Origin of the sequence: Janthinobacterium sp. LPB2021202312-11-4, assembly GCF_037049705.1 — a bacterium.
Taxonomy (GTDB): domain Bacteria; phylum Pseudomonadota; class Gammaproteobacteria; order Pseudomonadales; family Pseudomonadaceae; genus Aquipseudomonas.
On the sequence record NZ_JBAGKV010000044.1, the window covers coordinates 1 to 45,617 of the forward strand.

At 58.7% G+C, this 45,617-nt stretch carries 32 protein-coding genes; 9 read left to right on the forward strand and 23 right to left on the reverse strand.

Annotation, left to right across the window (positions count from 1 at the left end; all coding sequences use genetic code 11):
- The 3 genes from V5E99_RS28645 to V5E99_RS28655 form a co-directional block, all read right to left on the reverse strand.
- Nucleotides 1–521, reverse strand: a 521-nt coding sequence (locus tag V5E99_RS28645; RefSeq protein WP_499805762.1) for a hypothetical protein, incomplete at its 3' end; no start/stop codon positions are given.
- A gap of 246 nt (nucleotides 522–767) precedes the next feature.
- Nucleotides 768–1,631, reverse strand: coding sequence for a DUF4123 domain-containing protein (locus V5E99_RS28650; protein ID WP_499805763.1), 864 nt, complete (start codon nucleotides 1,629–1,631; stop codon nucleotides 768–770).
- On the reverse strand, nucleotides 1,622–3,676 hold the full coding sequence (locus V5E99_RS28655) for a type VI secretion system Vgr family protein (protein ID WP_499805764.1): 2,055 nt from the start codon (nucleotides 3,674–3,676) through the stop codon (nucleotides 1,622–1,624). Before V5E99_RS28655 ends, V5E99_RS28650 begins: the two co-directional genes overlap by 10 nt.
- A gap of 376 nt (nucleotides 3,677–4,052) precedes the next feature.
- Between V5E99_RS28655 and V5E99_RS28660 the strand changes: the two genes are divergently transcribed.
- On the forward strand, nucleotides 4,053–5,354 hold the full coding sequence (locus tag V5E99_RS28660; protein WP_499805766.1) for an OprD family porin: 1,302 nt from the start codon (nucleotides 4,053–4,055) through the stop codon (nucleotides 5,352–5,354).
- Nucleotides 5,355–5,462: 108 nt separating this feature from the next.
- On the opposite strand, the gene V5E99_RS28665 is transcribed toward V5E99_RS28660, so the two are convergent.
- From V5E99_RS28665 to V5E99_RS28725, 13 genes are all read right to left on the reverse strand, one after another.
- Nucleotides 5,463–6,083, reverse strand: coding sequence for a transglycosylase SLT domain-containing protein (locus V5E99_RS28665; protein ID WP_499805768.1), 621 nt, complete (start codon nucleotides 6,081–6,083; stop codon nucleotides 5,463–5,465).
- Nucleotides 6,084–6,318: 235 nt separating this feature from the next.
- The gene (locus V5E99_RS28670; protein ID WP_499805769.1) at nucleotides 6,319–7,263 is read right to left on the reverse strand and encodes a carbohydrate kinase family protein; all 945 of its coding nucleotides are present in this window, start codon (nucleotides 7,261–7,263) and stop codon (nucleotides 6,319–6,321) included.
- 13 nt (nucleotides 7,264–7,276) lie between these two features.
- Entirely contained in the window at nucleotides 7,277–8,773 is a 1,497-nt protein-coding gene (gene xylB / locus V5E99_RS28675) for a xylulokinase (RefSeq protein WP_499805771.1), read from the reverse strand.
- A gap of 149 nt (nucleotides 8,774–8,922) precedes the next feature.
- Nucleotides 8,923–10,395 (reverse strand): mannitol dehydrogenase family protein, encoded by a 1,473-nt coding sequence (locus V5E99_RS28680; protein ID WP_499805772.1) that lies wholly within the window; start codon nucleotides 10,393–10,395, stop codon nucleotides 8,923–8,925.
- A 15-nt stretch (nucleotides 10,396–10,410) separates the two neighbouring features.
- Nucleotides 10,411–11,514 carry an ABC transporter ATP-binding protein gene (locus tag V5E99_RS28685; protein WP_499805774.1) on the reverse strand — a complete coding sequence of 368 codons (1,104 nt, stop codon included), beginning with the start codon at nucleotides 11,512–11,514 and terminating at the stop codon, nucleotides 10,411–10,413.
- Nucleotides 11,515–11,660: 146 nt separating this feature from the next.
- A complete protein-coding gene (locus V5E99_RS28690; RefSeq protein ID WP_054046221.1) occupies nucleotides 11,661–12,491 on the reverse strand; it encodes a carbohydrate ABC transporter permease in 831 nt (276 codons plus the stop codon).
- Between the two features lie 10 nt (nucleotides 12,492–12,501).
- Nucleotides 12,502–13,428, reverse strand: coding sequence for a carbohydrate ABC transporter permease (locus tag V5E99_RS28695; RefSeq protein WP_499805776.1), 927 nt, complete (start codon nucleotides 13,426–13,428; stop codon nucleotides 12,502–12,504).
- Nucleotides 13,429–13,552: 124 nt separating this feature from the next.
- The gene (locus V5E99_RS28700) at nucleotides 13,553–14,863 is read right to left on the reverse strand and encodes an ABC transporter substrate-binding protein (protein WP_499805778.1); all 1,311 of its coding nucleotides are present in this window, start codon (nucleotides 14,861–14,863) and stop codon (nucleotides 13,553–13,555) included.
- Nucleotides 14,864–15,176: 313 nt separating this feature from the next.
- Nucleotides 15,177–16,082: an AraC family transcriptional regulator gene (locus tag V5E99_RS28705; protein ID WP_499805779.1), complete on the reverse strand. Its 906-nt coding sequence runs from the start codon at nucleotides 16,080–16,082 to the stop codon at nucleotides 15,177–15,179.
- A gap of 73 nt (nucleotides 16,083–16,155) precedes the next feature.
- Nucleotides 16,156–17,022, reverse strand: coding sequence for a phosphatidylinositol-specific phospholipase C domain-containing protein (locus V5E99_RS28710; RefSeq protein WP_499805780.1), 867 nt, complete (start codon nucleotides 17,020–17,022; stop codon nucleotides 16,156–16,158).
- Between the two features lie 161 nt (nucleotides 17,023–17,183).
- On the reverse strand, nucleotides 17,184–18,500 hold the full coding sequence (locus tag V5E99_RS28715; protein WP_499805782.1) for a glycosyltransferase: 1,317 nt from the start codon (nucleotides 18,498–18,500) through the stop codon (nucleotides 17,184–17,186).
- 133 nt (nucleotides 18,501–18,633) lie between these two features.
- Entirely contained in the window at nucleotides 18,634–22,662 is a 4,029-nt protein-coding gene (locus tag V5E99_RS28720; RefSeq protein WP_499805784.1) for a hypothetical protein, read from the reverse strand.
- Nucleotides 22,663–23,033: 371 nt separating this feature from the next.
- Nucleotides 23,034–23,399 (reverse strand): response regulator, encoded by a 366-nt coding sequence (locus V5E99_RS28725; RefSeq protein WP_499805785.1) that lies wholly within the window; start codon nucleotides 23,397–23,399, stop codon nucleotides 23,034–23,036.
- A 265-nt stretch (nucleotides 23,400–23,664) separates the two neighbouring features.
- On the opposite strand from V5E99_RS28725, the gene V5E99_RS28730 reads away from it, so the two are divergent.
- From V5E99_RS28730 to V5E99_RS28750, 5 genes are all read left to right on the forward strand, one after another.
- Nucleotides 23,665–27,156, forward strand: a complete 3,492-nt coding sequence (locus tag V5E99_RS28730; RefSeq protein ID WP_499805788.1) for a response regulator — start codon at nucleotides 23,665–23,667, stop codon at nucleotides 27,154–27,156.
- A gap of 13 nt (nucleotides 27,157–27,169) precedes the next feature.
- The gene (locus tag V5E99_RS28735; RefSeq protein ID WP_499805789.1) at nucleotides 27,170–27,985 is read left to right on the forward strand and encodes a CheR family methyltransferase; all 816 of its coding nucleotides are present in this window, start codon (nucleotides 27,170–27,172) and stop codon (nucleotides 27,983–27,985) included.
- Nucleotides 27,982–28,575, forward strand: coding sequence for a chemotaxis protein CheB (locus V5E99_RS28740; protein WP_499805790.1), 594 nt, complete (start codon nucleotides 27,982–27,984; stop codon nucleotides 28,573–28,575). The genes V5E99_RS28735 and V5E99_RS28740 overlap by 4 nt, the downstream gene beginning before the upstream one ends.
- Nucleotides 28,569–29,750, forward strand: coding sequence for a hybrid sensor histidine kinase/response regulator (locus tag V5E99_RS28745; RefSeq protein ID WP_499805791.1), 1,182 nt, complete (start codon nucleotides 28,569–28,571; stop codon nucleotides 29,748–29,750). The genes V5E99_RS28740 and V5E99_RS28745 overlap by 7 nt, the downstream gene beginning before the upstream one ends.
- 77 nt (nucleotides 29,751–29,827) lie before the next feature.
- Entirely contained in the window at nucleotides 29,828–30,205 is a 378-nt protein-coding gene (locus V5E99_RS28750) for a response regulator (RefSeq protein ID WP_499805792.1), read from the forward strand.
- A 118-nt stretch (nucleotides 30,206–30,323) separates the two neighbouring features.
- Here the strand turns inward: V5E99_RS28750 and V5E99_RS28755 are convergent, their stop codons facing one another.
- From V5E99_RS28755 to V5E99_RS28770, 4 genes are all read right to left on the reverse strand, one after another.
- Nucleotides 30,324–31,994 (reverse strand): response regulator, encoded by a 1,671-nt coding sequence (locus V5E99_RS28755; protein WP_499805794.1) that lies wholly within the window; start codon nucleotides 31,992–31,994, stop codon nucleotides 30,324–30,326.
- Entirely contained in the window at nucleotides 31,991–33,493 is a 1,503-nt protein-coding gene (locus tag V5E99_RS28760; RefSeq protein WP_499805795.1) for an ATPase domain-containing protein, read from the reverse strand. The genes V5E99_RS28755 and V5E99_RS28760 overlap by 4 nt, the downstream gene beginning before the upstream one ends.
- 208 nt (nucleotides 33,494–33,701) lie before the next feature.
- On the reverse strand, nucleotides 33,702–34,757 hold the full coding sequence (locus V5E99_RS28765; protein ID WP_499805797.1) for a tetratricopeptide repeat protein: 1,056 nt from the start codon (nucleotides 34,755–34,757) through the stop codon (nucleotides 33,702–33,704).
- A 76-nt stretch (nucleotides 34,758–34,833) separates the two neighbouring features.
- Nucleotides 34,834–35,733, reverse strand: a complete 900-nt coding sequence (locus V5E99_RS28770; RefSeq protein ID WP_499805799.1) for a bestrophin family protein — start codon at nucleotides 35,731–35,733, stop codon at nucleotides 34,834–34,836.
- 216 nt (nucleotides 35,734–35,949) lie between these two features.
- Between V5E99_RS28770 and V5E99_RS28775 the strand changes: the two genes are divergently transcribed.
- Genes V5E99_RS28775 through V5E99_RS28785 form a run of 3 tightly spaced genes read left to right on the forward strand, consistent with a single transcriptional unit; the run spans nucleotide 35,950 to nucleotide 39,245 of the window.
- Entirely contained in the window at nucleotides 35,950–38,085 is a 2,136-nt protein-coding gene (locus V5E99_RS28775; protein ID WP_499805801.1) for an FUSC family protein, read from the forward strand.
- Complete coding sequence (locus tag V5E99_RS28780) at nucleotides 38,075–38,275, forward strand: DUF1656 domain-containing protein (protein WP_499805803.1); 201 nt, start codon at nucleotides 38,075–38,077, stop codon at nucleotides 38,273–38,275. Before V5E99_RS28775 ends, V5E99_RS28780 begins: the two co-directional genes overlap by 11 nt.
- Nucleotides 38,276–38,279: 4 nt before the next feature.
- Complete coding sequence (locus V5E99_RS28785; RefSeq protein WP_499805804.1) at nucleotides 38,280–39,245, forward strand: HlyD family secretion protein; 966 nt, start codon at nucleotides 38,280–38,282, stop codon at nucleotides 39,243–39,245.
- 200 nt (nucleotides 39,246–39,445) lie between these two features.
- Here V5E99_RS28785 and V5E99_RS28790 read toward each other — a convergent pair whose 3' ends face one another.
- From V5E99_RS28790 to mexE, 3 genes are read right to left on the reverse strand one after another with little or no spacing between them, the layout of a single operon-like run.
- Nucleotides 39,446–40,867: an efflux transporter outer membrane subunit gene (locus V5E99_RS28790; RefSeq protein WP_499805806.1), complete on the reverse strand. Its 1,422-nt coding sequence runs from the start codon at nucleotides 40,865–40,867 to the stop codon at nucleotides 39,446–39,448.
- Nucleotides 40,864–44,055, reverse strand: coding sequence for an efflux RND transporter permease subunit (locus V5E99_RS28795; RefSeq protein WP_499805807.1), 3,192 nt, complete (start codon nucleotides 44,053–44,055; stop codon nucleotides 40,864–40,866). Before V5E99_RS28795 ends, V5E99_RS28790 begins: the two co-directional genes overlap by 4 nt.
- Before the next feature lie 15 nt (nucleotides 44,056–44,070).
- Nucleotides 44,071–45,324, reverse strand: a complete 1,254-nt coding sequence (mexE, locus tag V5E99_RS28800) for a multidrug efflux RND transporter periplasmic adaptor subunit MexE (protein WP_499805809.1) — start codon at nucleotides 45,322–45,324, stop codon at nucleotides 44,071–44,073.
- Between the last annotated feature and the right edge of the window lie 293 nt (nucleotides 45,325–45,617).

Consider the following 45,617-nt stretch of genomic DNA (forward strand, 5'->3'; position numbering starts at 1 on the left):
AGGTAAGTCTGTATGCGTGTACGTGCCTCTAAAGCTCCGGGCGAGAACAGGTTGCCACTTTCATAGATGTAACCTTCTACTTTGGCTTGAGCGATGGCGATATTTTTCAGCTTCGTCCATTCGTGATAAAGCTTCTGCAGGCTTTGTCCCTGCTTGTTCGCTTCAAGCAAGCTGTCCTGCTGCTGGCTGGCCAGTTCACGATTTCGGGAATAGTCCGATTGATCAGGCAGTTTGTCGAGCTTGGCCGAATTGCCTGCTTCTCTGCTGACGGCCTTTAAGCGCATCGCCATCGTTGGCTGAGCGATATCTGGCTCTTGCGCCTCGATCTCAAACATCCGGCTTTGTTCTTCGCCTTTCAGGAAGTTAGTCAGCTTGGGCTCCAGGAAGTACTCCAGCAACCCCGTTGCATTCATCCCTTTCAGTCGTTCCTCGGGCGATTTGCTAGCACTGACATGCTGCTCAAGCTCGTTCATCGCTTCTTTAATGGAGCTCGCCGCTTTTTCAGGCAACAGGTAAAACATTTTTTCTTTTGTGGCGTAAATCACTTCGCCATAAGTAGTCGAGCAGGGCGTTTTAACTTGATCAAACGCGTTCTAGCAGCTTTGAGGCGCTTCAGGTTGTGGATCGAGTTCCATGGCGGGCGGTTTTGCGACGGGGGCAGTGCCGGCGGATGGCTGTGCCGCAGGTGTGGTCACGTCAACCTTAGGTGCTGCGCTATTACTGGATTCCATAAATGCTTCCATTCATTCGTGACACGGACGGGTTCATCAGGCGGCGCTGGTGGCGAGTTGCTTCAGCTGTTCAACCTTGATGAACGACTCTTCCCTGGATTGCAGGATGGCCATGGCCTGGGGCTGTGTTTCGAGCAGCGGGCCGTTGGCGATGTGGGCCAGTTTGAGCAGGTGGCGGCCTTCGTAGATGTTGTGGTTGACCAATACATCGAGGTTTTCTGCGATGTTGGGCAGTTCTTCTTCTACGGGTTCGCCGAACGCGGCGTACTGCTCGTCTACCCAGTAGACCCAACCCAGTCGCGCTTGAACCTTGGGTGCATCGTCGGGGATGTTGAACGCTGAGACGTCGCCTAGCCATTCGAGTTCCGAGACGGGGCGCCAGCTCAGCCAATTTCCGTTGCCTGCACCGAAGTGGGCCGGGGCAGGGGTGTAGACGTGTTGCCATGGACCAAAGAGCTGGTACGCGTTTTCGCCAGCGGTGTAGGCCAATGCGGCCCACAGGCTGGGCTTGTGATAGCTCAGCAGACTTTGGCCGCCAGAGCCATCATTGGCGCGCAACAGCCAGCGCGCATGGGCCAGGGCCTTGAGTGGATCGTCGGTGGTCAGGGCAATGCCGGAATAGTTTTCTTCACACAGCTTCGCAGCTTCGGCGGCCAGGCGACTGCCCCACGGCGCGGTGAGCCACAAGGGCCCGTCAGCGGCCATCTCGGCGAAGTCGGTGCCAATGAACAAGCCTTGGGAGGCCATCGGTTCGCCGACGCGATAGAGGCGGCTCATGGCCTCAGGCTGGCGGGCGCGGTCGATGATGAAGCACAGCGCTTGGCTCGACGGCTCTCTTGGCAGTTGCTCGAACGCATAACGGGGTTCGACGAGGAGGGTGTTCAACGCTTTTACATGCATGTGCAATCCTTACGGGTGCAAGCACCATTGCTCTGTTTGCCGCACAGCGGAGTAATGCCCGACTCGTTCAGGCGTTTTGGCAGGGGTATCGGGACCAGACCGGCCTTGTCCGCATCCGCCACCTTCATCGGCCCCGGCAACAACGGCGCAGCCGGCGTCCCCGCGCCCGGCCCACCCCCGGAGTTAACCTTCACATTAGCGCCACTGATCGTCACGCCCCCCGCATCAATCTTCACAAAGCTCCCGCCGGCCTTGGCGGTCAGCTCCATGCCGCCCTCAACCACAACCTTTTCCCCAGCGTTGTAGTGAATCTCCTGGCCCGCTTCGACAAACTGCCCGGTCCCGACCTTCACATGCTGGGTCACCGCGACCGTCAGATGATCATCCGCCCGGGCTTCAGATTTACGATCCAGATGGGTGATGCGATGTTCTTCAACCTTGAACTCACTAAAAACATTCGCCTCAACGGTGTCGTGCCGTTCATTGCCAACGCGAATCTTCTGGTCATGCTCAATGTTTTCATCCCAATCCCGTTGGGCGTGCAGATAAATCTGTTCCGCGCCTTTCTTGTCTTCAATCCGAAATTCGTTGTAGCCCTTGCCACCCGGTGAGCTCAGCGTCTTGAACGTGCTGCGGGTTTTGTTCGCCGGCAGGTCGTAGGGGACGACGTTTTCCTTGTGGTACAGGCAACCGGTGACCAGCGGTTGATCCGGGTCGCCTTCCATGAAGGACACCAGCACTTCCATGCCGATGCGCGGGATGGCGATGCCGCCGTAGGCGTTGCCGGCCCAGCCGGTGGCGACGCGCAGCCAGCAGGTGGTGTTGTCGTCGGCCTGGCCTTCGCGGTCCCAGTGGAACTGGACCTTGACGCGGCCGTATGGGTCGGTGTGGATTTCTTCGCCCTTGGGGCCGGTGACGATGGCGGTCTGGCTGCCGAGGATTTTCGCTTTCGGGTGTTCGAGGGCAGGGCGGAAGTGTGCGTCCCACGGGGTGGCGAGGAAGCGGTTGCGGTATCCCTGGTGGAAATCGTCTTTATTGTCAGTGACGTCACTGGTGGTGTTTTCGCCGAGTACTTGCGGCTGTTTGCCTTCGTGGACGACTTCCAGCAGCAGCCAGAGGTCGTTCCACTCGGCGCGCGGGTGTTCGCTCAGGGCCAGGAAGTGGCCGCTGACCAGGATCGGCTCGTCACTTTTGCCTTCGGCGAGTTTGTAGTCGCTGCGATGGCGTTCCAGGGCGCGGGTCGCCAGTTGCTTGCCGCGCTCGCGGTCGGTGAAGCGGCCGGGGTAGTCGTAGTCTTCGAGGTCCGGGGCGAAGGTGCTTTTGGCGTTGCCTTCGGGGAGGATGCGCGGTTTCTCGAAATCGTAGTCCCGGCGGCTGACGCGGGTGGTGCGGGTTTCCAGGCGCAGGTTGAAGCGTTTGATCACGGTTTTTTCGGCGGCCATGCCGGAGTCTTGCTGGTAGCTCACGGGCGCGAGTTTGCGGAACACCGTTTGATCGTCGCCGAACACCAGTTTGTGACCGCTGGCCGAGTGCTGGAAGTGGAAGTGGATGCCTTCTTCTTCGCACAAACGCTGGATGAAATGCAGGTCGGATTCGTCGTACTGCACGCAGTAATCGCGTTCGGGGTAGATCGCGCCGAGTTGGAAGCTGTAGGCGTCGGCCAGGATGCCCCGGGCTTCGAGAACCTGGCCGATGATCTTCGGTACGGTCAGGTGCTGGAAGATCTGTTGGTCATGGTTGTGCCGCAGGTAGGCGAGTTGCGGCACCAGGCTGAGGCTGTAGCGGGTCAGTTTCTTGCCGGAATCACCTTGCTCGATGCGATAGACCAGGCCATGGATGATGCCTTTGCCGGTGGCGCCGAAGGTCAGGCAGCCGGGTTTGTGCAGCAGCTCTTCGAGTTTCAGGTCGGGGCGGGCGCTGACCAGTTCGATGTCGAAGCAGAACGGTTGGTTGAGGGCTTCGCGACCGACGAAACTGAGCACTTGCAGGTCGGCGGAAACGCCGTCCAGCGTGAGGGAAATATGGATTGCGTTCGCGTCCAGCATGCCTTGAGTTCCGTCCTTTGAATAAGCTGGGGCGGATGGTGCAGGATTAAGCGGGCTCGTTCAAGGCGCAAATGCCGTAGTTAGGACGGACTCAGGGTATAGGGAAAACCCCTATGTACGGGTTTTTGGTCAATGAATACGGGCGGTTTGTTCGCGATGCATTACGCGTCGGATCGCATGGGACGATGCCTGTGCGCAAGAACAGACAGTCATTTTCAGACTAAAGTCGCCTTCAGAGCGTAACAGCCTTCTGCCATCATTGTGGCTCACCCCTGTGTGTCTCACTTCACTCTGGCCTCCGTTTCGGGTCCAGGGCGGAAGCTATTTTTTGGCTTATTGCGCCTTGCGCAAACGCTGCATTGTTGGAGCTTTTTTCATGCGTCCCCCCTTTACCCTGATCACTCCGCGCCAGTCATTCGGTTTCGGCGTTTTAATCCTGTGCGCCGGATTTGCCGGGCCGGTGTCCGCCAGCGGTTTTATCGACGACACCACTGCGAAAATCGAATCGCGCACGCTGTATTTCAACCGCGACTTTCGTGACGGGCACACCAGCAACGACCAAGGCGCGTCCAAGCGTGACGAGTCGGCGCAGGGTTTCATTCTCAATCTTCAATCGGGGTACACCGAGGGCACCGTCGGTTTCGGGATCGATGCGCTGGGCATGCTCGGGCTCAAGCTCGATTCCAGCGCCGACAGCAGCAACAGCGGCTTGCTGCCGTCCAGCGGCGAGAACCCGCGCGGCTCGAAAGACCAGTACGCCAAGCTCGGCCTGACCGCCAAAGTGCGCGTGTCCCAGAGTGTGTTGAAGTACGGCGCGTTGCTGCCGGATGTGCCGCTGCTCAAGTACAACGATGGCCGATTGCTGCCGACGATGTTCAACGGCGCGATGCTCACCTCCAAAGAAGTCAAAGACCTGACCTTTATGGCGGCACGTCTGGACAAGTACACCGCCCGGGACTCGACGGATTCGCAAGACATCCGCGTGCACTGCAAGAACAAGCGTTACGCCTGTAATGTCACGGCTGATCATTTCGACATGTACGGCTTCGACTACAAGATCAACGAACGCCTGACCGCCCAATACCACTACGCCGAACTGGAAGACATCTACCGTCAGCACTTCGTCGGTTTGCTGGCCAACCAACCGTTGGGCGATGGCGTGCTCAAGGCGGATTTGCGGGTGCTGAAGAGTGCCGACAGCGGCGCCGCTCGCGCCGGTTCCATCGACAACCGCGCCCTGAGCGGCATGCTGGCCTACGCCATCAGCGGCCACACCTTCAGCGCCGGCTGGCAGCGCATGAATGGCGACAACTCGATGCCGTACCTGGATGGCACCAATCCGTATCTGGTCAACTACGTACAGGTCAACGACTTCGCCGCCGCGCAGGAACGTTCGTGGCAGTTGCGTTATGACTATGACTTCAAGGCGATCGGGCTCAACGGCCTGAGTTTCCTGACCCGTTATGTGAACGGCGACAACATCAAAGTGCTGGGCAGTGATCAGGAAGGGAAAGAGTGGGAGCGCGACAGCGAACTCAAATACGTGGTGCAAAGCGGGACGTTCAAGGATGTGAGCGTGCGCTTGCGTAATGCGACCTACCGGACGAACTACGAGAAGTTTGCCCGGGACGTGGATGAGACCCGGTTGATTGTGAGTTACAACTTTTCGGTGCTCTAACAGGTAGGAGCTGCCGCAGGCTGCGATCTTTTGATCTTGCTTTTAAAAATCAAAATCAAAAGATCGCAGCCTGCGGCAGCTCCTGCGGGAGGGCGGCCAACTGCTGATTTAGAGCCAATGCCAAAACCGGCTCCAAAACCCACGATTCAGATCGTTTTTGCACCCGGCATACTGCTGCGCGTACATATCCGATCGGCTCTGCACCTTGCCCGCGGTTTGCATCAACCAAGCCTTGCTGGCGTAGGTCTTCTGACGATACCCGCCCCAACCTTCGTGATAGTTGAGGTACTGCCCGTAGGCATCGTATTTGTACACGCCGTTGATGGACGTGGTTTTGTCCATGTACCAGCCGACAAAGTCGATGGCGTCATCGAAATCCTCTCGGTCGGCGCCACTTCTGCCGGTGCTTTTTTGATAGTCGGACCAGACTTCATCCTTGGCCTGGGCGTAGCCCGACGCCGTCGAGACCCGGCCCCAGGGGATGATCCAGAGCAGGTATTTGCGCGGCGTCTTGGCGTCGTGTCGGTAGCCGGATTCTTGATACATGATCGCGAAGGGCACCTGGATCGGCACGCCCCAGCGCTTTTGCGTGACCTGGGCGGCGTCGTACCAGTCGCTCTTTTCCCGGAAGATCTCGCAGATATCGTTGGGGGAGCGTGGCGGCGAAGTACTGCAACCGGCCAATAGTGTTACGAGTAACAAAAGTCCAGCGGTCTGCCTTGAGTTCAAAAGCCCATCTTCCCGTTATGCGCGTAAAAAGGGCGACAGTTTACCCACTCAACGCATAGACGGGGGTTGATTGTGAGTGACATCTTTCAGGGGGATGGTCTTGGGATTGGCTGTGTGAGGTAGACCGCTTTCGCGAGCAAGCCCGCTCCCACACTGGATCGTTGCCGAACACCAAATGTGTGTTCACTGAAGATCTACTATGGGAGCGGGCTTGCTCGCGAAGAGGCCATCAAACTCAGCGCAAATCCAACTGCTGCCGATACGGCAAATCCGGCCCGGTCTTGCTGCACGTCAGCGCCGCCGCTTTCACCGCAAACTTGAGCATGGCGTCGATCTGCTCACGGCTCAGCCGCTGCACACCGTCCACCGAGTCCAACTGATGTTCGGTCAACCAGGTAATCAGCGCTGCCTGAAAGGTATCGCCAGCGCCCACGGTGTCGGCGATTTTCACCGCGCTTGCCGGCACCGACCACGAACCGTGCGCGCGACTGAACACTGTCGCTCCCTCGCCACCACGGGTCAGGAATACCAACTGACAGCGATGTTCCAGCCATCCTTCAATGACCCGCTGAGGGTCCTGCTCGGGATACAGCAGGCTCAAGTCTTCATCGCTGACCTTGATCAGGTCGGCCAATTCCACCAACTGCGCAATCCGCGAACGCCACAAATCGATGTTCGGCTCAGGATTCAACCGCACGTTCGGATCAAGGCTGATCAGGCGTTTGCCGCTTTCACGCTGGACCAGCGCCAGCAGCGTGTCGGCAATCGGTTGCACCACCAGCGAGAACGACCCGATGTGCAAACCGCGCACTTCGGGGCCCAGTTCCGGCAGATGCTCCAACTTCAACTGCCGATCCGCGCAACCTTCGCCCCGGAAGCTGTAGTGGGGCGAGCCGTTGGCGCCGACGGCGACCATCGCCAGGGTGGTCGGCGCGGCGAAGTCCACCAGGTAGTCCGGGCGCACCCCTTCATCCTGCAACACTTGCTGCAAGCGGCGGCCGAGGTAGTCGGTGGACAGCCCGGCAAACAGCGCCGCGTCCATGCCCAAGCGGCGCAGGCCCACGGCGACGTTGAACGGCGAGCCGCCGGCAATTGCCTTGAAATTCACGTTTGAAGCCAGACCGCTGGCATCGTCTTCGCTGAAGAAATCAAACAGCGCTTCGCCACACACCAGATACATAATTGTTCGCTCTTTAAAGGGTTGCGACATGCTGTTGATAGCGTTCATAGGCCTGCTGCGCGGCCGCCACGTTGTCGGCGATCGGCAGGGTTTCGCTGGCCAGGTCGAGTTTTACGCAGCGCTCGCACAAATTCGCCAACGTGCTTTCATGGCCGTTCGACCAGGATTTGCACCACGCCGCTTGAATCGCCGCGCCGAGGGCGGCGGCTTCGCTTTGTTCGGTGCAGATGACTTTGGTGTTCATGATGTCGGCGACGATTTGCCGCCACACCGGGCTTTTCGAGCCGCCGCCGATCAAGCAAATGCTGCGGCTTTGTAAGCCATTTTGGCGCAACAGGTCCAGCCCATAACGCAAACCGAAAGTCGTGCCTTCGACCACCGCGCGGCACAGGTTGGCCTGGGTCAGGTTGGTCATGGTCAGCCCGTGCAGGCTGCCGGTGGCGCGGGGCAGAGCGGGGACGCGTTCGCCGTTGAGGAACGGCAACATGCACACGCCTTCGGCCCCGATCGGCGCTTGTTCCACCAACGCGTTGAAACGCTCGATATCCAGTTCGAACAGTTCGCGAATCACCCCGGTGGCGTTGGTCAGGTTCATCGTGCAGATCAATGGTAACCAGCCGCCGCTGGAGGAGCAGAACGTGGCCACCGAAGCGTCGGGGCTGACTTTTGGCTGTTCGGCATAGGCGTAAACCGTGCCGGACGAACCCAGGCTCATGGTGATCGCCCCTGGCTGGATGTTGCCGGTGCCGATGGCGCCCATCATGTTGTCGCCGCCGCCGCTGGAAACGATGGCATGCGGGTTGATACCCAAGTGCTCAGCAATGCTCGGCAGGATCGTGCCGACCGCTTCATGCGCATCGATCAACTCCGGCAACGCCGCTTGCAGGCGTCCAGTGGCGTCGATGTCCCGCAGCAACTGCAAGTCCCACTGGCGAGTGCGCACGTTGAAATAACCGGTGCCCGACGCATCGCCGTATTCGCTGCAACTGCGGCCAGTGAGCCAGTAGTTGAGGTAGTCGTGGGGCAGCAGGATGCGGGCGATGCGGGCGAAAATTTGTGGGTGTTGCTCTTTGGTCCACAGCAGTTTGGACACGGTGTAGCCGGGTGCGATGACCAGGCCGAGGCGTTCAAGCGAGCCTTTTTCACCGCCCAGATGCGCCAGCAGACGGTCGTTTTCCGGAGTGGACTCGGTGTCGCACCAGAGCTTGGCCGGGCGCAGGACCTGGCCTTGATCGTCGAGCAGCACCAAGCCGTGTTGCTGGCCGGAGACGCCGATGCCGAGGATGTCCTGGCCGTCGACCTTGGCGGCGAGCAGCGCGCGGCGGGTGGCGAGGGTGAAGGCGTCCAGCCATTCATTGGTGTCTTGCTCGCGGCGACCGTTGGCACCGCTGATCAGGGTGTGGGCCGCAGCGCCCAGGCCCAGCACCTGACCGCTGACGGCGTCGAGGATGATCGCTTTGGTGCCTTGGGTACCGCAGTCGATGCCCAGGAATAGTTGTTGGTTTGCCATGGTAGATCCTTGGTGTGTCAGGTCGATCTTGGTGAAGCTGTTCGCGGGCAAGCCTCGCTCCTACAGGTTTGATGTCGATCGTTAGGCCGACGGCAATCCCTGTGGGAGCGGGCTCGCTCGCGAAGACGGCGGTGATTTCACCGCCGCACTTACGCCAACACCCGCTCCAACGTCCGCGTCACGCCCACTTCCCGCAAGCTGTTAACGCACCACTCAAACGCCGCCACAAACTCAGGCGAACGCGGTATCGCGGTACCGAAAATCTCCTCAACCTCCAGCAACCGCTGAGTGATCAACCCGTCATCCGCCACCAACGCCTGGCAGAACGCCGCTCGCGGATCAGGAATCGAGTAGGTATCGCCGTTCTCATCCACGCCCTTCAGGTACAACGCCCAGGCCGCGACGACCAACGCCGCACGCTTGGTCTCCTGACCGTCGGCAATCAAGCGGTTGATCGTCGGCACGGTGAACTTCGGAAACTTCGACGAGCCATCCGAGCACACGCGCTCCAGTTGATCGGCAATCGCCTGATTGGAAAACCGCGCCACCAGGGTGTTTTTGTAGTCTGTCAGGTCGATTCCTGGCACTGGCGCCAGTTGCGGCGTGACGTCCAGGTCCATGTAAGCGAGCATGTAGCGCACGAACAGTGGGTCATTCATGGTCTCGTGAACGAAGCGGTAACCCTTCAAAAACCCCAGGTACGTCAGGGCCAGGTGGCTGCCGTTGAGCAGTTTTATCTTCATCTCTTCGTAAGGCGTGACGTCGTCGGTGAATTGCACGCCGACCTTTTCCCAGGCCGGGCGACCGTTGACGAACTTGTCTTCCAGCACCCATTGCACAAACGGCTCGCACACCACCGGCCAGGCATCGTCGACCGCGTGTTTGTCGTGCAATTGCAGCTTGTGCTCGGTGCTGGTCATCGGTGTGATGCGGTCGACCATGGCGTTGGGGAAACTGACGTTACTGTCGATCCAGTCCCGCAAATCGGCATCGCGCAGGGCGGCAAAGGCCAGCAACGCCTTGCGGGTGACCGCGCCGTTGTGCGGCAGGTTATCGCAGGACATCAGCGTGAACGCCGGCGTCCCGGCAGCGCGACGTTTGGCCAGCGCCGCGCAGAGGAAACCGAACACGGTTTTCGGTGCATTCGGATTCGCCAGGTCGTGCTGGATCTGCGGCAGGTGGGCCATGAACTCGCCATTGCTGTCGTCTATGCAGTAGCCGCCCTCGGTGATGGTCAGCGAGACGATGCGGATCTCTGGACTGGCGAGTTTGTCGATCAACGCCTCGGCGCCGTCTTCGGCCAGCAACATGTCGCGAATCGCGCCGATCACCCGGACTTCGGTGTCATCGGTGTCGCCCAGTTCAAACAGGGTGAACAGGTAATCCTGTTCTTTCAGGTCATCCCGGGCGCGGCGGTCTTCGGCGCGCAGGCCGACGCCGCAAATCGCCCAGTCCAGGCCTTCGCCGGTATTCATCAGCGCATCGGTGTAATACGCCTGATGCGCCCGATGGAAACCGCCGACGCCGATGTGGGCGATGCCTTGGCGCGTATCGCTCAGGGCGTAGGCGGGCAGCACTACCTCAGGCGAGAGGCGGTTGAGGTTCTGTTTATTGAGTTTCATCGCGGGCTCTCTAAATCAGGCTGCGGCGCGCAACGGGCGGGTCAGCGCCACGCCGTCGGCATCGAATAAATGGCAGTGTTCGGCGTCCAGGTGCAGGCTCAGCGACTCACCGTAACGGCTGGCCAGATCACCGCGAACACGCATGGTCAGCGCTTCGCCGGAGGAGGTCACGACGTGGCAGAAGGTGTCGCTGCCCAGGCGTTCGCTGACGTCAGCGGTGACCTGCAAGGTGCAGTCGCCGGGTTGCGCCAGGTTCAGGTGTTCCGGACGAATGCCCAGGGTCACCGCGCCGCCGACGCCCAGGTTGGCGCCGCTCAACGGCAGGGTGATGCGGGTGCCGGCGTCCAGCTGCACTTCAACGTTCTGGCTTTCGACGCGGGTAACCTTGCCCTTGAGGAAGCCCATTTTCGGCGTACCCAGGAAGCCGGCGACAAACAGGTTGGCCGGTTGGTGATACAGGTCCAGCGGTGAGCCGACCTGTTCGATTTTGCCGCCATTGAGTACCACGACTTTGTCGGCCATGGTCATGGCTTCGACCTGGTCGTGGGTCACGTAAATCATCGTGGCTTTGAGTTCTTTGTGCAGGCGCAACAGTTCCAGGCGCATTTGCACCCGCAGGGCAGCGTCGAGGTTGGACAGGGGCTCGTCGAACAGGAAGATTTTCGGGTTTCGCACAATCGCCCGGCCAATGGCCACCCGCTGACGCTGGCCGCCGGACAGTTGCTTCGGTTTGCGTTCCAGCATCGGCCCGAGTTCGAGGATGCGTGCCGCTTCACCGACTTTCTTCTCGACTTCGGCTTTCGGTACGCCGGCCAGATCCAGGGCGAACGACATGTTCTTTTTCACGGTCATGTGCGGGTACAGAGCGTAGGTCTGGAACACCATCGCCAGGTCACGCTTGGCCGGGCTGACTTCGGTGATGTCGCGGCCATCCAGTTCGATGGTGCCGCCGCTGACTTCTTCCAGCCCGGCGATCAGCCGCAGCAGCGTGGATTTACCGCAGCCCGATGGGCCGACGAAGACCACGAATTCCTTGTCATTCACTTCCAGGTCGATGCCCTTGATGATGGAAAAGCCTTCGAAGCCTTTTTGCAGATTCTTGATTTTCAGGTTGGCCATGGTGATGGGCCTCCACTTGTTGTTATTCAGTTAGGCGCGCCTTCAAGATCAAAAGATCGCAGGCTGCGCCAGCTCCTACACGCAGATCGCCTGAACCCCGGGCACCCCGTAGGAGCTGCCGAAGGCTGCGATCTTTTGCTTCTAAGTCATTTCACGGCGCCGAACGACAGGCCGCGCACCAGTTGTTTCTGGCTGATCCAGCCGAAGATCAGGATCGGCGCGCAGGCCAGGGTCGATACGGCCGACAACTTGGCCCAGAACAGACCTTCGGGGCTTGAGTACGAGGCGATCAACGCGGTCAGTGGTGCGGCTTTGGACGAGGTCAGGTTCAAGGACCAGAACGCTTCGTTCCAGCACAGGATCAGCGACAGCAACACCGTGGAAGCCAGGCCACCCTTGGCGATCGGCAGCAGCACCCGGACCATTTCCTGCCACAGGGTGGCGCCATCCAGGCGAGCGGCTTCGAGGATGTCTTTGGGGATGTCCTTGAAGTAGGTGTAAATCATCCAGACCACGATCGGCAGGTTGATCAGCGTGTAGATCACAATCAGCGCGATGCGTGTATCCAGCAGGCCGAAGCTCTTGGCCAGCAGGTAGATCGGCATCAGCACGCCCACCGGCGGCAGCATCTTGGTGGAGAGCATCCACAGCAACGTGCCTTTGGTGCGCTTGGTTTCGTAGAACGCCATGGAGTAGGCGGCCGGCACCGCGATCAGCAGGCACAGGGCCGTGGCGCTGAACGAAATCACCACCGAGTTCCAGGCGAAGCTGAAGTAATCGCTGCGCTCGTTGATGTGCAGGTAGTTCTCCAGCGTCGGCGTGAAGATGAACTGCGGCGGCGTGGCGAACGCGTCGATTTCGGTTTTAAAGCTGGTCAGCACCATCCAGAAGATCGGGAAGAAGATCAGGATCGCGATGGCCCAGGCCAGGGTGCCGAGCAGCAGACTTTGCAGACGGCGGGATTGTTGGAGAGTCATGGCGCAGGCCTCAGGCTTTGTCGGTCAGGTTTTTGCCGATCATGCGCACCAGCACGATGGCCGCGACGTTGGCAATCACCACCGCGATCAAACCGCCGGCGGACGCCATGCCGACGTCGAACTGCACCAGCGCCTGGTTGTAGATCAGGTAGGCGAGGTTGGTCGAGGCGTAGCCGGGGCCACCGTTGGTGGTGGTGAAAATTTCGGCGAATACCGAGAGCAGGAAAATCGTTTCGATCATCACCACCACCGCAATCGGCCGTGCCAGGTGCGGCAGGGTCAGGTGCCAGAAGATCGCGATCGGGCCGGCACCGTCCAGGCGTGCGGCTTCTTTCTGTTCCTGGTCGAGGGACTGCATGGCGGTCATCAGAATCAGGATCGCGAAGGGCAGCCATTGCCAGGACACGATGATGATGATCGACAGCAGCGGGTAGTGGGCCAGCCAGTCCACCGGTTGCGCGCCGAACAGCTTCCAGACGTAGGCCAGAATCCCCGACACCGGATGGAAAATCAGGTTCTTCCAGATCAGCGCACCGACGGTGGGCATGATGAAGAACGGCGAAATCAGCATGACCCGCACGATGCCGCGCCCGAGAAACTCACTGGCCTCCAGCAACGCACTGATCAACACGCCGAACACCACGCTGATCAGCAGCACGCTGCCCACCAGTAACAGGGTGTTGGTGGCGCCGGGCAGGAAGCCCGAGTCGGTCAGGAAATAGGTGAAGTTCTCCAGCCCCACGAACTCGTTCTCGCCGGGGTTGAGCAAGTTGTAGCGGATCACCGAGAAGTACAGGGTCATGCCCAGCGGCACGATCATCCACAGCAGCAACATCGCTACCGAAGGGCTGACCAGAAACCAGCCGGGGTTGGACAACCGGCTTTTACGCACCGGTTGGGGAATGTCCATTTGAGCTTTGGCAGTTGAAATATTCATGGCGAAAGAACCGATTGGGAACAGGCAGGTGAAGATCAACTGTAGGAGCGAGGCTTGCCCGCGAAGGCGGCTTGTCTGACACACCGCTTTCGCGGGCAAGCCTCGCTCCTACAGAGGGCGCGGGTTACTTGGGATAACCGGCGCGCTTCATCTCACGTTCGGTGGTTTGCTGGGCGGCGGTCAGGGCCTGGTCGACCGTGGTCTGACCGATCAGCGCCGCCGAGAACGACTTGCCGACCTGGGTGCCGATGCCCTGGAACTCAGGAATGGTCACCAACTGGATGCCGATGTACGGCACAGGTTTGAGGGTCGGTTTGCTCGGGTCGGCGGTTTTCAGCGACTCGAGGGTCACCTTGGCGAACGGCGCGGCGCTCATGTAAGCCTCGCTGTAGGTCGAGGCCCGGGTGCCTGGCGGCACGTTGGCGATGCCGTCTTTCTCGGCAACCAATGCGCCGTATTCCTTGGAAGTGGCCCAGGCACTGAAGGTTTTCGCCGCGTCCTTGGCCTTGGAACTGGTCGGAATCGCCAAGGCCCAGGAATACAACCAGGCCGAACCCTTGTCGGTGGTTTCGTGCGGGGCGTAGGTGAAGCCGACGTGCTCGCTGACCTTGCTTTGGGTCTTGTCGGTGACGAAGGAGCCGGCGACGCTGGCATCGACCCAGATCGCGCACTTGCCGCTGTTGAACAGTGCCAGGTTTTCGTTGAAGCCGTTGCTGGAGGCGCCCGGCGGGCCGGACTGCTTCATGGTATCGACGTAGAAATTCAGCGCGTTTTTCCACTCAGGACCGGTGAACTCCGGTTGCCACTTCTCATCGAACCAGCGTGCACCGAAGGAGTTGGCCACGGTGGTGATCAGCGCCATGTTTTCGCCCCAGCCGGCCTTGCCGCGCAGGCAGATGCCGTACTGTTCTTTGTCTTTATTGGTGAGTTTTTTCGCGAATTCGCCGATCTGGGTCCAGGTCGGGTGCTCGGGCATGGTCAGTCCGGCGTCCTTGAACAGATCGGTACGGTAATAGGTGATGGAGCTTTCGGCGTAGAACGGCAGGGCATACAGCGAACCCTTGACTGACAGGCCCTCACGCACTGACGGGAATACGTCGTCGAGGGCGTAGCTGGCCGGCAGGTCTTTCATCGGTTCCAGCCAACCTTTGGCGCCCCAGAGTGCGGCTTCGTACATGCCGATGGTCAGCACATCGAATTGCCCGCCCTGAGTCGCGATGTCGGTGGTCAGGCGCTGGCGCAGGACGTTTTCTTCGAGCACCACCCAGTTGAGCTTGATGTCTGGATGCTCGGTCTCGAAGGTTTTCGAGAGCTTTTGCATGCGGATCATGTCGCTGTTGTTGACGGTGGCGATGGTCAGAGTCTGAGCGCCGAGGCTGACGCTGCTGAGGGTCATGCAGGTGAGGGCAAGCAGAGCTTTTACAGAAGGTTGCATCGTGCACTCCTTTTCTGCACCCAGGGGGGACAGAAGGACAGTTATTGTTTTTGTGTCTTCCGCGGCAGGAAGAATGTGCACTGATTACAGCCTTCAATTGAAGTGCTGACAAATCATCCGTCGCACTTTAATCGATACTTTTTTGCACTTGGGTTTGGCGTGTGAGGTGCGGGGTAGGGCTTTTTAGAAGGTCGGCGCTATTGAATGTGTATAGGTTTTTGGGGTGGGAAGAGCAAAAGATCGCAGCCTTCGGCAGCTCCTGCACGGGATCGCATTTTCCGTAGGAGCTGCCGAAGGCTGCGATCTTTTGACTTTAACCGAGGTTTTGCTCAGTCAACCGCTGTACCGCCAGCCGCCGATAATGCGAAGGCGTCATGCCCTTGAGCTGCTGAAACCGGCGGTTGAAGTTGGAAATATTGTTGAACCCCGACTCGAAACACACGTCGGTCACCGGTTTGTCGCCATCTGCCAGCAATTCGCAGGATTTGCTGATGCGCAGGCGATTGACGAATTCGATGAAGCAGCGGCCAGTGGCCTGTTTGAACACGCGGCTGAAATAGGTCGGCTTCATCCCCAAATGCTCGGCGACTTCTTCCAGCGGCAGCTCCCGGGCGTAGTGGGCAAAAATGTAATCCACCGCCCGGTTGGTGCGATCGACGTTATGTTCATCCGCCAATTGCGGCGTCGTGGCCCCGGCCAGCAGTTGGTAATCGTCAGAGGCGGCAAGCAATTCCAGCAGAATGAAAAAGTGCCCGAGTCGGGTGACGCCTTTGGTCTCGGCAATGCGCTGCATCAGCGTCATGGCCTGGCGGATGGTGTGTTTGCAGCGAAATTCGATGCCGTATTTCGCACGCTCCAGCAGCGGCGCCAAGGTCTTGAGTTCGGCGAACACCAGATGGCCGCTATCGAACAGCTCGTCGGTAAAGTTGACCAGCATGTCGCGCTTGGGCACCACTTCGTCCTCGGCCACCTGGCTGATCCAGTTGTGCGGCAGGTTGGGGCCCGTCAGGAACAGCGTTTCCGGGTAGAAGTTGCCGATGTAGTCACCGATGAAAACCTTGCCGGAACTGGCCACGATCAGGTGCAGTTCGTATTCCTTGTGGAAATGCCAGCGCACCAACGGGCACGGAAAACCGTGTTGGCGATAGATGATGGACAACCCGTTGTGGTCGTCCATCAATTCGTAGGAAGGATCGGTAACTCTGGCAGATCGGGTCATGGCAGGACGCTTTTATTGTTATCGCTTACTGATCATGCCTCTTTCCTGCCTGGCAATGCCAGCGTCCAGGTACTCAGCCGCGCTGGCTGACTGCCTTCATGCTATTGGCTACCCAGCAATAACCAACAATCTCTGATTCATCGAAAAAATCGGTGCTGATGATGCTGCAACGAGTCACCCAGTCCCGGGATGAGTGAAACCAGTCGTTGATGTGCTGCTTGATGTCTACCGGCCCGCCGAGGAAGGTGTAGCTGGTGGCGGTCAGGGACCACAGATAGGAACCGAAGCGAGGCGTATCGAGGGTACGCACGATATGTTGGCGCAGTGCGCTGATATCGGTCAGCCGGGACCCGCTCCAGCGGTGGGGGATTCGGTTCCAGAAGTACTCCATGTCCAGCTCCACGGAATCGCTGGCCGCCAGGACAACCCGTTTTTGGCTGCTGGCGGCCTTCAGTTCACCGACCGTCATGTGCTCATGCTGGGGCGAAATGGCCCGTGCCCCAAGGCGTCGCACCAGCAGGTTGCTGAATTGGCGGTAGTCGAAGTCTTGCTCACCGTCGCGCAACTGATGAAAGTCCAGAATGATGAATTCGTCCGGGTTGCGATCCAGGAACCCGTTCACCGCATCGATCAGTTCATCCAGCACCCGGTGGGACTGGTAGCCGTTGTGGTGGAAGTAGTACTCGCCCTTGGGCGTACCGGGCCGGTAACCCAGGCGCAGGTCAAAGGCCCGTGCACCGTTGGCGAGTTGCCAGGCAAAGGAATCGTTCTGGCAGGTGGTCCAGTTGCCGATGATGACGTCGTAATTGGGGGCTTTTTTGTCCATCCCGGCGTTATGGACGCCGGGCCAAATGAGGTCGATGAGTTTCAAGCGGTCGATGTCGGGGACTTTGCTCATCCAGCGTTGTTTATCGACATTGGAAGTAGGGCTGTTTGGCATGTTTCATGGCTCCTGCCTGAGGCTTGGCTCCCCATCCATGGGGAGCGAGCGGTCGTGGAAAAACGGCTTCGTGACCAAAGCCTAGAAGCGGAATCAGATTTATCCAGTCATGGAAACATGTACATAAACATAGCCTTACGCCACTAATGCGATGTCTTTTATCACCCTCGAGATTCGGAAACGGACGACTCGACGCGACGATTTTTCGCCTCGATCCATTGGGCCATGTACTGCGTACTTTTATGCGCGTGGTGGCGAAGCATGGCGCCGGTGAAGTTGTCGCGTCGGCGTTCAGCCAAGTCGCGACGACACGCTTGCAGGCGCTCGATCAGGGCCGGGCCATGCACCGATTGGCGGTAGTGGGCCGCCAGCAATTGATCACCATGGCGTTGCGCCGCTGTCCAGCGTGCCTTGTCCTGATACAGCGCAACGGCCGCAGTGGCGATGGCCTCGGCGGATTCGCCAATCGCGCCGGGCCAGGGCTGCCCATCGCTCATGCCTTCGGCACCGACGGGCGTGGTGACGTTCGGCGTGCCGCACAGCATGGCGTCGACGATTTTGCCTTTGATCCCCGCGCCAAATCGCAACGGAGCCAGGCAAACCCTGGCGGCCGACATCACTTGCAAGGCGTCTTCAGCCCAGTTCATCACGTGAAAGCCCTGCGCCGGGTTGTGCAACGCCGTGGCCTTGGGCGGCGTGTAGGCGCCATAGAGGTGCAGTTGCGCGCCGGGCAGTTGTTGGCGGATCAAGGGCCAGACAGCGGTTTTCATCCAGAGCACCGCGTCCCAGTTCGGCGCGTGGCGGAAATTACCGATGCTGAGAAAGTGCGCGCGATCTTCAAACGCCGTGTGGGCCGTCGCCGGCATCTCGGGCATCAAGGGGCACAGGTGCAGCAGGTCCGGGGGCAGTTTGAACTGTTGCACCAGCAACTCGATTTCCACGGGGGAAATCATCAGGCTCAGATCGCAGCGATACAGCGCGGCGATTTCGCGTTTGGCCAGATCGGTGCCGGCCATCAACTCAAACTCTTCACGCAACGCCGGGGCAAATAGATCGCTGAAATCGTTTTCATCAGCACTGGCCTTCAGACGTTCCTTGAGCCGTTGCTGCCGGGCGTGTCGCAGGCTTTGCAAGTCGGAGGTTTCAAGCACGCGCAGCGCATCGGGGCAGTGTTTCTCGACGCGCCAGCCGAACTGTTCCTCCATCATGAATTGATCGAACAGCACGATATCCGGGGCCAGTTCGCCGATAAATGTGTCGAAACTGCTGTTATTCAGCTCAATGGCACACTCGCGGATGCCCAGCGCGGCGAGGTCCGCCTTATGCTCGCCGACGCCCGCCGGGCTGCTGAACGTGACGTCCCAGCCTTCCTGCAAAAACGTGTCGAGGATTTGCATCACATGCCCACTGGCCGCTGAAGAGCGGGGTTCGGGCCAGACGTAACCAATGACCAGGACTTTGGTTGTGGGCTGACTCATGGACGGTGTTCCTTTACGGCAGACGGGCGGGGGAAAGCAAAAAGGGGCGCAATTAAACCACAGGTTCCTGACCCAGGCTTCAATGCGCCCCAGTTCGGTCCGCTCAACGGCTCGGTTATATCAATGGGGCGCGTTAAACCGGATTCAGGCTCACCAGCACCTCCCAGCCAACGTAACTGCCGCTGTTCCTTTCAACGGCTTTTTTCATGCCCTCCACGTTTTCCAGAAAGACCGGTTTGTCGGTGGTCAATTGGCTCAACAGTGATGTCGCCAGTGCGAACGAATCCGCGTTATCAACGGCCGCAGCCTTGTCCAACTTCAGAAAAACAGTCCTGTCGATCGCTTGAAACTCCTTGATTGCCTGCTCGTCGAGAGTGCTGAGCTTTTGGCGAGCGACTGTGTGGAGGTCATCGAGTTTATCCAGGATTTTCTTATTGATAAGACCGAGGTGATTGAGCGTGTCCTTATCGATATCGTTCAGTTTGTTGATGATGTTCCTGTCCAAACTGTAGATTTCCTTGAGCGTCTTCTCGTCGGTTGCGATCAGTGTCTTCAGGGCAATTTTCTGGCTGAAATTGCCGGAAGCAAGGTTTAGCAGCAGTTTTACGTCCAGACGTTGGTAGTTGCCTTGGCGTTCCAAAGCGGGAATCAGCGCATAGGCATGATCCAGCGTATTTGGCGCGCCGTGAAACAGTTCATGAATAAGGGCGTCGGCAACAGCCGAACGGCTGAAGCCTTGAACGCGAAACTCGTTATTAAATCGATGGGTGTAAATAGTCATGAAAGGTTGTTGCTTTATCTGGGTGGGACTGGCCGCTTTCCACCGCCTGTAAAGTTCCGGGTTCAGGGAGGCAAGAACGTCTTTTCGGTCGCTGTTTTTATAGTTCGTTACGTCATACCTGTAGTTTTCAGGTGTGATCCTGGCAATCTCCGACTTGACCTCCTTGAGGTGTTGCAGAACTTTATTCCGGCTCTGGACCGTGTTGTCGCCCAGCAGCAGTTTCAGCACCATTCCAGAGTCATAGTCCAGACTTTTGTCTTGCAATACCCGGATCGCATCGTCAATTTTGGTTCGTGCCAGTGGCAACGCATCCCTGACGACTTTACGGCTATAGGTGGCTGGCATCAGTTTGTGGAGTTTGGGCAGGTGCAGCGTGCTGATGATGTCAAAGTTCCGGAGCTTCGCCCCCCACGGTTGGCTTGCTCGGTTGAGCGCGTACCATTGGTCGTTGTGTCGCGTGGCGACGATCATCAGTGACTCGGCCGCCGAATCCAGAGGCCGCCAATGGCCGACGTTGATCTCGGAACGCTCAGCGGCCTTGATCAGATCATAGGATTGCGCGCTGCCCGTCAGCTTGTGCAGTTGCGCGGTGACATTTTTCAGGGCGCTGTTACCGCTCTGGTTGAGCTTCAGGAGTTTTACGCCGCCGCGTATCAACTCCGGTACTCCGTCCAGCGGATTGAACAGTTGGTTCACCAAACCGGCGCCCACTTTAGCCATGCTGGCGGCTTTTGAGGCCAGGGACGCGGTTTTAGCCGCGATGCCGACCATTTTGGCGACCGCACCGACCACTAAAAGAAGTGTCATTGCCGCTTCAACCGTGCAGAACGCCCAGCCTTCGGCCTGACGATCCGGGTCGTCGGAGTTGATATCTTGAATGCACGATTTGAACGGGACGATGATGTTGATAATCGTGTCCGTCACCGCATCGTACTCTGCTTTTAATCTCTCAAGTTTTGTCTGTCCCCAACACTCTTTGAATAATTCTTCATAGGTTGCGATGGGGCGCTGCTTTTGTATGAACGCCGCGAGGTGATTGAACTCGCCACCGTAAAAACTTTGGTAAGAGCCCCGGCTTTGTTGCGTTGAATGTGCTGCCATTGCGGGTAGTACGGCGAGCTTTTCAATAACGCCAACGCTGGAGGGTTTAATGTCGGGGGTTACGCCGTGGGTATAGCACTCAATATCAGTGGGTAATCGATACACCGCAGAAGGCCGACCGTATCGCTTAAGGCTGCCAGAGAAGTCTGTGCGCGGAGTCTGATTCAACAAACCTTGCCCGCTGATCAGTTCTGCGAGCGCAGGGTTTTCACGGCATAGGCCATGCAGGGTAAATAATTCGTAGCAATACAACTTCCCCTCGAAGTAGGAACCTATCACCACGCCATAACGACCAGTGGCAGCATCTTTGTCACCCTGATTCTCCTTGTAACCTAACTTGGATAGTTCGGTGAGGGTGTGGGTGAGCAAACTAAGCGGATTAATACTTATCTTGATTTCGGGTGTGGGGATGATCGCGACTGAAGGTCGAACAGTGAACAAGCTTATTTGCCCCCGCAGCAATCGAGTGCGATCGAGGGTGGGGAGCGTCATCATGGCCAGTTTAAAACTGGTGATCATTGCCTCTGAGAAGTGGGTGTAGGCCTGATTGAATAGTTGATTGAACTCGGGTTTTAATCGATGGGTTTCATTGTTGATAAACGGATAGGTCTCATAGACGCTGGCTTTTTTCACAACATCCCATTCGCGATAGGCGAGTTCATTCGACATCAGCAACTCAACCAGCGACATGGGCTCCGATGTTGAAAATCCTGGACGGGGTGCGAGTGTTTTCCTGCTATAGAGAATTTCATCTTCAAGAAACTTGCACCCAGGTGCGGTTATTTTCAGAAGCCTTCGCGCGATGTCTCGTCTTGTCGGGAATTTTTCCGACAGTCTGGTTTGGACCTCGGCATACCGTCCAAGGTGCTTTTCATAGGCAGAAGTCGCTGTATCGACGGCACCGGCATGGGAGCTTTGCACATCGTCCAGGGTGATAACGTCATTGAGCAGCGCCCAGTCGAGCAAGGGGTCCACGGCAAGCAGGTTAGTGATGGTCGTCAGCGACTCATCCGCCAGTTCTATCGTTGCCAGCTTATTTATTTGCGTATAGGTCATCAGGCGCGAAGAACCTGGCGCGTTGAATTCCACCAACGCTACTGCGCGGCAGAACTCCACCCATTGCGGGGTGCCCAGTAGCAGGGTGGGCGGCAGGTCTTTGACCAGGAATTCAGGCGCGATGCCTGCCAACAGCAAGTGCGACGCCAGGGGCGCGGTTTCCTTGCTGACACCCGAGTGCTTGATCAGATGATGTTCCAACGCACTTCTTACGGCAGAGAAAGTCTGTTCAACATGCTCAGTGGCGTACAGATTAAAACCGGCGACATGGTTGCGAGGCTGTGCTTCGCCTATGGACGGATGCAGGTCCATCAGTACAGCGGTCAGCACCACTTGTTGCAGATACAGATCGGACAGCGGTTGATCGCTCGATGCACCATACCAGTCCAATTCGTTGATATAGCCTTTGGCCCATGAGGCCGCGATGGAATCGGACGCAAGTATCAGTAGTTGGTCATCGGCGCTGGCGCGATTGATGGACGAGAACTGATAGCCCATGGCAATTTTTGCCAGTTTGTCCAGCAACTTCCCGCTTCCTTGGGTGTGGTGATGGGTCAGGGCTCTTATTTGGCCACGCTGTGTACTGGAAAGGGTGACGGGGCTTTGCGTTACGGTCGAGAGCATTTCCCAATAGTTGCCCAATGGGGGGCTTTTCGGCAGGCGCAGTTCCAGCAATGTAACAAGACGTTGTGTTTCTGCGGCGGTGGACGGAATGGGATGGTCATGGAATCTGAGCCATTGCGTCATGCTGACCCGGTCATCGAGCGTCACCGCGCCGTGCAGGACAATCGCGACTTCAGTAAGGGTTTTCAGGTCATCGTCCAACTCGGGGTCAAGCTGGGTTTGGGTGGTCAGATTGTGGGTGAAGTTGCCGGCCAGCGCGGTGATGCGGCCGTTATCCGTGACCTGGAACACGGCATCTACCGACAATCGGTTCTTGGCCAAGATCTTTTGGAATGCAGATTTCTTGATCATCCGCTTTAACAGTTCAATGCCGGGAGCCATTGAACTTTCAAGGCTTGAATCGCGCTCCAGGGATATACGCGGTATTGCCCAGATGGGCGCAAAGTCTGTGCTGTTGTCGTCCAGCATGGTTTTTAATCGGCCGATAACTTCCAGTCGTTCACTGTCGTCGCTGCTCGTTGGGTCAACCATGTCATGGGGAGTGCTGCCTGGTCGCGAAAGGTGTCGTGCGGCGATAGCGTGATTGTTTGTGTTGTTCATCTTGAATCCATTCAAGGTTTATTAAGTATAAGGCGGCAGTTATCGCTTTTCGTAAAAAAAGCAGTGATCTGTTGCGTCTGGTTTTATATGGGCGGCAAATTGGTTTTAAGAACTGCTCGATGGCGTTTTTTAGCGCCGGGCGGCAACTTAGTTTTAATTCGGGCCTGAAGGCCAGTTAGTTATTTGAACCAGTTGTTTCAGTCGGGTTTAAATAGGTGGGCGGCTATTGGGCACAAGGGGTGTGCCTGCATTAAGAGAGGAGTTGCTATATGTTTATATTTGTAAGGCGGGCGTGAGGTCGATTAATTAAACAATAATGGCTCTTGTTTGCGCATAAACAAGAGCCATTTATAGAGGCGTCGCGGAATAACTCAGCAGGCGGACAGTATCCCCGACACTTTGTCGCGCAATTGATCAATCGAGAAGGGTTTGCCAATGACGTGCATACCCGTCGGTACCTCTATGCTTTCGGCATAACCGCTGGCAAACAGGATCGGCAGTTCCGGACGCAGCATGCGTGCCTGGGTGGCGAGTTCGCGGCCATCCATTACAGGCAGGCCGACGTCGGTCATCATCAGGTCGATGTGCTGGTCTTCGTCATTGAGGAACTCCAGGGCTTTCTCGCTGCCATCCGCTTCCAGCACCTTGAATTCAAGTTCCTCCAGCACATCGACGATCAGCATGCGAACGATGGCGTCGTCTTCGACGACAAGAATGATGGACGCGTTGGAGGACATAGTGGGGACTCTCAATGAGGAAATAATGGGGCGCCGGTCGATCGAAATTGCCGGTCTCTTGCTTGAGTAATTGCCGGACCCCGACAAGTTCCCGACCCGATACAAAAAACAATAACGGTACAAGACGCGGCAAGGATAACGCGTGGCATTGATCGCGCGCAGGTAATTGCAGGAATTTGCCGTTGAACCTGTCAGAAAATTGGATCAATGCGGCAGTTTTGGGGCAAACTCCTTGGTTTTCAACAGTTCGACAAGGCCCGCCCCCATGACCTCAGCGTCTTCGGTTGATGAGCAACGATTCCGTAAACTCCTGAGCCGCAACGTCAGCTTGCCGCTGGGCGTGGGCGTCATCAGCGCGGTTTTCTTTGTAGCGTTGATCTCTTACTTGCTATCCGTCATTCAATGGGTCGAGCACACCGACCGGGTGATCAATAACGCCAATGAAGCGGTGAAGCTGACTGTCGACCTTGAAACCGGCATGCGCGGTTTCCTGCTCAGCGGCGATGAGCACTTTCTGGACCCCTACGAAACGGCCAAGCCGAGAATCGCGGTGTCGCTCAATACCTTGCTCGAATTGACGGCTGACAATCCGGTCCAGACCGATCGCTTGCGCCGGCTGCAAGCCTTGCAAACCGAATGGGCGACCTACGCCCAATCGATGATCGATTTGCAGCGCTCCAGTGGTGATTACCGGGGCGCGGTGAAGGCCGGGCGCGGTAAGCGCCTGACGGATGAAATCCGCAAACAGTTCGAAGACGTCATCGATATGGAGCAGCAGTTGCGCACCACGCGCAACGAAGAAGTACGTCGCACCACGATCTGGAGCATCACCCTGTACCTGCTGTTCGTGGCCGGTATCAGTACGTTGCTGGCCTATGTCGGCCGGCGCGACTTGCTCAACCTGTCCCAGAGCTACAGCGCCAACCTGGCGGCGCAACAGGCCAGTGCGTTGCGCCTGGAGCAGCAAGCGTGGCTGCGCAGTGGCCAGACCGAATTGGCCGAGCAAGTGTTGGGGCAACTCACTCTTAATGTGCTGGGCCGCAATATTTTGCAGTTCTGCGCGCAGTACCTGGGCACGGCCGTGGCGGCCATTTATGTCCGTGAAGAACATGGCGGCCTCAAGCGCGTGGCGTCTTACGGGTTGTCCCGGGAGCAGGAAACCCAGGATCAGTCGATCTACGACGGCGAGGGGATTCTCGGCCAGGCCGTGCAGCAGGGCCGGTTGATTCGTCTGGATGACGTGCCTGGCGATTACTTCAAGGTCAGCTCCGGTTTGGGCGAAGGCTTGCCACACAGCGTACTGGTGGTGCCAACCAGCGACGATGATCGCGTGAACGGCGTGATTGAACTGGGTTTCCTGCGCCCGTTGAGCGAGCGTGACATCGAACTGCTTGAGCTGATTGCCGGCAACATCGGCACCTCGATCGAGGCGGCCCGTTACCGTCAACGCTTGCAGGAAGTGCTGGCCGAAACCCAGCAGCTCAACGAAGAGCTGCAAGTCCAGCAGGAAGAACTCAAGACCGCCAACGAAGAACTGGAAGAGCAGTCGCGGATTCTCAAGGAATCCCAGGCGCACCTGGAAACCCAGCAAGTGGAGCTGGAGCAGACCAACGAACAGCTTTCCGAACAGGCGCAGATCCTGGCCGATCAACGCGACGCCATGGACCTGAAGAACACCGAACTCAATCAGGCCCAGATTCAACTGGAAGAGCGCGCCGTAGAATTGCAGCGCTCCAGCAAGTACAAATCCGAATTCCTCGCCAACATGTCCCACGAGCTGCGCACTCCGCTGAACAGTTCGTTGATCCTGGCCAAGCTGCTGGCGGAAAACCCTCAGGAAAACCTCAGCGCCGAACAGGTCAAGTTCGCCGAATCGATTTACTCGGCCGGCAATGACTTGCTCAACCTGATCAACGACATTCTCGACATTTCCAAGGTCGAAGCCGGCAAGCTGGAAATGCGTCCGGAAAACACCAGCGTCGCTCGTCTGGTGGATGGCTTGCGCGGGATGTTCGAGCCGATGGCCAAGGACAAGAAGCTGGAGTTTCACGTCGAGTTGCAGGCCGACTCGCCGATGATGATCTTCACCGACCGCCAGCGCCTGGAGCAGGTGATCAAGAACCTGCTGTCCAACGCCGTGAAGTTCACTGAAAAAGGCGCTGTCAGCCTTACCGTGGCCAATCAGCCGGGTGAGGGCATCGCCTTCATCGTTCGCGATTCCGGGATCGGCATTTCCGAGGACCAGCAGGAAAGCATTTTCGAAGCCTTCCGCCAGGCCGACGGCACCACCAATCGCCGTTACGGCGGCACCGGGTTGGGCTTGTCGATTTCCCGGAACCTGGCGATGTTGCTGGGCGGCTCGATCAGCGTCACCAGCGAGCCGGGGCAGGGCAGTGTGTTTACCCTGGTGTTGCCGCAGCAATACGTCGAGCCCGGCGATGAACCGGTCGAACCGATGCGTGCGACCCCGGTGGCTCACGTGCCGAAGCCTCCCCAGGTCGCGTTAGTGCCACTGGTTGCCGAAATCGATATCCCGCGCTTCAACGATGACCGCGCCAAGGCACCGTTCACCACGCGTTGCATTCTGGTGGTCGAGGACGAGATCAATTTTGCGCACATCCTCTACGACTTGGCCCATGAACTGGGTTACCACTGTCTGGTGGCCCACGGTGCCGACGAAGGTTACGACCTGGCCAAAGAGTTCATCCCCGATGCCATTCTGCTGGACATGCGCCTGCCGGATCATTCCGGGCTGACGGTGTTGCAGCGCCTGAAAGAACATGCCGAAACCCGGCACATCCCGGTTCACGTGATCTCGGTCGAAGATCGCGTAGAAGCCGCGATGCACATGGGGGCCATCGGCTATGCGGTCAAACCGACCACCCGCGAAGAACTCAAGGACGTGTTTGCGCGCCTGGAAGCCAAGCTGACCCAGAAGGTCAAAAAAGTCCTGCTGGTGGAAGACGATGACCTGCAACGCGACAGCATTGCCCGGCTGATCGGCGACGAAGACATCGAAATCACGGCGGTCGGCTTCGCCCAGGAAGCGCTGGACCTGCTGCGCACGACGATTTTCGATTGCATGATCATCGACCTCAAATTACCGGACATGCTCGGTAACGATCTGCTCAAGCGCATGTCCACCGAAGACATCTGCTCGTTCCCGCCGGTAATCGTTTACACCGGGCGCAACCTGACCCGGGACGAAGAGGCCGAGCTACGCAAGTATTCGCGCTCGATCATCATCAAGGGCGCGCGCTCGCCAGAGCGGTTGCTGGATGAGGTCACACTCTTTCTGCACAAAGTCGAATCCCAGTTGTCCCATGAGCGGCAGAAGATGCTCAAGACCGCCCGCAGTCGCGACAAGGTCTTTGAGGGCCGCAAAGTGCTGCTGGTGGACGACGATGTGCGCAACATCTTCGCCCTGACCAGTGCGCTGGAACAGAAAGGGGCAGTCGTGGTGATCGGTCGTAACGGTCGTGAGGCGATTGAAAAATTGAATGAAGTCGAGGACATCGACCTGGTGCTGATGGACGTGATGATGCCGGAGATGGACGGTTTCGAGGCCACGGCCTTGATCCGCCAGGACCCGCGCTGGCGCAAGCTGCCGATCATTGCGGTGACGGCCAAGGCCATGAAGGACGATCAGGAACGCTGCCTCGCGGCGGGTTCCAACGATTACCTGGCCAAGCCGATCGACCTGGATCGCCTGTTCTCGCTGATTCGTGTGTGGTTACCGAAGATGGAACGCATCTAGTGGAAAGCTTTTAGTGGAAAAGAACACCGAAATCGAATTGCGGCTGCTGATCGAGGCGATCTACCTCAAGTACAGCTACGACTTTCGCGATTACTCCGGCGCGTCGATCAAGCGCCGGGTGGCTCACGCGTTGGGGCAGTTCGAGTGCGCGACCATCTCGGCGTTGCAGGAAAAGGTCCTGCACGATCCGACCGCGTTCATGCAGTTGCTGCAATTGCTGACGATCCCGGTCAGCGAGATGTTCCGCGACCCTTCGCACTTCCTGGCCATTCGCAAGGAGGTGGTGCCGCTGCTCAGGACCTACCCGTCGATCAAAATCTGGATTGCCGGGTGCAGCACCGGCGAGGAGGTCTATTCGATGGCAATCTTGCTGCGTGAAGAGGGATTGCTTGATCGCACCATCATCTACGCCACCGACATCAACCCGCGCTCGCTGGACAAAGCCAAGCAGGGGATTTTCTCCATGGAGAATGTCCGCGCCTACACTGCTAATTATCAGCAGGCCGGTGGTCAGCGCTCGTTTGCCGACTACTACACGGCCGCCTACGGCTACGCGATTTTCGACAAGAGCCTGTGCGAGAACGTGACGTTTGCCGATCACAGCCTGGCGACTGACAGTGTCTTTTCAGAAACTCAATTAGTTTCGTGCCGTAATGTATTGATTTACTTCAATAAAAAGCTTCAGGATCGCGCCTTTGGTTTGTTTCATGAGTCACTGTGCCATCGTGGTTTCCTGGTGTTGGGCAGCAAGGAAACCCCGGATTTTTCGGCCTATGGCAAACAGTTCGAGCCCTTGGTCAAACACGAACGGATCTACCGCAAATCATGAACAGTGCACCCGGTTTGCCGACCGTAGAGGCTATCGTGATCGGCGCTTCGGCCGGTGGCGTCGAGGCGCTGCTGAACATTCTCACGCCGCTGCGCGAAGGCTTCTTGCTACCCATCATCGTGGTGTTGCACCTGCCTGACGAACGTCGCAGCCATTTGGCTGAAGTGTTCGCCCGACGGGTTTCAATGCCGGTGCTGGACGCCGGCGACAAGACGTCGATTGCCCCCGGAACCTTGTATTTCGCCACTCCCGGCTATCACCTTTCGGTGGAACAGGACCGCAGTTTCTCGTTGAGCCTTGAAGACCGCGTGCACCATTCGCGGCCGGCCATCGATTACCTGTTCGAATCCGCCGCCGACGCTTACGGGCCGGCGCTGGCCGCCGTGCTGTTGACCGGTGCCAATCGCGATGGCGCCAGCGGCCTGGCCCAGGTCAAGCACCGTGGCGGCCTGACGGTGGTCCAGGACCCGGACGAGGCGCAGGTCGCGACGATGCCCAAGGCTGCCCTGGATTTGCACCAGCCAGACCACATTCTCACTATCCGCGGCATCGGCCGTCTGCTTGTCGAGCTGGAACGAATAGCATGCTAAGTCACATCCAAGCCAAGTTGCTGATCGTCGACGATCTGCCGGAAAACCTGCTGGCGCTCGAAGCGTTGATCAAGCGCGAAGACCGCATGGTCTACAAGGCGCTGTCCGCCGATGAAGCGTTGTCGCTGTTGCTGCAACACGAATTTGCCATGGCCATTCTCGACGTGCAGATGCCCGGTATGAACGGCTTCGAACTGGCCGAGCTGATGCGCGGCACGGACAAGACCAGGAACATTCCGATCATCTTCGTCAGCGCCGCCGGCCGTGAATTGAATTACGCGTTCAAGGGTTACGAAAGCGGGGCCGTGGACTTTCTGCACAAGCCGCTGGACATCCATGCGGTCAAGAGCAAGGTCAATGTGTTCGTCGACCTGTACCGCCAGAGCAAGGCCATGAAGCAGCAGGTCGAAGCCCTGGAACAGAGCCGTCGCGAACAGGAAGCGCTGCTCAAGCAGTTGCAAAGTACCCAGAACGAACTGGAACAGGCGGTGCGCATGCGCGATGACTTCATGTCGATCGTCGCCCACGAAGTGCGCACGCCGCTCAATGGCCTGATCCTTGAAACCCAGTTGCGCAAAATGCACCTGGCCCGGGATAACGCGGCGGCGTTCACCCTGGACAAGATGCACGCCATGGTTGATCGCGATGAACGCCAGATCAAAAGCCTGATCCGCCTGATTGAAGACATGCTGGACGTGTCGCGGATTCGCACCGGCAAGCTGTCGATTCGACCGAGTCGCTTTGACCTGGTGAAACTGGTGGATAACCTGCTGCAAAACTTCGCCCCGCAATTCGATGCCGCCGAATCAACGGTCACGTTCACCGCCGAGGCGCCGGTGGAAGGGCCGTGGGACGAGTTTCGAATTGAGCAGGTCATCTCCAATTTGCTGACCAATGCCTTGCGCTATGGTGGCAAAGGCCCGATCGAGGTGCGTGTGTACCAACACGAGGGCCAGGCCCGGGTTGAGGTCCAGGATCGTGGCATCGGCATTAGTGAAGAAAACCAGAAACGCATTTTTCAACAGTTCGAACGGGTTTCAGCCAAGACCGTGGTTGCCGGGCTTGGACTCGGGTTATTTATTTCCGAGCAAATCGTCGCCGCCCATGGCGGTTCCATCGTCGTCGAGAGCAAAATAAACGAAGGCGCCTTATTTCGCGTTTGTCTGCCGCTGTAGGAAATCAGCCAGATAAACGCAACCTCTGAATGACCGCATGGTCGTATCAGCAGCTATTGACCGAACAAAGGCTTCCCATGAGTGAAGATGCGCAAGATGTAGTACTCATTGTCGAGGATGACCCCTCGATTTTGATGGTGTTGTCTGCCTATCTGTCGGGCAAGGGTTACCGGGTGCTACAGGCCGAAAACGGCGAGCAAGCGTTCGAAATCCTCGCGAGTAAACCGCACCTGGACATGATGATTACTGACTTCCGACTGCCCGGCGGGATCTCCGGCGTGCAGATTGCCGAGCCTGCGGTGAAATTGCGCCCGGAGCTCAAAGTGATTTTTATCAGCGGTTATCCGCAGGAAATCCGCGAGACGGACAGCCCGATCACCCGCAAGGCGCCGATTCTGGGCAAGCCATTCGATCTGGATGTGTTGCAGGAATTGATGCAGGAAATGCTCTCCTAAACGCTTTTGATCTACGTAGGAGCTGCCGAAGGCTGCGATCTTTTGATGTTGGTTTTAAGAATCAAGATCAAAAGATCGCAGCCTTCGGCAGCTCCTACGCAGGTGTACTCATACTCTCTTAGATTCTAATCATCTCGCGCACCTTCGCCGTTAATAGATCGAAGGTGAACGGCTTGGTGATCATCTGCATGCCCGGGTCGAGGAAACCTCCGCGCACGGCGGCATGCTCGGCGTACCCGGTAATGAACAGCACCTTGAGTTCCGGCCGGTATTGCCGACCGATTTCCGCCAGTTGCCGGCCATTCATCCCCGGTAGCCCGACGTCGCTGATCAACAGATCGATGCGCTGGGCGGAATCCAGGATCGGCACCGCGCTGTCGGCGTCCCCTGCCTCGACAAACGCATAACCCAACTCGCTCAGCACCGCGCTGACCAACACTCGAACTGCGGGATCGTCCTCGACGATCAACACCGTCTCACCGTTTTGTGCGAAAGGTGTCTGCTGGATCGCCACGAGCGGGTCTTGCACCAGGTTGCCGGCGAAGCGCGGCAGGTACAGGTTGACGGTGGTGCCGTTATCGACCTCGCTCTGAATCGTGACGTGACCTCGGGATTGCTTGCTGAAACCGTAAATCATCGACAACCCAAGTCCGGTGCCCTGGCCGATGGGTTTGGTGGTGAAGAACGGGTCAAAGGCCCGAGTGATGGTGGCTTCGGGCATGCCGCAACCGGTGTCGGTCACGCTCAGCACCACATAATCCCCGGGTTGAAGATTGCCATGGGCTTCGGCAAACCCGGTGTCGAAATGTTGATTGAAGGTTTTGACCACCAGTTTGCCGCCATCCGGCATGGCGTCACGGGCGTTGATGACCAAGTTGAGCAGGGCGCTTTCCAGTTGATTGGGGTCCGCTTCGGCCACCCACAGGTCATCGCTCAGTTGCATGTCCAGGCGAATCGTCTCATTGATGCTGCGTTGCAACAGTTCGCCCATGGACGTCACCAGGGTGTTGATCACCACCGGTTTGGAATCCAGCGACTGGCGCCGGGAAAACGCCAGCAGTCGGTGAGTCAGGGCGGCGGCGCGGTTGGCTGAAGTCACACCAAGGTCTATCAGACTATCGAGGTCTTCGGTGCGGCCACGGGCCAGGCGCCGACGCAACAGCTCAAGGCTGCCGATGATGCCGGTCAGCATGTTGTTGAAGTCATGGGCGATGCCGCCCGTCAACTGGCCGACCGCTTCCATTTTCTGCGACTGGCGCAGCGCTTCTTCGTTATGCCGAAGTTGTGCGGTGCGCTCCTCGACTTGTTGCTCAAGGGTTTCCAGGGTGGTTTGCAGCCGCAGTTCGCTCTGGCTCAGATCGATTAGCCGGTCCCTGGCTTCGTACTGTCGTCGTCGCCCGCGCAACGCGGTGGTGACCAGGCTGATCAGGGTCACGGGATGGAACGGGCGCTCAAGAAAGGTCACGTTGCCCAGTTGCGGGCCCAAACGCGACGCGGCGTTCTGTTCCGGCCCGCCGTGGTGGGTCAACAGCACGATCGGTAAGTCCGACCAGGCCGGTTGTTGATCGATCAAGCCTTGCAGATGATCCAGATCGGCACCCAGCAGCGCTTCAGACGCAATCAACAGCAGGCCGGCGCCAAATGCCAGTTCACCGCACAACCCCGCCAGGTCACGACTGATGACACCGTCATAGCCCGCTTCATTGAGCATCATCAGTGCAATCTGGCTGTCGCGACCCAGCGGCGCGAGAATGATTGCGCGCTCGGACGTCGCGGCCAGCGCGGTCATGGTTGATCTTCCTCAAGCAGCGGTTTGCTGGCGCCCAAATAGGTCGGTACCCCACGCAAGACCCCTTGGAACGCGTCCAGCGGTTCGCCGATGGTCATGCCATTGCTGCTGATGCGGTATTCACGGATGGTTGATTCATGGCTGCCGGTGCGTTTCTTGATGATAGAAATGGCCCGGCGCACCTTGCCCAGGGCTTCGAAATAGCGCAACAGAATGACCGTGTCGGCGAGATAGGTGATGTCCACTGGCGCTTGCATGTCCCCGACCAGTCCATGCTGGGCCACGGTCATGAACGTCGCGGCGCCGCGGCGATTGAGGTACAGCAGCAACTCGTGCATGTGCAGCACCAGGGCGTTTTCTTCCGGCATCGCGGCTTGATAGCCGTTAATGCTGTCGATCACCACGGTTTTGATGTCGCGCTCATCGACGCAACGACGCACCCGATGAGAGAACTCGCCGGGGGATAGCTCGGCGGCATCCACTTGCTCGATTAGCAGGTTGCCGGTGGCTTGCAAGGCCTTGAGGTCGATGCCCATGTTTTTCATGCGCTCGAACAGCAGGCCCAATTCCTCGTCGAAGATAAACAGCGCGGCTTTCTCGCCACGGGCAACGGCCGCTGCGGCGAAGATCATCGAGATCAGCGATTTGCCGGTGCCGGCAGGGCCGAGGATCAACGTGCTGGAGCCGGTTTCGATGCCGCCACCCAGCAGGGCGTCCATTTCCTTGATGCCGCTGGTCAATTGCCGACGGACATAGCCGCCGCGATGTTCGGCGGCCACCAGGCGTGGAAACACATGGATACCGTCGCCCATGATGGTGAAGTCATGGAAGCCGCCACGGTATTTTTGGCCGCGGTATTTCACCACGCGAATACGCCGGCGTTCGGCGCCGTAGTTAGGGGTCAACTCTTCAAGGCGAATCACCCCGTGGGCGACGCTGTGCACGGTTTTGTCGAGGGACTCGGTGGTCAGGTCATCGAGCAGCACCACCGTGGCGTCGTAGCGCACAAAGTAGTGTTTGATCGCCAGGATTTGTCGGCGATAGCGCAGTGAGCTTTGGGCCAGCAGGCGAATTTCGGACAGGCTGTCGAGCACCACGCGGGTCGGTTTGACCCGTTCGACCACTTCGAAAATCTGCTTGGTGGCTTCGCCCAGTTCAAGGTCCGAGGAGTACAGCAGGCTTTGCTGGTGTTCGGCGTTGAGCAGGCTTTCCGGGGGGGTCAGTTCAAAGATGTGGATGTTCTCATCCAGCTCCCAACCGTGGGACAACGCCCCTTGGCGCAGCTCACGTTCGGTTTCCGACAAAGTGATGTACAACGAGCGCTCGCCGGCTCGGGCGCCGGCAAGGAGAAAATGCAACGCGACGGTGGTTTTACCGGTTCCGGGCTCACCCTCCAGCAGAAACACATGTCCGCGGGACAATCCACCGGCCAGGATGTCATCCAGACCTTCAATGCCGGTGGCGGCTTTTGCACTGAACAACTCGTTAGATGTAGACAAAAAAAGCCCTCTCATGACTAGGGGAAGCGAGGCAGCAGGCCTGAAGTGCCTGAAGTGACTGCCTGTTTCTCTTGACCCTTGGCCGAGACGACGGTTCAACCTTTTGTGTTTGAGTGATGTTCTTGTGCAAAAAAAGCAAAAGATCGCAGCCTGCGGCAGCTCCTACAGGGGCGGTGTTCGACCGCAACACCGTGACGCAACGGTTCTTTTAGAGCCCTTGCTGCAACGCCGGATCATCCGGGTTCATTTGCTCAAGCTGCGCCAGCAGGATTTGCACGTTCTGCAACTGGCCGCTTTCCTTCCAGTAATTGATTAACAAGACCCGCGCCTTGCGATCGGCCGGATGGCGCTGGACGATTTCCTGCAGCTGTTTCTGCGCCGCTTCCAGCTCTTCTTCGCTGTGCAGCGTGGTGGCGAGGTCGTAGCGGTAATCCTTGTTGTCCGGCTCCAGTTCAACGGCTTTGGCCAGGCCGAGCACGGCAAACTCGCTTTGCCCGTGGTGCAGCAACCAGAGACCGAGGGCGTGTTGCAGGTAGGCGGAATCCGGCTGGGCCTGCAACTGTTTGGCCAGTAGCTGGCGGGCGGCATCGCTTTGGCCTTGCCTGTCGAGCACTTCGATTTGCATGACCAGTGCCGGCAGGTTGCCGGGTTCCAGTTGCAAGGTGCGCTCCAGCGCGTGTTGCGCTTCTTTCAATTCGGCATTGTGCAAGTGCAGACGCGCCAACTGAGATTGCGTACTGGCAGATTCGGGTTCGTTCTTGAGCACCAGTTCCCAGGCATCGATGGCCTGCTGCAACGGCCCGAAATACAACCCCAAATCATCCGGCGACAACCCCAGCAGCGCGTTGATCGCGGCAAAGCGCACGGTTTGATCGCTGTCATCGAGCAACGGCCCGAGCAACAGGCTGCGCTGGCCGCCAGGCACCAGGCCAACGACACTTTTGATCGCCGCCACCCGGACATCCACCGAGGGGTTTTGCAAATCCGCATCCGCCAGTTTCAAGGCTTGCGGGCTGGGGTAGTTCGGCAGTTCGGCCAGCAGCCAGATACGGCGCTTGGCGGACAGGTCTGGACGACTCAGTTGCTGATAAAGCATCCGCGCAGCCCCCGGTTGACCGGCGCGAGCCTGGGCCAGTGCTTCGCTGTAGCCGTGTTTAATCGCCTCCGAGACCACGGGCGTGGTGCTACGCAGAAAAAACCAGGCGAGGGCAATGGCAAGCAGGATGCAGAGGCTGATAAGCAGGTAGCGGCGGGACTGGGGCATGCAGGAATCCGGGAGCTGGCGAGCTTTTGCGAAGGCGTCAGCTTCGGTCAGGTGCGGCCCCGAGTCAAACCCCGACTCAGTTCAATACGTACTCGATGGGTTCCAGGGCCGGCGGCAAATCGGTTTGCCCCAGTGCGGCCAGCACTTCGCGCTCCAGGGTGCGCAAAATTGCATTGCACGGCAAATCGTTCTCGTCGAAGCCAAACGGGTCCTCCAGGTCATCACCAATCTCGTCAAGACCGAAAAATGTGTAACTGACGATGGCGGTAAATACCGGTGTCAGCCACCCCAGTGGTTCGGCCATGGCAAACGGCAGCAGGATGCAAAACAGGTAAATGGTGCGGTGCAGCAACAGCGTGTAAGGGAAGGGCAGTGGCGTGCTTTTGATTCGCTCACAACTGGCCTGGACCTGGCTCAGGCTGACCAGCCGCGACTCCAGTTGGGTGTAGCGCCATTCACTGATCCGGCCCAGTTCGGCCAGTTCCGAACAGCGGGCGCCGATGCGTTGCAACAGCGCGTCAGGGATGTTCGGGTGCAAACGGTCGATGGGGTCGTGGGTCCAGGGGGCGATAGCGTGCGGTTCACTTTCCAGCCGCAACCGCGCGATCAAACCATGGGCGAAGCCGCAGAGTTCGCGCAGCAACAGCTCGCGTTCGTCCGCATCCATCAGCCCTTGGGTCTGGCGAATCAGCGAGCGTACTTCAATGATCATCTGCCCCAGTTGCTTGCGACCCTCCCACCAGCGGTCGTAGCAGGCGTTGTTGCGAAAGCTCATGAAGATCGACAGCGACAAGCCCAGCAGGGTAAACGGCGTGGCGTTGACCTTGGAGAAAGACTCCGGGTGCCAGGTCTCGATCAGCACAATCACCGAGGCAAGCAGCGTCACCAGCAGGCTGCGCAAGGCTATACGTTTGGCAATCGAGCCTTTGAGGGAAAACAGGATGCCGATCAGATTCGGCTTGGGACGCACGATCATGGGTAAGGCTTATCAATAGACGCTTTCGCAGCGTTTTAAGCCTAGGGGGACGACGGGGTTCTGTCCAATCGCTATGGCTGACGGGCCTATCGAGCGCGTCTATCGGAATCGTCTGACTCATCATCGAAATTGCCTACAACACCTGTCGACTTTGAAACCTGTCGAGGTCCTGAAGCAGTGACTACGCTTGCTTGAGACGACCCGATGAGTGCACCCATGCAACCGCTGCTTCAGTACTTCAAGATGTTGCTCAACCCAGGCTATGGGGCGCTGTTGTTTGCCCTCAGAACCGTCATCGCCGGGCTGTTGACCTTGTATCTGGCGTTCCTGTTCGACCTTGATCAGCCCAAATGGTCGATCATGGCGGTGGTCATTGTCAGTCAGCCACTGGGCGGCATGGCCCTGGCCCGCAGTTTTGGCCAGGTCATCGGCACCACGATGGGGGCGGTGGTGGCCGTGCTGATCATGGCGATTTTCCCCCAGGCGCCGCTGCCGTTCATCATCACCCTGGCCTTGTGGCTGGCGTTGTGCACCGCCGGCGGCACGCTGCTGCGCTACACCAGTTCTCAGGCGTTTGTGCTCAGTGGTTACACGGCGGTGGTGGTCGCCCTGCTGGCGGTGCCGGACCAGGACGGCACCTTTCTGCTGGCGGTCACCCGGGTAACCGAGACCTTGCTGGCCGTGGTTTGCGTGTGCGTGGTCAGCCTGCTGACCGCACGACCGGAGGCCGTGACCCGCAGTTATTTCGCCAAGGTAGACCAAGTGATCAAGCTGCTCGCGACCCACGCGGCCGCCGTGATTCGTACCGACGAAAGCGAAGCCGATTTCCATCGCCGGCAAATGCAACTGTTAGGCGAGATCAGTGCGCTTGAAGGGTTGCGCCGGCATTTGTACTTCGACGCGCCCCGGCTGCGCAGTGCCAATGGCCTGGTGCAGTTGCTGGGCAATCAGCTGGTGTTGCTGACTTCGCGGCTGACGGCATTGCGTCACCAGCGCGAGTTGCTGGCCGAACGCTGGCAAGGGGCATTGCCCGCAGACATACAGCTTTTGCGCACCGAAGAATTGACCTTTCTCGATGAACTGGCCCGACAGGGCCGCTCATTGTCGCCCGAGGCACGCCAGCATTTCGTGGCGCTGCAACAACGCTTTGATAACCAGGCCTACAAGGCCGAACAGCTCACCGAAACCATGACCGCCACCTTGCGCTCGCTGGCTTGGGCCTTGCGTTGGGAGCAAGCACGGCTGCTGGAGCAACTGGAGCAGATTCTGGAATTGAGCGATGCGATACAGGACGGGCGCGAAGCGAGCTGCGTGTTCCGGGGGCAGGAAAATCCGCTGCACCTGGATTTCACCCTGGCGGCGATGAATGCCATCCGCGCGTTTACCGCGTTACTGGTGGCCGGGCTGATCTGGATCGAAACCGGATGGGACGGCGCACGCGGCGGGATGGTGCTGGTGGGTATTCTTTGTTCGCTGATGGCGACGTTCCCGCGACCTTTGTTGGCTGCTCAGAGTTACGCGCGAGGCTTGGGGCTCGCATTGCTGGCGTCGGCGCTCTACTTGTTCATGCTGTTGCCGATGATCAGTAACTTCGAACTGCTGGCATTGCTGTTGGTGCCGTTGCTGTATGCCGTCGCGGTCGGCCTGACCACACCGGCCACTACCGGCACCGCCATCGGTCTGGGACTCACCACGTTTCTGCTGTTGGGCCCGCAAAACATCGGGATCGGCCAGAACAGTGCGATCCAGTGGTTCGAGTTTGCTGGCGCGTATGTTTGCGCCACCGCGTTGGCGCTGAGTGTCTACGCGCTGATCTTCCCCTTCAGACCGGTTTTGCGGATGCGCCGGTTGTTCCATGAGAACGGCGAGCAGGTCTATGCCTTGCTGAAGACGGCGGCCACCGATGAGCAACAATTTGCTTTTGAAAGCCGCATGGTCGATCGCCTGACCATGATGCTCGGGCTGCTGCCAGCGATTAATGATCGACGTTCCAGCGAGTTGTTCGAGGTCAGCCTGGGATGTATGGCGCTGGGCGTGGCGTTGAACCAGCTCAGGCAACAAGGACAAGCTAATACCTTGCTCAGTACCGACCAGGAAAACCGTCTGCTGGCCGCCGTCCGTGAGACCGGAAGGCTGGTGGCGGGGCGCCCCGGTATTGAGCTTGAGCGATTGCTCGGTCAGTTGCGTGTCTTGGGCGATGAAATGGATGACCTTCATGGGGGCGTGCATGAACACCTCTGGTCAGTGTTCCGGATGCGCGTGGCGTTGCTGATCGTGGTGGCGTTCCTGCAACGCAACGGTGGCTACTTTCTAACCCCGGACGTTGAAGGAGTGCCGGCCCTTGCCCATTGATTTGGAAATTGGCGGTGTCTATCTGCCGCCGATCGCCCAGGCCTTGCTGCTGGCCTTGCCGATTTTTCTGCTGTTGGACGGTGTCCTGAGGCGCCTGGGCGTGCTGCGTTTCGTCTGGCATGAGGCGCTGTTCGAAGGGGCATTGTATGCCTGCGTTTGCGCCACGCTGATTCTGGTAATGGGAGCCTGATGCCTTGAAGAAGATCCTTTCCCGACTCGCCACTGTCGTTGTGGTGCTGCTGGCTTTCGTCCTTGGCTGGTTCGCCTGGGAGCATTACACCCGCGCGCCATGGACTCGCGATGCCCGGGTTCGCGCAGACGTGGTGACCTTGTCCGCCGACGTCTCAGGACGCATCGTCAGTCTCGGCGTGCAGGACAACCAGCATGTGGAAAAAGGCCAGTTGTTGCTGGAGATCGACCCGGCGCGCTATAGCCTGGCGGTGGAACGGGCCAAGCGTTCCGTTGAAGTCTCGAAAGCAACGCTTGGCCAGTCCCAGGCATCGATTGTTTCCAGCGAGGCGTTGCTCAAGCAGCGTCAGAGCGAGGAGCAGCGGCGGCGCACGCTTAAACAGCGTTTCGCCATTTCCGGTGAGGAGTGGGAGAAATCCAGTACCGAAGTCGCGGTGGCCCAGGCCGAGTTATTGCGTAACCAGGCCAACCTCGGGCTGGCACAAGCCAATGTGCAATTGGCCATCGCCGCGTTGAGCCAAGCCGAACTGGATTTGCAGCGCACGCGGGTCGAAGCGCCCGTCAGCGGATATGTCACCAACCTGCTGACCCGTCAGGGCGACTACGCCACGGCCGGCGGTGCGCTGTTGGCGTTGGTGGACAGTGACTCGTTTTATGTCAGCGGTTACTTCGAAGAAACCAAGTTGCCGCGAATCGAAGAGGGCGACCGGGTCAAGGTCGAGTTGATGAGCGGCGAAACGTTCGGTGGCACGGTGCAAAGCATTGCCTTCGCCATCGCCGACCGGGAGAACGCCCCTGGCAGCCGATTGCTGGCCAGCATCAATCCCAGTTATACGTGGGTCAAACTGGCGCAACGGGTACCGGTTCGAATTCAGATTGATGCGGACTATGCCGCCAAGAACCGGCTACGGGCGGGGACGACAGCGACAGTGACTGTCATGGAAACCCATCAGTCTGAAGAGCACCGCTAAACCTTGTAGGAGCAAAGCTTGCTCGCGAAGGCGGTGTGTCAGCCAACATCAGCATTGCCTGACACACCGCCTTCGCGAGCAAGCTTTGCTCCTACAGGAGACAGTATTTTCTGCAGGCAAAAAAAAGCCCCGCGACCGAATGAGACGCGGGGCCAAAAAATTTGGTTGGTTGCGGCCAACCAAAGGAGCTCTTTAAAAACTTACTTGCTGGCGACCGTCTCCGGTGCCCAGCCACCGCCAAGGGCTTTGTAGATCGCGACGATGCCGCGATACAGATCGACTTCGGCCTGGGCCTGGGTGTCTTCGGCTGCCAGACGTTCACGTTGGGCATCGAGCAGGACGAGGAAGTCCGCCGTGCCTTCGCGGTAGCGAATTTCTGCCAGGTCGGCAGCGGCTCGGCTGGATTCGCTCTGACGAATCAGCGAAATCAGCCGTTGCTGACGTTTGCCGTAATCGCTGAAGGCGTTTTCCGATTCTTCCAGGGCCAGCAGCACTTGTTGCTCGTAGGTCGCCAAGGCGCCTTCGGCATCGGCGTCGGCACCGCGCAAACGGGCCCGAACGCTGCCCAGGTCAAACGCTGCCCAGGTAATGCTTGGGCCCAGTGCCCAGGCGTTGGCCGCCGAGGAGCCGATCTGCGAACCACGCCCGGCGGTAAAGCCGAGGAAGCCGCTGAGGCTGACCCGTGGGAACAAATCAGCCTTGGCCACGCCAATACGGGCGGTGGCGGAAGCCAGTTTGCGTTCGGCACTGAGGATGTCCGGGCGACGTTGCAGCAACTCACCCGGATCACCGATCGGCAACGCCTTGGCGATGGCGGGCAAATCTTTAGGGCTCAGGTCTACGGTCAGCTTGTCCGGACGCTCACCCAGCAGGGTGGCGATGCGGTTTTTCTGCCGAACCTGCTCGGCCTGCAATTGCGGCACGCTGGCTTCGACGGAGGCCAGGCGCGCATCGGCGCGGACCACGTCGAGCTGATCGCCGACGCCGGCATCACGCAGGCTGACGGTGATCTTGCTCGATTCCTGCTGGTTCTTCAGGTTGGCCAGGGCGATCTTTTCCCGCAGTTGTGCGCCGCGCAGTTGACCGTAGGCGTCTACCAGTTCGGCAATCATGGTGACTTGCAGTTGGTACAGATCGGCTTCGGCCGCTTGCTGCTCGGCGTTGGCCGATTCCAGATTGCGCTGGATGCGGCCGAACAGGTCGATCTCCCACGCCATGTCCAGGCCCAGGTCGTAGCGTTCGCTGTTGACCCGTTTGGTGGTCTGGCCAGGGATTTGCCCTTTGGCCAGGTCACTGCTGGCGCGGCTGGTGATGGTCGGCATGGCGTCATTGCTGACGTCATCGCGAATCGCCCGGGCCGCTTTCCAACGGGCGAAAGCGACGCGCAAATCACGGTTGCCTTCCAGGGACTGAGTCACCAACTGGTTGAGGGTAGGGTCTTCAAACTGTTGCCACCAGATGCCTTCGAAACGCGAGCGGTCGAAGTTCTTCTGACCGCTGGCGCCATCAGTGGCGGTCGTGATGTTGGCCGCCTCCGTGGCTGGGGTTTTGTAGTCCGGGCCGACGGCACAGGCGCTCAGCGCCAGTACCAGAAGGCTCGGCAGGAAGGCTTTCAGGCTCATTGTTGCGCCTCCAGTTGCTTTTGAAGATTTAGCGCCTTGGCCGCTTTGCGAGCTTCACCGCGCTCCACAAAGTTACGAATCAATACGTAGAACACTGGCGTCAGCAACAGACCGAAGAAGGTCACCCCGAGCATCCCGGAGAACACCGCCACACCCATGGCGTGACGCATCTCGGCACCGGCACCGCTGGAAAAAACCAGTGGCACCACACCCATGATGAACGCGAAGGAGGTCATCAGGATCGGCCGCAGACGCAGACGGCAAGCTTCAAGTACCGCCGCCAGAGGGCCGAGGCCTTCCTGCTGTTTATCCTTGGCAAACTCGACGATCAGAATCGCGTTCTTACAGGCAAGCCCCACCAGTACGATCAAGCCGATCTGGGTAAAGATGTTGTTGTCGCCCCCCGAAGCAATCACCCCGGTAATGGCCGACAGCAGGGTCATCGGTACGATCAGGATCACCGCCAGTGGCAGGCTCCAGCTTTCGTATTGAGCCGCGAGTACCAGGAACGCCAGCAGTACGCAGAGCGGGAACACGAACAGTGCGGTGTTGCCGGACAGAATCTGCTGGTAGGTCAGGTCGGTCCATTCGTAGGTCATGCCGTTCGGAAGTTCATCCTTGAGCAGTTTCTCGATGGCCGCCTGGGCCTGGCCGGAGCTGTAGCCTGGGGCTGCCGCGCCGTTGATTTCAGCGGTGATAAAGCCGTTGTAGTGCATCACGCGGTCCGGGCCCGAGGTGTCGCTGACCTTGATGAAGGTCGCCAGCGGGATCATCTCGCCTTTGTTATTGCGCACTTTCAGCTGACCGATCTGGTCGGGTTCGAGGCGGAACTGTTGCTCGGCCTGAACGTTGACCTGGTAGGTGCGACCAAAGCGGTTGAAGTCGTTGGCATACAGCGAACCCAGGTAGATCTGCAGGGTGTCGAAGATGTCGCTGACGGCCACGCCGTGGGTCTTGGCTTTCTCGCGGTCGATGGCAGCATCGACCTGCGGCACGTTCACGGTGTAGCTGGTGAACAGGGCGGCCAGTTCCGGCACGTTGTGGCTCTTGGTAATGATGTTCATGGTTTCTTTGTACAGCTCGTCGTAGCCCAGGTTGCCCCGGTCTTCGATTTGCAGGCGGAAACCACCGATGGTGCCCAGGCCTTGTACCGGCGGCGGCGGGAAGATCGCCATGTAGGCTTCTTCGATCCCGGCGAACTTGCCGTTCAATGCCCCGGCAATCGCACCGGCGGACATGCTCGGGTCTTTACGTTCGTCGAACGGTTTCAGGGTCACGAACACGATGCCGGCGTTCGGGCTGTTGGTGAAGCCGTTGATCGACAGGCCCGGGAAGGCCACCGCACTTTCCACACCAGGCTGTTTCAGGGCCAGGTCGGACATGCGTTTGATCACGTCTTCAGTACGGTCCAGGCTCGAGGCATCCGGCAGTTGCGCGAAGGCCACCAGGTATTGCTTGTCCTGGCCAGGCACAAAACCGGTCGGGGTGTTGGCGAAACCGAAGAAGGTCAGCACCATCAGGCCAGCGTACAAGAGCAGGGCGATACCGCTGCTGCGGATAACCCGGCCGACTGTGCCGACGTAACCATGGCTGGCCTTCACAAAGAAGCGGTTGAACGGGCGGAACAACCAGCCACCAAAGATCTTGTCGAGCACCTTGGAGAAGCGGTCTTTCGGCGCGTCGTGGCTCTTGAGCAACACCGCAGCCAGTGCTGGCGACAAGGTCAGCGAGTTGAAGGCCGAGATCACCGTCGAAATCGCAATGGTCAGGGCGAACTGTTTATAGAACTGCCCGGTCAACCCGGAGATGAACGCCGCCGGGATAAACACCGCACACAGCACCAGCGCCGTGGCGATGATCGGGCCGGTCACTTCACGCATCGCACGCTTGGTCGCTTCGACCGGCGTCAGTCCGAGCTCGATGTTTCGCTCGACGTTCTCCACCACCACGATGGCGTCATCCACCACGATACCGATGGCCAGCACCAATCCGAACAGCGACAGGGCGTTCAGCGAGAAGCCGAACAGGTGCATCACCGCAAACGTACCGATCAGCGAAACCGGTACCGCCACCAATGGAATGATCGAGGCGCGCCAGGTTTGCAAGAACAGGATTACAACCAATACAACGAGGATCAGTGCTTCGAAGAGGGTGTGAACCACCGCTTCGATGGAACCGCGCACGAAGATCGTCGGGTCATAGACGATGCTGAAGTCCATGCCTTCCGGGAAGCTTTTCTTCAGCTCGGCCATCTTGTCGCGAACTTCGTTGGAGATCTGGATCGCGTTGGAACCAGGACGCTGGAAGATCGGGATCGCCACCGCCGGTTGGTTGTTCAACAGCGAACGCAGGGCGTACTGGCTGGAGCCGAGTTCGACGCGAGCGATGTCTTTGAGGCGCGTGATTTCACCGTTATCGCCTGCGCGAATGATGATGTTCTCGAATTCTTCCTCGGAGACCAGACGACCCTGAGTGTTAACCGACAACTGGAAACTGGTGGCATTTGGCGCAGGTGGCGCGCCGAGGGCACCGGCAGCGACCTGACGGTTCTGCTCGCGAATGGCGTTAACCACGTCGGTGGCAGTCAGGTTGCGCGAAGCGGTTTTGTTTGGATCGAGCCACACTCGCAGGGAGTAGTCGCCCATGCCGAACAGTTGCACATCACCGACACCGCCCAGACGCGCCAGCTCATCCTTGATGTTGAGCAAGGCGTAGTTGGACAGGTAGAGCATGTCGTAACGTTTGTCCGGCGAGGTCAAGTGGACCACCATGGTCAAGTCCGGAGAGGCCTTGTCCACGGTGATACCAATGCGCGTCACTTCTTCGGGAAGCTTCGGCTCGGTCCGGGTAACGCGGTTCTGCACCTGCACCTGTGCGTTGTCCAGGTCAGTGCCCAGTGCGAAGGTGATGGTCAGGGTGATCTTGCCGTCAGCGGTGGACTGCGACGACATGTACAGCATGTTCTCGACGCCGGTGATGGCTTGCTCCAGGGGAGCGGCCACGGTTTCACCGATGACTTTAGGGTTGGCACCCGGGAAGTTCGCACGAACCACAACGGTCGGCGGAACGACTTCCGGGTATTCGCTGATCGGCAATTGGAACAGCGAGATGGCGCCGGCGATCAGGATCAGCAGCGAAAGTACCGCTGCAAAGATCGGCCGTGAAATGAAGAATTGGGAAAAATTCATCGGAGTTGTCGTCCCTTAACCGCGTGGAGTCGCAGCAGCCAGTTTCACAACCGTACCCGGCGCGACCTTGGCAGGTGCGACTTGGGGCAGGTTGCTGGCTTCCAGCGCTTGTCGTTGTTGAGCCAGAGCGGCGAGGGTTTCTTTGCTGGCCATCGGGATCACTTCAGGGGTGACCGGCGAGCCAGGGCGAACCCGTTGCAGACCCTTGACGATGACGGTGTCGTCCTTGTTCAGGCCACTGCGCACGATGCGCAAGCCTTCGATCTTCGGACCCAGCTCGACTGCGCGATAGGCCGTTTTGTTGTCGGCATCCATCACCAGTACGAACTTTTTACCCAAGTCGGTACCGACGGCTTCGTCGTTGATCAGCACGGCGGAGTAGGTGCCGCTGCCGACCAGTTTCAGACGCGCATAAAGGCCTGGGGTGTAGGTGCCGTCGCTGTTGTCGAACACGGCGCGACCGCGGATGGTGCCGGTCTTCGGGTTGACCTGGTTGTCGACGAAGTTCATCACGCCCTGGTGCGGGTTGCCGTCTTCGTTGGACAGGCCGAGGTACACCGGCGTGGTAGCGCCGCGTTTACCCTGGCGGGCGAGTTGGGTGTATTTGAGGAACACACGCTCGTCGGCGTCGAAGTAGGCGTAGACCTTGTCGGTGGAAACGACGCTGGTGAGCGCGGTGGTATCGGCGGTCACCAGGTTACCGGCGGTGATTTCCGCACGGCTGACACGGCCGCTGATTGGCGACGTGACGCGGGTGAAGCTCAGGTTCAGTTTGGCCAGGTCCAGTTGAGCCTGGAGGGCACCGACGGCAGCGCGTGCTTCCTGGGAGGCGCTGGTACGCGAATCGGCCAGTTCGGCGGAGATCGCGTTGCTGGTACGCAGGCGTTCACCACGTTGGGCTTCATTTTCGCTGCGGGTGGCATTGGCGCGGGATTGAGCAACCAGCGACTCGAGGCGGCGGACTTCAGCCTGGAAAGGGCGGGGGTCGATCTGGAACAGCACGTCGCCTTTTTTGACCAGTGCGCCTTCAGTGAAAGCCACTTCATCGATCTGACCGGAGACCCGAGGACGAATTTCTACGGTTTCTGGTGCTTCGAGGCGCCCGGTGAATTCGTCCCATTCGTTGACGGGTTGCTCCAGCACCTTGGCCACGCTGACTTTCGCTGCGGGCATGCTGGCGGCAGTCTGAGGAGCCTTGCCGCAAGCGCTCATCACTACCACGGCCAACAAGGCCAACGGGAAGCGCAAATGTTTGAGTGACTGTTCCATGGATGCATCCGCCAATGTATTGAGAATGGACGGATGATGCTCGGCGGTGCTGTATCGCACGAATCGAATGAGGCAAAGGTAACTATCATTCGGAATGATATAAGAGCAAAGCAAGCCCTCTAGCATGCACCTTTCGTTAGCCTGCTATCAATCTGATTGATGGCAATTCTGTTTTGCACGCAACGCAAAGGTCTACCTGATTGGAAACCTTGTCAACGGCTTAAACAAAGAGACGGCCATTGCGGCCGTCTCGATTAGCGACTTATGACACTAAGTTCAGTTGATCCCTTTAG

Bases quoted from the DNA above. Each gene is read 5' to 3' on its own strand.
- V5E99_RS28650 (WP_499805763.1), bottom strand. From the start codon at position 1,631: ATGCATGTAAAAGCGTTGAACACCCTCCTCGTCGAACCCCGTTATGCG.
- V5E99_RS28655 (WP_499805764.1), bottom strand. From the start codon at position 3,676: ATGCTGGACGCGAACGCAATCCATATTTCCCTCACGCTGGACGGCGTT.
- V5E99_RS28660 (WP_499805766.1), top strand. From the start codon at position 4,053: ATGCGTCCCCCCTTTACCCTGATCACTCCGCGCCAGTCATTCGGTTTC.
- V5E99_RS28670 (WP_499805769.1), bottom strand. From the start codon at position 7,263: ATGTATCTGGTGTGTGGCGAAGCGCTGTTTGATTTCTTCAGCGAAGAC.
- xylB (WP_499805771.1), bottom strand. From the start codon at position 8,773: ATGGCAAACCAACAACTATTCCTGGGCATCGACTGCGGTACCCAAGGC.
- V5E99_RS28680 (WP_499805772.1), bottom strand. From the start codon at position 10,395: ATGAAACTCAATAAACAGAACCTCAACCGCCTCTCGCCTGAGGTAGTG.
- V5E99_RS28685 (WP_499805774.1), bottom strand. From the start codon at position 11,514: ATGGCCAACCTGAAAATCAAGAATCTGCAAAAAGGCTTCGAAGGCTTT.
- V5E99_RS28690 (WP_054046221.1), bottom strand. From the start codon at position 12,491: ATGACTCTCCAACAATCCCGCCGTCTGCAAAGTCTGCTGCTCGGCACC.
- V5E99_RS28695 (WP_499805776.1), bottom strand. From the start codon at position 13,428: ATGAATATTTCAACTGCCAAAGCTCAAATGGACATTCCCCAACCGGTG.
- V5E99_RS28700 (WP_499805778.1), bottom strand. From the start codon at position 14,863: ATGCAACCTTCTGTAAAAGCTCTGCTTGCCCTCACCTGCATGACCCTC.
- V5E99_RS28705 (WP_499805779.1), bottom strand. From the start codon at position 16,082: ATGACCCGATCTGCCAGAGTTACCGATCCTTCCTACGAATTGATGGAC.
- V5E99_RS28710 (WP_499805780.1), bottom strand. From the start codon at position 17,022: ATGCCAAACAGCCCTACTTCCAATGTCGATAAACAACGCTGGATGAGC.
- V5E99_RS28715 (WP_499805782.1), bottom strand. From the start codon at position 18,500: ATGAGTCAGCCCACAACCAAAGTCCTGGTCATTGGTTACGTCTGGCCC.
- V5E99_RS28720 (WP_499805784.1), bottom strand. From the start codon at position 22,662: ATGAACAACACAAACAATCACGCTATCGCCGCACGACACCTTTCGCGA.
- V5E99_RS28725 (WP_499805785.1), bottom strand. From the start codon at position 23,399: ATGTCCTCCAACGCGTCCATCATTCTTGTCGTCGAAGACGACGCCATC.
- V5E99_RS28730 (WP_499805788.1), top strand. From the start codon at position 23,665: ATGACCTCAGCGTCTTCGGTTGATGAGCAACGATTCCGTAAACTCCTG.
- V5E99_RS28740 (WP_499805790.1), top strand. From the start codon at position 27,982: ATGAACAGTGCACCCGGTTTGCCGACCGTAGAGGCTATCGTGATCGGC.
- V5E99_RS28745 (WP_499805791.1), top strand. From the start codon at position 28,569: ATGCTAAGTCACATCCAAGCCAAGTTGCTGATCGTCGACGATCTGCCG.
- V5E99_RS28750 (WP_499805792.1), top strand. From the start codon at position 29,828: ATGAGTGAAGATGCGCAAGATGTAGTACTCATTGTCGAGGATGACCCC.
- V5E99_RS28755 (WP_499805794.1), bottom strand. From the start codon at position 31,994: ATGACCGCGCTGGCCGCGACGTCCGAGCGCGCAATCATTCTCGCGCCG.
- V5E99_RS28765 (WP_499805797.1), bottom strand. From the start codon at position 34,757: ATGCCCCAGTCCCGCCGCTACCTGCTTATCAGCCTCTGCATCCTGCTT.
- V5E99_RS28770 (WP_499805799.1), bottom strand. From the start codon at position 35,733: ATGATCGTGCGTCCCAAGCCGAATCTGATCGGCATCCTGTTTTCCCTC.
- V5E99_RS28775 (WP_499805801.1), top strand. From the start codon at position 35,950: ATGCAACCGCTGCTTCAGTACTTCAAGATGTTGCTCAACCCAGGCTAT.
- V5E99_RS28790 (WP_499805806.1), bottom strand. From the start codon at position 40,867: ATGAGCCTGAAAGCCTTCCTGCCGAGCCTTCTGGTACTGGCGCTGAGC.
- V5E99_RS28795 (WP_499805807.1), bottom strand. From the start codon at position 44,055: ATGAATTTTTCCCAATTCTTCATTTCACGGCCGATCTTTGCAGCGGTA.
- mexE (WP_499805809.1), bottom strand. From the start codon at position 45,324: ATGGAACAGTCACTCAAACATTTGCGCTTCCCGTTGGCCTTGTTGGCC.